The following is a 57,671-nucleotide window of genomic DNA, read 5'->3' as shown; positions in this document are numbered from 1 at the left end:
TTACGCAGTACATGATTCACACCCGTATTTCCAAGAATAATCTTACGGGTGAATTCCTCGTGATCCAGCCCGAATACCTTCTCAAAAGAATGGGAGTAAGGTCCGTGCCCTAAGTCGTGAAGCAACGCAGCACAAAGCACAAGCAGGCGTTGTTCCTTTTTCCAATTCAAACGGTTTTCGAAATTGCTGACAATCCGTCTGACGATCTCATAAACGCCCAGAGAGTGGTTAAAACGGCTGTGTTCAGCACCATGAAACGTCATATAAGAGGTGCCAAGCTGCTTAATCCGGCGCAGCCGCTGGAACTCAGGTGTTGCGATTAAATCCCATATCACCCGGTCGCGGACATGTACATAACGATGCACAGGATCTTTGAAAACTTTCTCTTCCTCTAGCTTTTCATCTCGATACGCCATATCCTCTGCCTCACTTTATGTCATTGAATCTCGATTATTTTTGTCCAATAGACTTAGTTTATAGAATATTGCTGGTTACGTAAATAACTTAAAGTAATTTTTACTCGTTTCTTGTCTGCCCCGTTTTTTGCTATACTATGTATTGGCGTTTTCATGCCATTTTGTTGAAAAGGAGCGCGTATGACGTGTTGCATTCATTATTTGAATCACCAGAATTCCGTATCATCGACCATTCTCAGGAGGACGGTCCCGACCAGGCAATGGCTTCTTTTGCCATTGATGATGCACTCGCAATATCTGTTGGGGAAGAATTAGCTGTACCAACAGCAAGATTATGGATTCATGACAGAACGATTATGCTCGGTATTCCCGATTCCCGGCTGCCACATATAGAAGAAGGCGTGGCTTATTTAGAGGAACAAGGCTACAAAGCAGTGGTTCGAAATTCAGGCGGACTAGCTGTTCTTTTAGATAAAGGCGTTGTCAATTTATCTTTCATCTTCCCTGATGCAAAGCATATCGGTATCCATGATGGCTATCAGGCAATGGTATCCTTTATTCAATACATTTTCCTGGATTTAACGAAAAAAATTGAAGCATATGAAGTAGAAGGTTCTTACTGTCCGGGCACCTATGACTTAAGTATAGATGGCCGCAAGTTTGCAGGTATCTCACAGCGCCGGGTTAAAGAAGGGTCTGCCGTGCAAATCTACTTATGTGTGAATGGCAGCGGTGCTGCACGTGCCGAAGTTGTTCGAGCATTTTATGACCGAGCAAAACAACATGCTGAAACTCGCTTCACGTTTCCAGAAGTAGTGCCAGAAACGATGGCATCCCTAGAAGAACTGCTTCATGTTCCGATAACAAGTGAGCAAGTATGTAAACGAATTGTCGAGGGCCTTGCCTCCATCACACGCATCGATCCTTCCGGCAAGATGACGGAGCAGGAAATGCAGTGGCAGCAAGAACGTATGAAGCTCATGCTTAAACGAAACGAAAATTTCCAGCAAAAAAACCGCTAAACCGTTCGCCGGTCAGCGGTTTTTCTCTTTCTCAAGAAAGCTTAATGCATGTTTTACTGTGGAATAGAACGGGATGTTCTGTTCATGGAAATCTACTTTTCGCACACTTTCCATCGCCATCTTCGGATGAAAACCTGTCACAATCAAGCGAGTACCCATTAATTCAAGAAGCTGATGCAGGCGAAGCACACCATCATGGACACCACTGTGAAAGCGGCTGATTCCTTGCAGATCAATAATGAAGTTTTGCTCTCCGGTCTGCTGCACATGCTCCCCGACTCTCTCCAGTATCTGATTGAGTCTGCGGTCATCAACATCACCAATCAATGGCAAAATCGATGTTGTATCCGTAATTGGTACGATTGGCGTTGACAGCCTTGCTACTTCCTCTAAATAATGCGCAACAAGCTCTTCATTGAGTTTTCGCTCGGTTATATCCTTTTGTACCCCAACGAAAAATGTCTTTTTTTCATCGTCTAGATAAATTGGATAAATCTCCAGCTCATTCCAAAACATCTCGCCTTCTTTGCGGTAATTTTTTAATTCCACAACAACTGGATCTTCTTGTTTTATAGCATTGCGAATGATTTTCACATCGTTTTTACTTGTATCGTCACCTTGCAGAAAACGGCAGTTATGGCCGATAATCTCCTCGGAAGTATAACCAGTCAGCTCTTCAAAGCCTCTATTCGTATAAATAATCGGATTATCAGGTAGTGAAGGGTCTGTGATTACCACTCCTGCACCTACGTAATCGATAGCATGTTTTACAAATTGATCAGTTACTTCGGATGAATAGCGGAAATCCTTAACCAACACACTCACTCCTTTAACCATGTAAACAACGCCATTTTACTATAGTTAACCATAAAATACAAAAGATAGTATCTAATGTCGATCAAGCAAGCACAATTAAAAAATCCAAACATATGTGAATTTCCACCGAAATTCATCATCGTTTGGATTTTTAGAGTACTTATTAGTTAGCAGTGCTTATTGTACAGATTGTGCAGCAGTGATTAGTGTAAGCTTGTACACGTCTTCTGCGTTACAGCCGCGGGATAGGTCGTTTACTGGGGCGTTAAGGCCTTGCAGAATTGGACCTACTGCGTCAAAGTTACCAAGACGCTGTGCAATTTTGTAGCCAATGTTTCCTGCTTCCAAGCTAGGGAATACAAATACATTCGCGTCACCTTTTAGTACTGCGTCTGGAGCTTTTTTCGCAGCTACAGATGGAACGAAGGCAGCATCGAATTGGAATTCTCCGTCTACAACAAGATCAGGGTTTTTCTCTTTAGCAATTGCTAGTGCATCGGATACTTTCTCTGTTTCCGGAGATTTCGCGGAACCTTTTGTAGAGAAGCTTAGAAGCGCAACTTTAGGATCGATGTCGAACATAGCTGCTGTTTCAGCGCTAGCTACAGCAATCTCAGCGATATCTTGGCTGTCAGGTGCAATGTTGATAGCACAATCACCAAATACATAACGCTCATCGTCTCTTACCATGACGAAGGCACCAGATGTTTTCTTGTAACCTGGCTTCGTTTTGATAATTTGTAGTGCTGGGCGAACTGTATCAGCTGTAGAATGAGCCGCTCCGCTGACAAGACCATCTGCTTCGCCTGTGTAAACAAGCATTGTACCGAAATAATTCTCATCTTTTAGCATTTTCTTTGCATCTTCTTCCGTTGCTTTACCTTTGCGGCGTTCTACAAACGCTGCGACTAGTTCATCGAATTTCTCGTAAGTATCTGGGTCGATGATTGTTGCATCATGCAGGTTGATAGACAATTCTTTTGCCTTGCTCTCCACTTGCTCTTTATTGCCAATTAGAATCGGTGCAATAATGCCCTCTTCTGCAAGCTTTGCAGCTGCTTCCAAAATACGTTCGTCTAAGCCCTCTGGCAAGACGATCTTTTTATTTTGTCCTGTCACTTTTTCCCGCAATGTTTGAAATAAATCACTCATCTAAAAACCCTCCTAGAATATGTCTGCTTTTCTATAGTAAATCTTTTTGTTTTACTTTTAAAGTCATATAAACCACTGTTGATTTTTTTAATTAAAATAACCGCCTCTATAGATGTTCCCTTTTTTGTCAAAGTATACACGTTTGACTGCGTTCACTCTTGGTATAATAGCGATAGAACAAGTGAGCACAGACAGGGATGCAGCAATGCAGTTTGTGTTACACTAAATTGAAAATGTGTACGAAAAAGGAGTGTTTAGGCATGGCAGAAGCAGTAGAAACCATGGACGGCTGGTATTGCCTGCATGATTTCCGTGTAATGGATTGGACAAGCTGGAAACTAGCATCTGAGGAAAATCGCCAAGCAGCAATCGAGGAATTCCAAAATTGGATGTCTGATATGGAACAAGTGGAGGAAGCAAATAACGGCAGCCAATTAGTCTACAAAATTATTGGTCACAAGGCTGACATTATGTTTATGATTTTGCGTCCGACAATGGATGAGCTGCAAGAAATCGAGACAGCTTTTGATAAGACGAAGATTGCCTCTTTCATGACGAAGAGCTTCTCTTATTTATCCGTTGTGGAGCTTTCTAAATATATGAGCAAACCAGGTGTTGATATTGAACACAAACCGGAGGTACAGGCACGTCTGAAACCAATCCTGCCTCGCTGGGATTACATGTGCTTCTACCCGATGGATAAACGTCGAATGAACGATGATAACTGGTATTCTCTAGAGAAAGATGCGCGTTCAAAACTCATGTACGAACATAGTAAAACCGGACGTAAATATGCTGGTCAAATTAAGCAGATTATTACAGGCTCATTCGGATTCGATGACTGGGAATGGGGCGTTACGCTGTTCGCACATGATCCGCTGCCAATCAAGAAACTTGTATATGAAATGCGTTTTGATGAAGTGAGTGCGCGTTACGGCGAATTCGGAGATTTTTACTTCGGTAATATCCTGGAAAAAGACGCCGCAGCAAACTACTTCCATATTTAATGGCAAGCCGGACCAACAGGTCTGGCTTTTTTATTTGCACATGTTCTACTCCCCGTTGCGCCTACATACCTTGTAAGAGAACAGGCATGAGTTTATCTGACAAAAGGGGCAAGCGGATGATCTGCTGTATCAGTTCATCCGTGCCCCTTTGATTAAAGAGGATATGGAAAGGGGATTGAAAAAATGAGCAAGAATCAAAACCAAGAGAACCAAACTCCGAGCACTCCGCAATTCCAGGAACAAAACCAGGCTTATTCGTACCCGCAAGTTCCTAACTTCAGCTATCCGTATCGCCAGCAGAATCAGCCGTATTATCCACAGCAGCAGCAACAGCCCGTCCCGCCTACAACAGCAGGCGGAAATATGGGATTCCAGCAAGGTGTTGGAGGAACTGGACTGCCCGTTGAACAATCGTACATCGAAAACATTTTACGTCTTAACCGTAACAAACTAGCTACTGTTTATATGACTTTTGAAAATAATGACCGCTGGAATGCGAAGATTTTTAAAGGTGTTATTGAAGCTGCCGGACGTGATCACCTTATCCTGCGCGACCCGGAAAATAACCGCCGCTACTTACTGTTAATGATCTATCTTGATTATGTAACTTTCGACGAGCCGCTTAATTACGAGTATCCATACGCCAACCAAGGCAATATTGCGACATATCCTCCACGATGAGAAAAACCCTCTGCCGGCGCGGCAGAGGGTTTTCTTTATAAGTGTTTTATCGCAGTATAACCGAGCAGAATCCAGCCGATTAAGAATGCGACACCGCCAACTGGTGTGATCAAGGCAAACAGCGTCATTCCGCTGACAGCGTATATGTACAGCGTTCCTGAAAACAGCAAAATACCTGCTATGAAGAAACCGCCTGCAGTTGTCAGCGTGCCTGCTTGGATTTTCTGCAGCAATAACGCGACACCAATTATCGCTATCGTGTGAAACATTTGATATTGGACCGCTTTTTCCCATGTAGCAATGGCTTTCTCAGACAATCTGCCTTCCAGACCATGTGCGCCAAATGCGCCAAGTGCCACAGTAATAAATCCGCTGATAGCTCCTACTAGTAATAAAGCTTTCATCATTCTGCTCCTTTATTAAAAATCAAACAATGACTTGCCGTTTGATTCCTCATCATCGTCTTCGAATGTTTTTTTCGGCTGCTGAACCGGCCACTCTCCTGTCATCGCTGCCCACTCTGCTGCTGAGGGCTCGTCAGAAGGTTCTGACCGTTTAGGTTCAGGCATCTGTACTTTAGCTGGTGCGTCACCTTGCATAAACAGATCACACATAGAACGGACTGCACGTACATGCTCCCGCTGTTTCTGGACTTCATCCATCTGCAGCGCTCGCTCCAGCTCCTCTTTCATCTGCCGCAGCACTGCCTTTTCACTTAACAAACCGTCCACCTCCATCGTCTACTTCAATATGCATTATAACAGATTCGGTCATGAAAAATTAAATGACGAAATCAGCACAATTAAACGGCATTTTTTTACCCCATCTGTCTTGTAACAAAAAAAGTCCGCCATAATGGCGAACCTTCTTGTTATTAAAGGGCTTGTTTCAGTATATCGGACCGTTCGGCAACGTATTGTTCATGCATCCATTTGAGAAAGTCGTATTCTGTGGCTGTGGAAGGGCGCTTAAGTTCCTCCTCCACTTGGTCGACAAAAGATAAAAAGCTAATCATTGCTAATTACCTCCTCTGGTTATAGCCTCTGTATTCCATACTAAAGGACAAAGCTATGCTTGACAACAAGTTTTCGAAATATTCACGACAAATTAACATTCGCCAAATATCTTGTTAATCTTCGGTATTTTGCAAACGGAGCTCCAAATGACTAATCCGCTGCTTTAATTCATCTACCTCCGCTTTTGTCGCTAAACCTAGTTCATTCACTTTCTTTTGCATATTCTCCTGATTCTTCTCGCTCCACTCACTGGATTTCGCTTCCCCTTTTTCGACAAAGCGCTGTATCAAATCCTTCGCTTGCTGAGGAGATATCTCTCCTTTTGATACAAGCTCCTTCAATTTAGAATCGAGAACTTCTTTCCCAGTTAACGCCGCACCCACACCTAAAAGAAACCCTTTTCGTAATAAATCTGCCATATTTATAACCTCCTAGTCTTATTTATGGAACGAAGCATCAGAACATGCTTGATAAATAAAATCAGCCACAATCCAAAGAAAATGAATGTAAGGATAAATCCAACGAGCAGCAGCCATAGCGTATGATGTATAATCCCTTGAATACCTGTGTATACGGATCCAGCAGTCAAGGCTAGAAGCAGAACCGTATAGAAGAAATAGAATTGGTGCAGCAATTGATTCTTTTGCTTATCCCGCTCCCAGCTCCGCTGCTTTTCTCCATCCGTCAGCCAGTCGACAACTGCTCTGGGCATCGACAAAAATGGGCGGAGAGAATTGGCGAGAATACCAGTATAAATAGATCGATGCCGTTTTGATCCGCGCATCCAGCGCAGAATAACGGGCTTTCCCCATTCTACGAGGTCTGCTTGAGGGTGTATGACGGCGACTAGACCAATGGCTAAAGAGACCGCTCTGCCTAAGAACGCAAAATCTGCCGGCAATTGGATTGGCTGTTCCTTCACAACCGTTTGCAATTCTTCCATCAGCTGCAGGAAAGAATCCGTATCTCCTACATCCAGCTGCCCGCCTTTGTATAACTCAACTGTCTTGCGAATGATTCGCTTTACTTTATCTGTATCAGCTGACGGTAGCAAGAACTCCATTTTGTAAAGCGCTTGAATAACAGCATCATAGTCATCAAGCACAATCCCTTGAATTGCCTCTCGTAAATAGTCTGTATCGGAGGACTTGATTTCTCCTACCATACCGAAATCAAGCAGCACAATCTTCCCGTCAGGCTGTATCATAATGTTACCGGCATGAGGATCTGCATGAAACGTACCGCTGTTCAAGAATTGATCTGAAAAGAAAGTAAATAACTTTTGCGCAACTTGTTCACGGGAAATCTTCTGTGCATCCAAATAATCCGTATCTGTCACTTTCCGTCCTTCCACCCAATCCATAACCAGTACTCTTCCTGTACAAAACTCTGGATAGTATGTGGGCACTATGATATCCGGATTATCTTGCAGTCTTTTCCTAAAATAATTTGCATGCTCTAATTCTTTCCGAAAATCCAATTCCCTGCTGATGATTGTGACCACTTCCGTGTAGAGCGCCTTCAAATCCGACTTCTTGCCGATACTTGTTAACTTACGAAGCAGAAAGAAAACAATACGCAATGCCTTAAAGTCCTGGTGAAAGATTTCTCTTACATTGTGACGCTGTACTTTAACAGCTATTTTCTTGCCATTCTTTAAATAAGCTTCGTATACTTCCCCTATGGAAGCGGAAGCAACAGCATGCGGATTGAGATGCTGAATTTCCAATTCATAACGGCTGCCCAGTTCCTTTCGCAATATAGCTTCCGAATATGTAAATGGTGTTGCTTTCACTCGGTCGACCAGTCCTTCCATCTCCCGAATAAAAACCTTGGGCAGCAAATCGGCACGCGAGCTCAGGAACTGACCGAGCTTAACGAGTAAGCCTCCCATCTTTTCTGCATTCTTTCGATATTCTTTTGCCTGTTTCGTCAGTAATGCTTCCCATTCCTGTTTGTCTTGTTCATCCCACACCCGGCTGTGCAGCAGGTAAAATTTATAAATCTGAAGCATAAAACGGATTACCATCCATACGATACTTAAAATACGTCGGGTGGATCTGACACGCATGGCACACCTCCTTTTCTGACAATTGCCTTCTTTCTTACTATTATAGCGACTCTTTTCCTTAATTGTCTATTAACCACGCAATGTCTCATAAAACCTAATAATTAAAGTTTTATAAATATTTTTTATTAAAACAGTTTATTTTTTCACGGAAAACGCTTACAATGTTGATATATACGACTGATGATAAATCCAATAAACCTTAACGGAGGTATAGTATGTCTAGCATATCTAAAAATGCTGTTCTGCCCGAAAGACGTCCCGCGGAAGATGTGAAGTCAACAAAGCAATATCTGTACCCTTCATACTTGCTTGAAAATCAGCTGATGGAGGCGGTATCCGACGGTAATCTTACGGAGGCATTATCCATAATTGAAAGCTTATCCACTTCAGAGCGCCCGAAGTATGCCTTTCAGCCGTTACGTTCTGCTAAAAACCAATTGATCAGTATCTGCACGTTATACACACGAGCTATTCTCAGAGGAGGTGCATCACAGGAAGTTGCCTCCAATTTAAACATGACCTATATGCTGGAAATTGAAAACTGCCAGACCGAAGAGGAACTCTCCGAATTAGAGTATGATATGCTCGTTCGTTTTATTGAAGGACTGCACAGAAGCAGAGCCACACAGTATTCCAATATCATCAATGAAGCGATTGCGTATATCCAGTCACACATCCTCGAGGATCTTAGTTTGCAAGCAATCAGTTCTCATTGCAATGTGAATCCAAGTTATCTTTCTCATCTGTTTAAGAAAGAAGTGGGTGTATCTACTGTCCAGTTTATTAATCAGAAGAAGATTGAGGAAGCAAAATATTTCCTTCTCCATACGAGTCAGTCCATCGCAGATTTGGCGAAGAAATTCAACTTCTGCAATCAAAGCTATTTCACTGCACAGTTTAAGTTTTATACATCAATGACGCCGAAACAATTCAGAGATGCACGCCCAAGCTGAATAAAAAAGTCCGAACTAAGTCAAATTCTGCTTTAGAGTTTGATTATAGTTCGGACTTTTTTATTGGTTCCCATATCTTTCGCTGCCTCATGGGCTCTTCAGTTCAATTAACGGCTTCCAAATACGGAGAATCCAACGCTGAGAAAGGACCCATACGATGCTGAAAGTGACGAATAGAAGTCCTAAGATATCAAGTGTGTTGCTGACTTCGAATATGTCTTCTGCACGGATATATTGAATAGCAAAGCCATGCAATAGATAGACGTATAAGGTACGCTGTCCGTACTTTGAAAAAGGTGTTTCTTTTGCTGGAATTAGGGACAGCACACTTGCCATCATCACTGCTGATATGACATAAATAAGTATGCGAATCAAACCTCCTGATTCATCGGCACCTATTTCTGCAAATGATTTTGAGCCTAGCAGCCACCCTGTCGACAAATTAGGAAAGTGATACAAGACGATAGCTGTTGAAATTAGGACAAAACCAGCTCCAAACCGAATCGGCATACGTCGGAGGACTGCGAGCTGGTCTTTTGTCGCCCAATAGCCGATTAAGAAAAACGGAAAGAACACGAAGGTGCGGGATAGACTGAATTCTGATCCAATTGTATCAACATAACCTGCCGCCACACCGATTAAGACAGCCAGCGGAATGCCTGTGAGCGGTCTTATATACTTGAATGGAATCAGCAGCATGTGCCAGCAAAATAAGCTGAGCAAGAACCACAGTGCCCATTGCGGAATCAGTACGGACTGCAGCCAGCCTTCTTTGCCAATTGCATAATAAAACATTGTATAAATGACTTGGAAAAACAAGTATGGCAGCAGCAGTTTTTTTACAAGCTTCTCAATTGCTGCTTTGTGTCCCATTCCTTTGGCAAAGAATCCAGCCAGAAATATGAAAACAGGCATATGAAAGGTGTAAATCCATGTATAGCTTGTTTGCAGAACTATCATATTCTGATATGGCTGAATCAAGTGTCCGAATACGACTAACGTAATCATAAGCCATCTTGCATTATCAAAATATACGTCACGTTCCATACTTATCGCTTCCTTTTTCCTGCTTGTATGGTTTCATCATACGGAGCAAAAGTCAGGAATGAAAGCACCTATACTGATTCTTCATCCACTTGTAAGCAAGCTGTTAAACCGCTGTCATACCCGCAACCTGTGTGTAATGAAAGGGGAAGAATTATCCAGCCTCTGGCTTCTTCTTTGCTCTGGTTGTCGTTTTTTTCTTGGTCGTCTTTTTCGCTGCGGGTTTATCTTTTTTCGCTTTATCCAATGAAGCTTGCAGCGCATCCATCAAATTTGTTACATTGCTCGGCTGCTTTTTCGTCGTTGGGATGTGAACTTCTTCATGGTCTCGCTTAGATTGAATCAAATCAAGCAAAGCTTCGCGATAATCATCGTTGTATTTCTCAGGATCAAAAGTTGCGGTCAGTTGGTCAATGAGCAGCTTGGCTGTTTTCAGCTCTTTATCAGCAACCGCATCTTCAGCAGGAATATTCGGTACATCTGCTACATTGCGGACTTCATCTGGATAATGGATTGTCTCTACAACTAGTACATTTTTGTACACGCGGATAACAGCCAGCTGTTGTTTGGAGCGTATGACCATCGAGGCAACCCCAATTCTTCCTGTCTCCTCCAGCGCTTTACGGAGTAAGCTGTACGCTTTCGCTCCGCCTTCATTTGGTGATAAATAATAGCAGCGTTCAAAATAAATGGGATCAATTTCCTCTAGACTGACAAAGTCAACAATCTCCACTGCCTTATCTTCCTGCTCTTTTTGCAAAGCCTTAAGTTCGTCTTCATCCAGCACAACAAATTTATTTTTCGTGTATTCGTAAGCTTTCACAATATCGTCTGTTTCCAGTTCTTTCTCGCAATGCGGACAGACTTTTTCATATTTGACCGGCGTCTTACACGCTTTATGCAGCTGCCGCAGTTTCACATCTTTATTTTCCGTAGCAGCATGCATTTTGACAGGAATATTTACTAGCCCGAAGCTGATTGTTCCTTTCCACATCGTATGCATGATCTGTTTCCTCCTTTTTTGGCTAGTTTGTGCGATAGAAGCATGTTTAATTCTGAGGCAATGTTCTCAAACTAGAACAAAAGGAGCGCGATACGATGCAGGTGATGAAGCCGATTTACCGGGACGCCTATCCTGTTGGCGAGGAATGGATTTATGAAGTGAAGTATGATGGGTTTCGAGCCGTGTTAACGGTAACAGATGATCACATCCGACTGACAAGTAAAAATGGTGTTGACTTAGCTGCACAATTTCCAGAGGTGATTTTGTACTGTGAGAAGCAAAAACAGCTAGTTCAAAAACATATTCCCTTCTCCATTGATGGGGAATTAATTATACCGAAAAACAAACTTAGTGGAGATTTCAGTTTGCTGCAGACACGCGGAAGAATGAAAGCGGCAGATCGCATCCAGCAAACTGCATCCAAACGGCCTGCCGTTTTAATGGCATTTGATTTACTAATCGACAGCGGAAAAAAACAAGAGAAGCGCCGACTGTCTGCGCGGAAACAAGCACTTCGGGAACTAATAGAACGTTTCCGTGTGCAGCCAGCCGCTATCCGTTTTGTTGACTCTTCACTTAATCCGGAAGCATTATTTCACGATGTTGTGCTGCATCAAGGAGAAGGCATGATAGCGAAACGGTCTGTGAGTACGTACAAAGCTGGAAAACAACATCATGACTGGTACAAAATCAAAAATTGGCGGACCATTTCAGCCGTATTGACAGCTTATGATACAGAGAATGACTATTTCCATGCCCAGCTGTCTGATGATGAAGGGAAATTTGTACCGATTGGTAAATGTAAGCACGGACTCGAAGATAAAGAGCGGAACACACTAACCGCGTTTTTCAAAGAAAATGGAAAAACAGCAAATAATCTCCTCACGCTTCCGCCAGCGATCTGCGCAAAAATTCATTGTTTAGGACAGGCAGATGACGAACTGCGTGAGCCTCGTTTTCAAGGTTTGTCTCCGCAAACAGCTGCTTCTGAGTGTACCGTTCAGCAAGCAAATTTAGACCTGGCACAGTTTCCAAAGTCGGTGGAATTGAGCAAGCTGGATAAGCTTTATTGGGAACAAGCAAACATTGAGAAGCTGCGTTACCTTTTGTATATCCGAACGGTTGCTCCTTTCATGCTTCCCCATATGGTAAATCGAGAACTGACCGTTATCCGCTGCCCAGATGGTGTAGAGGCAGAATTTTTTTATCAAAAGCACAGGCCGGATTACGCACCAGACTTCATTCCTGAAACAAAAACACTGCAGTGCCCTGATTTGCAGAGCTTAATTTGGTTCGCCAATCACGGCAGCATTGAATTTCATGCACCTTTCCATTATATCGGCAATGACTATCCGTGTGAGATCGCAATCGACTTAGACCCACCTACAGATGATGCACTTCCGCTGGCTATTAAAGCTGCCAATTTGCTGAAAGAGTGGCTTGATCAGATGGAGCTGCATACGTTTATCAAAACGTCAGGCAGCAGCGGCCTGCAGCTGTTTATTCCGCTGCCTGAAAACCAGCTCACCTATGAGCAGGCAGGTACCTTTACCGAAGCACTAGCCAGATTGCTCGTACAGCAGCATCCTGATCTTTTTACTATTGAAAGAATGAAAAAGAACCGTCATGAGCGTTTGTATATTGATTATGTACAATTTGGAAAAGGAAAAACACTTCCTGTGCCATACACTGCCAGAAAGCGCAGCGCCGGAACCGTTAGCGCCCCTTTATTTTGGGAAGAGGTGAAAGATGGTTTATCCCTGCAACACTTTACTATTGATACTGTTCAGGAGCGGATACGGCAAAAAGGCTGTCCCTTCACTTCTTATGGAGAAGTGCGGAACAGCCAAAAGCTGGATTCTATTTTGCAGCTGGTGTGATTATTTAAATTCGAATGCCCAGGCACCTTTACGAAAGACTGCTACAACTGTTCCATCTTCCTTCACGCCGTCAATGTCCAGATCAGCAGATCCGATCATGAAGTCTTCGTGCATGATGCTGTCATTCACTCCTGCAGCATCTAACTCAGCTGCTGTCATGTCATTGCCGCCTTTAATACAAGTCGGATAAGCCTTTCCTAAAGCAAGGTGGCAGGACGCATTCTCATCAAACAGTGTATTGTAGAAGATTAACCCTGATTGTGAAACAGGTGATTTATGCGGTACTAATGCCACTTCACCAAGACGCTTTGCACCAGCATCCGCTTCGAGAAGGTTTTTCAGTGCTTCTTGGCCTTTTTTCGCTTTGTAATCCACCACTTCACCGTCTTTAAAAGTCAGCTCGAAATCCTCAATCAGCTGGCCGTTAAAATTGTATGGAAGTGTACTGGATACAGTGCCATTCACGCCATTTTTGTGCGGCATTGTAAAGACTTCTTCTGTCGGGATGTTGGCATTAAAATCAACACCTGCTTCAGTTGGACCCGAACCGCCGCTCCAAATATGGCCTTTCGGAAGCTCAATTGACAAGTCCGTTCCTTTTGCTTTATAAATCAGCTTTGAAAACTGCTGTTTATTTAGATATTCCGCTGCTATATGAAGCTGTGCGTTGTGTGCCTTCCAAGCTGCATTCGGGTCTTCGTTTCCTGTCACACGGCTGATTCGTAAAATTTCTTCCATCATGGCTTCTTGTGCTTCTTCAACCGGTTTATCCGGAAATACTTTTTTGGACCAAGCTACAGTTGGGTAAGCAACAATGGACCACTGCATTTTGTCTTTCATCATAAATTCACGATATGGCGTCAGGCCTTTACCCGCTGACTTCATGTAGGCAGAAACCTTTTCTCCATCCACTTTTTCCAAAAGATCCGGATTTTCTCCTATAATGTTCAAAACAGCATAATTATCTTTCACCATTTCATTGCGGCCGTGGAATTTCCAAGCTGGCACATTTTCAAGCGCTTCTAGCGGAGCATGTGTATAGCGCTGTACGACTAGCTCTTCATCAATCCATTCTGTATGTACATCTTTAGCTCCTGCCTTGTACGCTTCTTCGGATACCATCCGGACGAATCGAACGGCTTCTATCGGTGCAACAAGCAGCAAGCCTTGTCCTTTTTGCAAATTGACTCCAGTTTGGATAGCCAGCTCAGCAAATTGCTGCAATTGTTCTTCAAATTTCTTCATATGTACCCCTCCAATAACATCTATTTCACTAGTATACCTTAAAATTAGAATATTCACGAAACATAAAACTAAAGCGGTTTACGTCCTGCTCGGATATTCGGTTCTTTTTATAGAGGAAAAAAAATCTGAACTTAAGAGAATTCATTTATTCTCTTCATCGTTCAGATTTTTTATAAGCTACTAGCATTCAGGTTTATTTATTTGTCAATGCTTGCTCCAGTGTCTCTATATTATTATTCATCAGACTGAAATAATCTTCTCCGTCATTAACTTCCTCGTCCGTGATTGTTTCCAAGTTATGAATACGCAAAACATCCGCATTAATCTCATCTTGTACGATAGTTGCTACTTTCGGCGATACATTTTGCTCAAATAAAACGTAATTCAACTTGTTATCTTCTGCTGTATGAATAATATTTTCTAATTCCTGCTGAGAAGGTTCATTGGTAGGAGACAAACCAGTGATGGCGATCTGTTCAATACCATAACGGTCTTCCCAATATCCGTAAGCAGCATGAGAAACGATGATTTTCTTATTTTCCTTGCCTTCGACAGTTTGCTGGAACTTCTCATTAAGTTTGTCCAGTTTTTGAGCTACCTCTGTATAGTTCTCTTCGTAAGCAGCTTTGTTGTCAGAATCCAACTCAACAAGTGTATCTTTTATATTCTCGGCCATTTGTTTTGCGCGCTCTGGATCTAGCCAGTAGTGCGGGTCGACGCTGCCATGGTTGTGTGCTTCTTCTGCTGCTTCTTCATGGCTGTGGTCGTGCTCTTCTTCTGCTGCTTCTTCATGGCTGTGATCATGCTCTTCTTCTGTTGCTTCTTCATGGCTGTGGTCGTGCTCTTCTTCTGCTGCTTCTTCATGGCTGTGATCGTGCTCTTCGTCAAATGGAAGCAGACTAATGTCTCCTGCCAATTGCTTAATGGTCACATCTTCATCACCAATTGCATCAGCTATTGTTCCGGCATATGTTTCCAGTTCGTCACTGGAATAAAGAAATGCATTAGCTTTTGCGATGTTGACAAGCTGATTGGATGTTGGTTCGAAGCTGTGTGCATCACTTCCAGGGGGAAGCACAGATTCCACTTCAACTTGGTCACCGCCGATCTGCTCCGTAAAATATTGAATTGGATAGATAGTCGTATAAATCTTCATCTTACCTTCTTCTGCGCTGTCTTGACTGCCGCTATCCGAGCAAGCTGCAAGTAAAACAAGCACGAGAGCGGTACTAATAGCAAATAATGATTTCTTTAACATAATAATCCTCCCGTTGCGTGATAAACTCTATTCGAGATTATATCGTAACCATTACTATTTGTAAACAGTAATGGTTACGTTTGTTTCAAAAAAAACTGCCTATCAATAGATTATTGACAGGCAGGACATACACCATACACTTCGAAACTATGATTTTCTATCGTATAACCACCCGGCAGTTCGGTCTGCACATCAGCTATCGGACAAACATCAATTGCTTTTGTTATACCGCACTGCTTACAGATAAAGTGGTGATGATGGCCTTCTACATTGCAGTGGTAACGGAAATGCTTATCTCCATTAATTGTTGTCATCTCCAAAATACCGAGCTCAGCCATCGTATATAGATTGCGGTATACGGTGTCGTAACTGGCACTTGGAAAATCTTCTCGAAAGTCCTTCCAAAGATCGTTTACCGCGGAGTACTGGGACCGCTCTTGAAATATATCCAACAGTTTTTCGCGCTGCTTTGTCTGTTTAAAGCCATTCTCTTTCAGAATATGCATCGCACGTTCACTATTCATACGCTTTCCGTCCTTTATTGTAAAGTAAAGCTTTGTCAGGAAGTTTGCTCGATGTTTAAATCAGCTTCCAGACTCACTTCCACATTTCCTTTAATTGCCCTTGTAATCATACAGCTTTCTTCTGCTTTCACGGCCAGTCTTTCCAGCATCTGAAATTGCTTATCTGTGGCTTCTGCCTTTAAATAGACAGTCGGTCTATGAATAATCTGTTTATATGTTATAACACCATTTGTTTCGTCAACAATGCCCTCTGACTCCAGCTTCATGGAAGAAAGCGGCAGATCCGCTCGTTCTATCATCGCTGCCAAGGTAATGATATAGCAAGTGGCTGCTGCACCGAGCAGCATTTCATCCGGATTTGTACCAATGCCAGGACCACCCATCTCAGGCGGAATACTAATTTCCGTCTTTAGATTTCCTGCTTCTATTGTACCAGAGCTGTTTCTTCCTCCTGGCCAAGCTGCTGCTAAATGAAAATGATGTTCTGACATGGTCTGCATCCCTTTCTTTATCATATCTTTCTTTTATTTTAACGCTTCTGTGGTAGAAAGACAAAATGTCTGATTAAAAAAACCCTTCTGCCATAATAGCAGAAGGGTCTTTCGTTGCATTATTCTGTTCCTTCCGTGGAATCTTCTTGCTTATGCTCCACTTTGTTCTTGCCGGAGACAATCCAGCCGATAACTGCAATCGCAACAAGCACGCCGTAGAAGATGAGCTTCCATGTAGTGGAGTGCGCGAAGTCATGCGGCAATACGCCTAAGGCATCGTGGGCTAGTGTACTAACGACTAACTTCACACCTACCCATCCGACGATGATAAATGCGGCAACTTCCAAAGCTGGTCGTGTATGAAGCAGGTCCACAAACACATTCGCTGCAAAACGCATAATAATGATACCAATCATACCACCCGCTAAAACAACAGCAAACTGTCCGGTATCCAAGCTGCCGACATTTCCCCACCCTGTTGGAGGAAGTGCTACTGCAAGTGCCACAGCTGCTAGAATGGAATCGACAGCGAATGCTAAGTCAGCAAGTTCTACTTTAAAAACAGTCATCCAGAAGCCACTTTCCTTCTTTGGCTTCTTATTCGCAACATCATCATTTTTCGCACTAAATTTATCATACAAGTTCTTGATAGAAATAAATAACAGATACGCTGCACCAATCGCTTGTACCTGCCATACATCGACAAGGAAGGAAATGACAAACAGAGAAGCGAAGCGAAGAATGAACGCCCCTACTAGTCCATAAAATAGCGCTTTTTTTCGTTGATCTTCCGGTAAATGCCTTACCATGATCGCGAGTACTAATGCGTTATCCGCGGCAAGAATCCCTTCCAGTCCGACAAGGACAATCAGCACCCATCCATACTCAAAAAGTAATTGTGCATCCATGTAGTTAAGCTCCTTTTAGTTTAGTATGCGATATTCCTTGCAATCATACCCCTTCTTGACAAAGGCTTAACACTTTTTCATAAAAAAAAGCGAGACCTTTACCAAGAAGGTAAAGGTCTCGCTAACAACGTCTGAGTTGCCAATAAAGCCGGAGATTTCTCTCGGAATGACGACTTTATTGTGTAGCTACTCCCCTTTAAAAGCAAATTGCGCTTATCACAAATTCAGTGTAGTTGAAATCTCCATTAAAGTCAACTATTACTGCAAGTACTTCGAAAGGTCTGCTTTAAGCTGCTCCAGCAGTTCTAAGCTGCTGTCATAGCTTGTGCTGCTGACGCCATAATAGCTCTTAATTTTCGGTTCCGTTCCAGATGGACGCAGACATACCCAGCTCTCTTTTTCAAGGAATAGCTTGATTACATTTTCTTTCGGCAGTGTCAGCTTCTCATCGCTGCCGAAATCAAGATTATGACGTGTTTGTGTTGCATAGTCTTCTACTGCAAGCACCTTCAAGCCGCCTAACTCTTTTGGTGTATCAGCACGAACAGCATCCATCATGCCGGCAATCTTAGCCGCTCCGTCTTTTCCTTTTAACGTAATCGAATGCAGATCTTCCAGGAAGAAACCATGCTTCTCATATAAGACATGCAGCGCTTCTAGAAGTGTCTTGCCTTGGGCACGCCAATGGGCAGTCATTTCACAAGCGATCATTGCTGCTTGCACTGCATCTTTGTCACGAACAAAGTCACCGATTAAATAGCCGTAGCTTTCTTCATAACCAAATAGGAATTTATCGGATGTTGATTCAAACTGCTTGATCTTTTCTCCAATGTATTTGAAACCAGTAAGCGTGTCAATTGTATCAACACCGTAAGACGCTGCTACCGCGCGGCCCATTTCCGTTGTTACAATCGTCTTCACTAGTTTCCCATTACGCAAGTCCTCTTCGGATGCATTGGTAAGCACATAATCAAGCATTAGTGTACCGAGCTGATTACCTGTCAGCACCTGATAAGCACCTTTTCCATCTTGAACTGCCACACCTAGACGATCCGCATCTGGATCTGTTCCGATGAGCACATCAGCACCAATTTCTTTACCTTGTTCCATCGCAAGAGCGAAGGCTTGGTGTTCCTCCGGATTTGGCGATTCCACAGTGGAGAACTCCGGATCCGGCTGCGCTTGTTCTTTGACCACATGAACATGCTGGAACCCTAACTGGTCCAATCCCCGAAGAACAGAATCATGCGATGTACCATGTAAAGGCGTGAAAACAATTTGCAGTTTGTCCAACTGCTCTTCTGCAGAATCCGACATGTTGGAGATTGTTTTCAATTCTTTTAAATAAGCGTTGTCCACATCTTCTCCGATTACATGCAGCAGTCCATTACTGCGGATTGTCTCTAAATCAGCTGCTTCCACTGCTAGTTCATCTTCTACTTTTGCTATTTCGCCAATGATTGCTTCGGCTTGTTCAGGAGGAATCTGACCCCCATCTTCGTTATACACTTTAAAACCGTTATATTCCGGCGGATTGTGACTGGCTGTAATCATTATACCTGCAGCTGCCTTCAGATGGCGAACAGCGAAAGATAATAGCGGTGTCGGACGTAAAGATTCAAACACATGAGCACGAATTCCGTGCGCGCCGAGCACACGAGCAGTTTCGTCTGCAAATTCTGCTGACATGTAACGAGAATCATAAGCAACTGCTACACCGCGGTCTTTATAATCTGTAATATTGTCTTCTAAATAGACAGCCAAACCTTCCACGGCTTTGCGGACAGTATAGATATTCATGCGGTTCGTGCCTGCTCCTAACACACCGCGCATACCGCCTGTACCAAATGTAAGCTCTTTATAGAACGCATCTTCTAAAGCAGTTTCATCATTTGCGAGATTTTCAAGCTCCTCTTTATATTTTGGATCAAGTGATTCAAAGGTACTCCACTTCTTGTATGTATCTTGCCATACCATATATGCTTCCTCCTGAAAATAAGTATAGTCATATCCTACCACATTCCGCCTTGGAATTGGCGCGTAATCCCACCTTACTGGAAATTTAACAAATCCTTTGTGTAAATGGTTACGATACGGCCCTGCTATGCTATGCTAAGCTATATCACTAAACACGGAAAGGTACTGATTTACATTGACACAGAAAAAATGGTTTCAAGGCTTAGTCGCCGCGGTTCTGACTTTCACACTTATTCTCTTAATTGCGAAAGTCAATTTTATTTTTCAGCCGCTATTTACTTACATAAGCGCAATTGCATTTCCTATGATCGCAGCTGGCCTGCTTTTTTACATTACAAAGCCGCTCGTGCTCCTGCTAGAGAAAATCCGCTTCCCTAAGTGGGTGGCCATCCTGACAATATTCCTGCTGCTCATTGGTTTGGGTTATCTTGTCTACGAATATGCAGGCTCGATTGTTCAGAATCAATACCAGTCACTTGTAAACAACATTCCCGCCATTACGAACCAACTTACAGAACTAGTTGATTATTGGCAGAACAACCACTCTTCTTTGCCAGATGAAGTGGATAACTCGATTCAGAACTATGCCAGTGATTTGCAATCCAAATTACAGGATATTCCCGGTTATCTGATTGGCTTTATTTCTAGCCTGGTGAGCTTCTTGTTCACCCTGGTTCTTGTACCCTTTTTCTTATTCTTTATGCTTAAAGATGGGGATAAATTGATTCCATTTGTAACAAAATTCTTTGATAAGAAAAAAGGAGCAAGTGTAAAGAAACTGTTAGAAGAAATCAATCACACGCTGGCATCATTCATTCAAGGCCAGCTAATTGTTAGTTTATGTGTAGGCACCATGCTCTTCATTGGCTATTGGATTATTGGCTTAGAGTATGCGTTGACACTCGCCGTTATCGGTCTCGTGTTCAATGTCATTCCGTTTCTCGGGCCTTATTTAGCAGCTGTACCAGCGATTCTGGTCGCTTTCTTCCAAGAACCAAAACTGGCAATTCTAGCAGCTATTGTTATGCTGATTGCGCAGCAAATTGAAGGAAACTTAATTTCTCCAAATGTCATGGGTAAAGCGCTTAGCATTCATCCATTAACTGTCATCACACTTATATTAGCTGCAGGAAGTGTCGCCGGCTTCCTCGGTCTGTTGTTTGTTATTCCTTTTTACGCCGTTTGCAAGACGATTATTACTCACTTCTATAATGAATGGGTCAATTCTAGAATGAATAAAGAATCTGCTCAGGCAGAATAGGAGGACACCACATGCCAACGCAGCCTCCTTTATGGACGAAGGCTTTCATTTTCCTCTTACTTGGCAATCTGTTCACTTTTATGAGTTTTCAAATGCTGCTGCCAAATTTGCCGCCTTATATTGCTTCCATCGGCGGCAGCAGTTTACAGGTCGGGCTGGTAACCACAACATTTTCCATTGCAGCCATCTTGATTCGCCCTTTTATTGGGCATGTCTTACTAACGAAGAAACGGAAGATGCTGATTTTAATCGGCTCCTTCCTGCTCCTCGTTTGTACAATTCTTTATCCTTTCACTCAAATTGTCACACTTCTGTTAATCTTTCGCTTTCTGCATGGCGCAGCCTGGGGATGGAGTACTACAACCAATGGAACCGCTGCTGTCGACTTGATACCAAGAAAACGAGTCGGTGAAGGAATGGGGTACTTTGGCCTTTCCATCACGATTGGAATGATTATAGCGCCAAGTATCGGTATTTACCTATATCAAAATTACAGCTTCCGCACGCTTATTACTGTATCTATCTTGCTTGGCATTGTTGCTTTTCTGTTTTTGGCGCTTACCCGATACGCAGAACCTGATACTCTAGCCCGCAACCAAGCGCAGCCGCCAGCATTTTCTTTCTTTCATTCTCTCATTGAGAAGAAAAGCGCTTATCCTGTACTCATCACATTCTTCACATCTTTCGGGTACGGTTCTATCGTTACGTATCTTGTCTTATTCGGAGAAGAACAGCAGCTTACCGGAACATTCCTCTTTTATTTGACTAATGCATTATGTGCGACAATCAGCAGACCGTTTACAGGACGCTTATTCGACGCAAAAGGTCCTTGGCTGTTGATCATGGGTTGTGCCATCGTTGCCTTTATCGCAATGTGGATTCTTAGTATGGCAACAGCCAATTGGTACTTCATTTTATCCGGAGCTTTATTTGGAATTGGCTATGGGTCAATGATTCCCGCCCTGCAGGCTTGGACGATTTCAAAGACGGATGTGGAAAGAAGCGGTATTGCAAATGGCATGTACTATTCATCTATTGATTTTGGCATTGGATTAAGCGCTGTTATTCTCGGTATCTTTCATCAGTATGTTTCGACAGCTACTTTGTTCCAACTGTCGAGTTTCCTGTTTTTAATGGTATTCCTGTTTACGCTGCTGGATTACCTCGCCAAACGGCGCAGGGATAAGCAGAAACTTCATGTAAAAAAAACATAAATATTATGCTGTAACTTTCTATAAGTATTAATAAAAGGGTATCTGGTATTATCGTCCTTTTTTCTGCATACTTTGGGCTTTCATTTGTATTTATTTATAAAAGCATGTAGTATAGGGATAATATTTTCAACATTGATTCAATTCCAGTTAACAATGTTGATGCTCAAGTTTTTCATTAACCCGTATCAGTACGAAAGCAGTTTGCAACAAATTCTTCGGGAAATTGGAATACAATGCAGGCATGATAACTGGTTCTGACTGGATGGGCTAATGAAAGTCAGTTTAGGCTATTTTATACTTATAAGGAGGATCTATTTATGCAGACAACAAATGTTTTGGAGCTGAAGAAGCAGTATGAACAAACACATTTTGAGCTGTTGAAATTGTTGAACGAACAAGCAAGCTTGAGGCAGCAGCTGAAGGATCTTCCCGAGAGTGAGCGCAGCGAAACAGAAAAACTGCTGCTTGCAGAACTGAAAGCACAGAATGAATCTGGCATGCTTGGAGATGCTGCGATGGACGCTATCTTTAAGGCAGTTATGCAGGCAAAAACCAAAGATGAAGAAGAGGCAAGCAAGCGGCCAATGCTCGTTTCCCGCGCTTATAAGAATGAAGACACCGTTATTGATTTGAAAGGTGAAAAAATCGGAACTGGTAAAGCCAGCTTTGTTTTCGGCCCTTGTTCTGTCGAAAGCTACGACCAGGTAGCCACTGTAGCAGAATCCTTAAAAAATAAAGGACTGAAATTGCTTCGCGGCGGGGCCTTCAAGCCACGTACATCTCCATACGACTTCCAAGGATTAGGCGTGGATGGCTTGGAGATTCTAAAGCGTGCAGCAAATGAATACGACCTGGCCGTTATTAGTGAAATTGTAACGCCGCATGATATCGAAAAAGCACTTGATTACGTCGATGTCATTCAAATCGGTGCTCGCAACGCCCAAAACTTTGAATTGCTGAAAGAAGCGGGTCGTACGAACAAACCAGTTCTGCTCAAACGCGCATTATCCGGAACAATTGCAGAATTTATCGCTGCTGCTGAATATGTAAATTCAGAAGGAAACGGACAGATTATCCTTTGCGAACGCGGTATCCGCACATATGAGACAGCAACACGCAATACGCTTGACATCTCTGCTGTTCCGATTCTGAAGCAAGAGACACATCTTCCTGTCATGGTCGATGTCACGCACTCTACTGGCAGAAAAGACATCATGCTGCCTTGTGCAAAAGCAGCTTTAGCTGTTGGAGCAGACGGTGTCATGGCAGAAGTACATCCGAATCCAGCTGCTGCGCTATCTGATGCAGGACAGCAAATGGATCTTCCAACATTCGACACATTCTATAATGAGCTTGCCAGCTTCCAAGGCAAGATTTAAAACAGCAGGGACCGTCACCAATTTGGGACGGTCCTTGTTTATTTAAAATCGATTGCGCAGCTTTCTGCCACCCGCTTATATCCGATTCTTTGATAGAGCTTATTCGGACCATCATTCTCGGCATCAGTAAACAAACAGCAGAAACGCTTTCCATCTTGGAGCAATTTAGCTGACAATTGTCCGACTAGTGCTTGTGCGTACCCTTTCTGCCGATATTTTCGAGGTGTATAGACCGCATTGATCACACTACCATTCCTGCTTTCTCTGGAACATCCAGCCATGCTGACAGTTTGGCCATCTACCGTCCACATGTACATCTTCTGCTGTGAAATCAGTCTGCCAATTATCCTATCTGCTCGCTCTTCTATTCCCTTTTCACCCAATTCTTTACCAAATTGTAAGAGCCAATCACGCAACAGGCTGAAGTCAGCAGGACGTGCTGCTTGTATTTTTCCTTTTGCATTTCCTGTATCCTTTACATATTCCAGCTGATAAATAAACTGGTTCATATGCAGCTCTGTCTGTTTCCCGCTCAGCTGCTGCCAAGCACGTGCAAATTGTTTGGCTTGTACGATTGGACCAATGACACCCGGAAGATCTGGCGATAAAGTTTGAACAAATTGCGCCAGCCGCTCTGCATCGGTTTCTTGCCACAACCATCCGTGCGAAAGAATGAGACGCTCGCCCTTCGTATGCAGAAAAACTGTCCTAATTTCTCCATCTTGTTCTCCATATCCAAAAGATGCTCCCATATCCTCCCCATCTCCTATTCTGCTCAAAAGCCCTAGCAGTAAATTGTTTTCTGCCTCGTGCTGTACGAACTGAGATTCGACTGCTGCTAACAGGCGACTTGCATCGTGTTCTTGAATAAAACGCATTGTCTCCCCTCCCGCTTGACGCATTGGATTATTATTCCTATTGTTAGTGTAGAGGTGATCATATGAACAAACATGATTTGGAAGCAAGATTAGCCGAACTAAAAATGACATACAGCAGTGTTTCAGCAGATGCTGATAAGCTGTCTGCAAGCGGAGCCGGTGCATCACATATGGAAAAGCAGTTAGAGCAGATGGAAAAGGAGATCAAAACCCTTCGGCAGCAGCTGCGAAGCTTGGAATAATTCCCAATTTGACGGATATACTACAATACATGCAAAGGTTTTGGATTGTTATTAGAAAAAGCGTATAATCTATATTATAGATACGCATTTTTTGCGTTTATTAAAGGGAGAGATTTTAAACATGAATAGTCCGGATGATCCTGGGAGTCCAGTTATACTCCAGCTTGTATTGATTGGTATCTTAACTGCACTGAATGCATTTTTTGCAGCAGCAGAAATTGCTCTGGTATCACTGAATAAAAACCGCATCTCACAGCAAGCGGATAATGGCGACAAAAAAGCAGCAATGCTAGAGAAACTAATCGCGGATCCAAGCAAGTTCATTGCGACGATTCAGGTTGGTATTACACTGGCAGGGTTCTTCTCCAGTGCCTCTGCCGCTACTGGTCTGGCCGATCGGTTTGCTGGGGTGCTGGGAGATATACCTTATGCACAGCAAATCAGTGTTGTAGTCATTACAATATTGCTGTCATATGTGACACTTGTATTTGGTGAGTTGTTCCCTAAAAGGGTTGCCCTTCAAAACGCGGAGAAGATAGCTCGATTCTCTGTTACACCGATACTATTTATTAGCAGGCTCGCAATGCCGTTCGTGAAATTCCTATCCTTTTCCACGAATATGCTCGTTAAAATAACACGAGTAGGAAACAATGCGGAAGCTGAGAAAGTCTCCCGTGAAGAGATTAAGCTTCTAGCGCAGACGGGTCAGGAAGAAGGAATTTTGAATGCGGATGAATTTGGAATGATTAAAGGTGTATTTGACCTTGACGATAAAATCGCCCGTGAAATTATGACTCCGCGCACAGATACATTTACACTCAGCATTGATACCCCGCCGGATGAATTAGCGGATATTCTGCTTGAACAAAAGTACTCCAGGATACCAGTCTATCAGACAGACAGCGATACGATCGTTGGTATACTGAACATTAAGGATTATTTCAAAGCAGTCCGGGAGCATGGATTTGACGGTGTCCGGCTTGAATCGATATTACGGGAAGCACATTTTGTTCCTGAGACGAAGTACATTGATGATCTGCTGAAGGAATTGCAGCAAACTCATAATCACCTGGCAATCTTAATCGACGAGTACGGCGGCTTCTCCGGAATTGTTACAATGGAAGATATGATTGAAGAGATTGTCGGAGATATTGATGATGAGTATGATGAGATTGAAGGCGAGTTAACACGTATTGATGAAAATACGTATTTAGCGAATGGCTCGCTTCAGATTGATGAATTTAACGATTTCTTCGATACAGATATCGATGTGCCAAACTTTGATACGATTGCAGGTTTCATACTCGACCGTGTCGGATCAATTCCAGATGAGGATGCAGATACAGTAGTAGAATATGAAAATATGCTCTTCACCGTCGAATCTGTCCGCGACAATCGCTTGGAGAAAATTAAAATAGAACTAAAGCGCCCGACAACAGAGGCGACTGTATAATACACGAAACTGCCTGTTCCATTTGGGCAGTTTTTTAATTTTCCAACTAAAAAGCGGACTCGTCTGTAATCATGTTATGCTATACATAACGAGGAATGAAGAAAGGATTTTGAACGTGGAAGCTACAGCCCAGCAAATATTAAAAGATTATTATGGCTATGACACCTTTCGGACCGGACAAGCAGATGTAATTGAATATGTTATGCAGCATCATAATACGTTAGCAATTATGCCAACCGGCGGAGGTAAATCAATCTGCTATCAAGTGCCGGCTTTATTAAACCAAGGGACTGCTTTAATTATCTCCCCCCTTATTTCCTTGATGAAGGATCAAGTTGACGCGCTGACAGCCATGAATATACCCGCTGCTTATGTTAACAGCACGCTAGAAGCTGCCGAAATGGAATGGACGATGCAGCAAGCGGAACACGGCGCATTTACGTTTCTTTATGTAGCGCCGGAGCGTTTGGAAAATCCGCGCTTTCTGCAAACGATACGCCACCTCTCGATCAGCTTGGTTGCATTCGATGAAGCCCATTGTATTTCGCAGTGGGGGCATGATTTTCGGCCAAGCTACCGCTCTGCGGTTTCTATTCTAGATAAGCTGCCAGAGAGGCCTCCGGTTATGGCCCTCACTGCAACAGCAACACCCCAAGTTGCAGACGATATTAAAAGACTTCTGCAAATCGATGAGGATCACACTGTGCGTACCGGGTTCGCGCGAGAGAATCTGCGTTTTCAAGTAGTAAAAGGAGCAGATAAAGAACGATATATCTTTGATTTCATTCAGAAACGAAAGCACGAAACGGGTATTATTTATGCGCCAACTAGAAAACTGGTTGATCGGCTTTTTCAATTTCTCAACCGCCAAGGTGTAAAGACTGCTAAATACCACGCCGGTATGAGTGAAGCCGATCGTCAGGCAGCACAATCCTCCTTCATTCAAGATGAAGTAAGTGTTATGGTAGCAACAAACGCATTTGGAATGGGCATTGATAAAAGTAACGTGCGCTATGTGCTGCACTATGCGCTGCCGATGAACATGGAAGCTTATTATCAAGAAGCCGGCCGTGCCGGCCGTGATGGTGAGCCAAGTGATTGTGTGCTTCTCTTCTCTGGCCAAGACGTTCATTTGCTGAAGTTCTTAATTGAGAATTCAGCTTCCGATACGCAAGCCGAATATCAGAAGCTCCAGCAAATGATGAATTACTGTCATACACAGTCCTGCCTGCAAACATATATGCTGAATTACTTTAAAGACCCTCATATTCCAGAGGATTGCGGCCGCTGCAGCAACTGCCTGAATGAGTTTGAGAAAACAGATATGACGAAGGAAGCACAGATGGTTCTATCTTGTGTGAAACGTATGAACGAGCGCTTTGGTGCCGTGCTCGTAGCTAAAGTGTTAAAAGGATCGAAAGACAAACGCATCAAACAGTTTGGTCTCGAAACCCTTTCTACGTATGGGATTATGAAAAACCGCACCGAAAAGGACATTACCCAATTCATTCATTATCTTTCAGCTGAAATGATTCTTGCTCCGACGGATGATAAGTATCCGGTATTAACTCTAACAGATGAGGCGGTACGCATTCTGAAAGGTGAAAAGAAAGTGATGATGCAGATCGTCAAAGCTACGGATACTGCGGAAGCAGATTACGATGAGACACTGTTCGAGGAACTGCGGCAATTGCGCAAGGAGCTCGCTCTAGCAGAAGGTCTGCCGCCATACGTCATTTTCTCGGATGCCGCACTAAAGGAGCTATGCCGGTTTGTACCGCATAGTGAGCAGGAAATGCTGGAGATTAAGGGGATTGGAGAGAGACGGATGGAACAGTATGGCGAGCAATTCCTCCAGGTACTTGTTCAATACGAACAATCACAGACAGTTCCAGTACAAACGAAAAAGCCTTTGCTGCAAGAAAAGCAAGATACACCAAGTCATTTGATCAGCTATGAGGCATTTGAACGAGGAAGCTCTTTGGATGATATTGCAAAAGACAGAGATCTGACTCCGCTGACAGTGAGCAATCATTTATTTAAAGCATATGCTGACGGAAAAGCACTTGATTTAGAGCAGTTCTTTTCAGAAGAACAAGAGACAGCAGTATTGGATGTGCTGAAGCAGCATGACGAACTTCCCAGGCTGCGGGAAATCAAGGAACAAATGGACGTGCCTTGTGACTACCATGCTATTCGCGCTGTGCTGGTGCATAACGGCATATTAGAATAAGAAAAAGGATTACTGGCTGCAAAGCCGTAATCCTTTTTTTAGTTAATCAAATTTGATTGCCCAGCTTCCGTTACGGAAAACAGGTTCAGATGATCCATCTGCGAAAATACCATCAATTGCGAGGTCAGCTGATCCAATCATAAAGTCCGTATGCGTTAAGCTGTCATTAACGCCATGCTTATCTAATTCTTCTTCATTCATGGATGAACCGCCTTCCAATGTTGTTGGATAGGCTTTTCCTAAAGCAATGTGACAGGAAGCATTTTCATCATACAATGTGTTGTAGAAAATCAGACCGGATTGGGAAATGGGTGATTCATGCGGCACCAACGCCACCTCACCAAGATGCAAAGCACCCTCATCAGTTTCCAGCAAGTGCTTCAGTGTTTCTTCGCCTGTTTCTGCTTTATAGTCAACAACTTTGCCATCTTTAAAAGTAAGCGTAAAGTTATCAATTGTATTGCCATCGTATATCAGTGGTTTCTTACTTGTAACTGTTCCTTCTACTTCATATTTATGTGGCATTGTGAACACTTCTTCTGTCGGCATATTTGGATTGAATTCCGTACCGCCTTCTGTTGTCGAAGAGCCGCCTTTCCATATATGACCTTCTGGCAAGCCGATTGTTAAATCCGTGCCTTCAGATTGGAAATGAAGCTTTTTGTAGCGCTTTTCGTTTAGTACATCACGAGCGTGATGCAGCGTTGCATTATGTTCTTTCCATGCTTGCACAGGATCATCCTGATCGACACGGACAATCTTAAAGATAGAATCCCACAGAAGCTGTGTTGCTTCTTCTGCAGATTTCCCCGGGAAGATTTTCTGTGCCCAGGCATCTGTTGGAATTGTAATGATTGTCCATGGAATAATGTCATTCATCGTGTATTTGCGAAGGTGCTGCAATGCTTGTGCTGTTGCTCTCGTTGCCTGTGCCACCTTATTGCCATCAACCTCTTTTAGAAGATCCGGATCAGTGGAACGAATTTGCAGCAAGGCAGCTCCTTTTTTCATGTAATAAGCGCGCTGCTCAATTATCCAATCCGGAATATCTGTCAATTCTTCTTCTGATTGATGTATATACTTCAAGAGCGTCAATGTATCATCTGTCCAGTTGATATGTACATCACTGGCACCTAGTTCGTAAGCGCGTTTTGCGATCATACGGACAAAATCCGCCCCGCTGATTGGCGCCATGATGAACAGCGGCTGGTCTTTTTGAATATTAACGCCTGTACGCAAGGCGACATCAGCATATTTTTCTAACATTTCTTTCGCTGGCATTGGAATCAATCCTTCCCGTTACTAAATTCAGACTATTCTTCCATTCTAGTAAAGTATGAGCAATATGGCACGAAATATGCCTTAATGCTTCTGGCTTTCAATTTCTTCCACAACGAGAGATAATGCTTCCCATCGCTCCATTTTCTTCTCTAACTGCTGCTCCAGCTCCTGCTGTTCTGTAAACAGCTGTTGAACGCGCTCGCTGTCGCTGCCTGCTTCTGTTATCCCTGTCGCGCAAGCTTCTATCCGTTCTTCCAGCTCGGCGATTTCATCTTCAATCGTATTCCACTCTTGCTGTTCCTTATACGACAGTTTTTGCTTTTTCTTTTCTTTGCGTTCAGGTGCGGGTGCTGCTTTTTGCTGCTGCACTTTCGGCTGCTGCAACATCTTTTCTCTATGCTCACTGTAATTGCCGTAAAATGTGGAAACAGCTCCTGCTCCTTCAAAGACAATAAGCTGATCTACAACACGATCTAAAAAGTATCGGTCGTGGGAAACAGTGATAACAACGCCAGGATAACCATCCAAGTAATCCTCAAGAATGCCCAATGTCTCTGTGTCTAAGTCATTGGTCGGCTCATCAAGAAAGAGAACGTTTGGCTCTTCCATCAGAACACGAAGCAAGTACAATCGTTTTCGCTCTCCGCCGGAAAGCCGATGAATATACGTATATTGATGGCTTCGCGGGAAGAGAAATTGCTCGAGCATCTGCTCTGCCGTTATAACATCTCCATCTGCAGTAGTTATAACCTCTGCAACTTCCTTAATATAGTCAATGATACGGAGCTGCTGGTCCATATCTTGCTGGAGCTGTGTATAATACCCAAGCTTAACCGTTTCTCCAGTTTCAACCTCTCCTGCTGTTGGCAGGATTCTGCCGGCAAGTGTATTCAATAGTGATGTTTTCCCGCTCCCATTTGGCCCGATGATACCAATTCGATCACCTGGTTTGAATAGAAAATCAAAATGACTGAATAAAGGTTTTTCACCAAATTGAACCGTCAAATCTTTTGCTTCTAATACTCTCTTACCCAACCGCGCAGCCCCAACCTGAAGATTCAGTTCATTATCTTGGGTCTGAAACTTGGTCTCCTTCATCTCTTCCACACGCTGAATTCTTGCTTTTTGTTTCGTCGTCCGCGCTTTAGCACCACGGCGAAGCCAAGCAAGCTCTCGGCGCAGCGTGTTTTGATGTTTCTCCTGATCGAGTAGGGTTTGCGCTTTCCGCTCCGCTTTTTTCGTCAAGTATGTCTCATAGTTTCCATCGTACCGATACAGACTTCCCAGCTCCAGCTCGAATATATGACTGGTAATTCTATTCAAGAAATAACGATCGTGCGTGACTAACAAAAGGGCTCCAGGGTAGTTAGGCAAATAACTTTCGAGCCATTCTATTGTTTCATTATCCAGATGGTTGGTCGGCTCATCCAGAAGTAATAAGTCAGCTGGCTGTATGAGTGCTTTCGCTAACGCTACTCGTTTTCGCTGTCCGCCAGACAGTGTATCGACAGAGCTGCTATAATAATCGACGCCCAGTTTGGTCAGTATCGTCTTCGCCTGCGTGCTTGCATCCCAGGCGTCTTCTGCATCCATCTTTGCTTGCAGCTGGAATAACCGGTTCTGCGTCTTCGTGTCTTCCGGATTTTTCTCCAATGCAGCGATGGCCTCTTCGTATGTACGAATCGTCTCCAGAATAGGGCTGGTACCACTAAATACCTCTTCTAATACTGTCTTTCCTGCTGTAAGTTCAGGTTCCTGCGCTAAATAAGCCATCTGGAACGTTTTGCTATGGTCAATATCCCCGCTATCAGCACCTTCTATACCAGCTAATACTTTTAGCAGCGTCGACTTTCCGGTTCCGTTTACCCCGACAAGTCCGATTCGTTCACGACTTTCTATATGAAAAGCAATACGGTCAAAAAGCTGCTTGTCTCCATACGTCTTTGTCAGGTTCTCCACACTAAAAATTCGCATACAATCTCTCTCCTTCCCGAACAGAGAAAAGCCGCCCGTTTCAGGCGGCTTTTCCTTATCCAGACCTGCTTATTGCTGTGGCATGGACTTTCTGGCACCGTGATTGACAGGGCCAACATATTCATTCAGTTTGAAGCCTCCGCGAATCGCTTCTGTAATGAACGTTTTCGATTCATATATAGCTTCTTTCACACTGCTGCCATTGGCAAGTAATGCACAGATTGCCGCAGAACTTGTACAGCCTGCACCGTGTGTATACGTTGTATCAACATTTTCATTTTCGAGGATTTCGAACGTTTCTCCATCATAAAGCACGTCAATTGCTTTATCTGTTTCCAGCTTGCTGCCGCCTTTAACGAGCACATACTTTGCACCGAGCTCATGAATTTTCTTTGCTGCTTCTTTCATTTCTTCTACCGAGTGAATCAACGGCATTTGCGCAAGCTTAGCAGCTTCAAATAAATTAGGCGTAATCACTGTTGCAAGCGGAACCAGCTTTTCACGTAAACTCACGGTATTTTCAGGCTGCAGTTCTTCATCTGCACCTTTACATACCATTACCGGATCAATAACGACATTCGGAATATTATTTTCTTTGATCATAGCTGCAGCCAATTCTATGATTTCAGGAGAACCGAGCATTCCAGTCTTCACTGCATCAACACCTGCACCTACTACAATTGTATTCAACTGCTCTTTGACTGTATTTACATCAACCGGAAATACATTATGGTGCCAATTATTATAAGGGTCCATCGCAACGATTGTCGTTACAGCTGACATACCGTATACGCCGAATTCCTGCATTGTTTTTAGGTCTGCTTGAATACCCGCTCCGCCCGAGGAATCTGACCCTGCGATTGTTAAAGCTTTTTTCATATGTTGCAACCCCTTTGCATCTGCTGTCAATTTTAATAGCTGATTGTATTATACTCCTATTCCTTCCTGTCTATCAACCAACGCGAATGCGCGTAAGCAGAAAGGGTTAACTTTCTAAACGTTCGGCTTTATTGTTGATTTTTCGCGAAATACGTCTCCTTTTACTGGAAAACTATGTTGATTTTGTAATACAATAAATCTAGTTGTTTTTTCCTATTTTTCTTATTGGAGGTGTGCCTGTGGAAGAACATAGATTGGAAGAGTCATATTTAAATACTAGTTCCGCACTCCATCGTCGGCACTATGGCCAGTATTTTACCCCGGATGCAATTGCAGACATGATGAAAAAGTGGGTGCTTCACAATTTGGGAGGCGAGCGTTTGCTCGATCCAGCCGTCGGTCTTGGAAAATTAATAAAGAATATACCAAGCACCTATAAAATTGATGCATATGAAGAGGATTCAGTCATCCTGGACGCAAATCGTAATTTCTTCACTTCACAATCAGCCGTCGAGCTGCATGAACGGGATTTTCTTTCAGAAGGATGGGATACAAAGTATGATGGTATCCTTTGCAACCCGCCGTACATCCCGTTTCGTAATGAAGATGAGAGAGAAATCTACTTAAATCTATTCCGACAGCGAATGGACATTACACTTTCTACATATACGAATTTTTACGGTTTATTCCTGCTGAAGGCATTGCACCAATTAAACGAGAACGGACGGGCTGCCTTTATCGTTCCTTCCGACTTCTTAAATGCCAGATATGGCACAAAGATAAAAGAATACCTTCTCTTAGACCGCAGCTTGTCGATGATTATTAACACTGATATTCAAATGGGATGGTTTAAGGGTGCAGCAACAACAAGCTCTCTGCTTTTATTCGACAAATCGAGAAAGACAGATACAATTGAATTTATCCGTTCGCAGTCCGATAGTGAGTTGGAGCAGGCTGCCGCTTATATAACGTCCAGCCGGGAAAAACCGATTGGAATTGTAAGACGGCTTCAAGATCTTAATCCTGCTAGTAAGTGGCGTCTGCATTTTTATCAAGAAAATCAAAAACGTTTTACGAATGTACAGCCGCTCAACCATTTTGCTGCTGCAAAACACGGCATCAAGACCGGATCGAATCAATATTTCTGTTTTAATAACAGCAAAGTGAAGCAATGGCAAATTGGGCAGCAGCACTTCCTGCCTGCACTTTCGAAGTCAAGTCAGCTGAAGGATTTTTTCTTCACTTACATTGATTACAAGCGTCTTGTGCGGAAAGATGAGCAAATGCTTTTGCTCCATGTTGATGATACGCAAGAGCAGGACCATGCAGTGATGCAGTATTTAGCGGACGGGAAAGCTCATCGAGTTGACCAGCGCCATACAATCCGTTCCAGAATACCTTGGTATCGATTCCCTGTTTTAGATCCCGCACCAATTTTAGTAAGTGTGTTTAACCGGAAGAGCATACAGATTGTCCGAAATAAAACAAATGTACGTCATCTCGACCAGCTGATCGGTATTTACTTTTATGAAGAGTACGAACAAGATATTGATCTTTTTATGGCTTACTTCCTCAGTGACAGAGCGCAAGAGCTGATGGCTAATCCGCATAAAGAATACGGGAAAGATCTGAAGAAATTAGAAGCAAAAGATGTGAATACATCACTTGTACTGGATGTCCAGGCATTAACTGAAGAACAAAAGCAAGAAATTCTGGACATCTACGGACGACTTGAATATTTGATCATCCATGATGGAGATAACCGCGAGAAGACGCATCATCTTCAAATGCTGAATGATGTATTCAATGCATTGATTCGACCTTGTGAGGATGAAAATGGGGTTAGTTATAACATTACGGGAGAAGCTTAATCCATTAATCCGACAGGCCTCACACCATTACTCACTCCATTACAGAGAATACATTGACAGAGGTGCGCAACTTTCCACTTTGTCATGAAAATAAAAATTCCAAATAATACTGTTGATTATTCCATTAAGGTCACAGAGTTGTTTGGGATTTTTTCTATTGTAGGCACTTTTGTTTTGATGTTTCCGTAAACATTAAACTTTCCATGAAACCTTCCGATAAACAGAGGGTAAATGTAAGGGGGATAACAATGGAAACTAAGTTAGAAGCAATTATTACAGCAGTACCATATATGAAAGCTATCCTAAGAGAGGAAGCGATGATTACCATCTTTGATGCTGAGCAATATGTATATTACTCTCCGAGTGCGGATTTGAATTTCCATCATAAGGCGGGCGACCCACTTCCTGAGGATTACAAGTACTTTAAGCAGGTTAATCCTCACGGTGTAACAGTCGTGAAAGTACCGAAAGAGGAATTTGGAGTGCCTTTTGATAGTATCTCGATTCCCATTAAAGATGACGCCGGGAATATGATCGGCGGAATGAACTGCGCTGTGTCCACAGCTAAGCAGGATTTATTCAAGGAAATCATCAGCAGTATGGAAAGTGTTACGGATGCTTTACTTGGAAAGATACAGCATATAGCTGCACATTCTGAAGAATTATCTGCTACGACCGAACAAATCTCAGAAAATACTCGTAACACGGTGGCTCACTCCGCAAAAATAACGGATATTGCAGGCACAATCAAAGGTATCAGTGAACAAACAAACTTACTGGGACTCAATGCTGCTATTGAAGCAGCACGTGTTGGGAGTGCTGGTGCAGGATTTGGTGTAGTAGCTAGTGAGGTCCGCAAACTGAGCATTGAGTCAAAGAATGCCACAGTCAGCATTGAAGAGACCTTGCGTGCGATCAAAGATTCAATCAACAGGATGGAGACTGATTTTCGTGAAATTGCTAGCTCCTCCCAAGAGGAAGCAGCACTTGTTACAGAATTCATGACTGAAATTGAAAAACTGACGAAGACTGCCACTGATCTTCGTGAATATGCCGAAAAAAATATCCTGACATAAAGAAAGACGAGCTTGCTTTAAAGCAAGCTCGTCTTGTTTTTTATTCGTCGAAATTACGGCCGTCATTGCGGAACCATGGATAATCTGTTCCGAATGCTACTGCCATCTCTTTGGATCGTTTCAAGCGTTCTTTCCGATATGCAGCTCGCTGCGGTGCGCCGTCGTACAGCCACTTCTCTTCTGGGCTTTCTGGAAATACTTCCGGCACCTCGATTGGCTGTTTGTTATCATCGAGTGCAACCATGGTTACGAAAGCTGTTGCTGATACTTTTCTGTCTCCTGTACGCAAGTCTTCTGTTACTGCTTTGACGAACACTTCCATGGAAGTGTTGCTCGTCCACGTAACAAATGCCTCTACGCAAATTGTATCTCCTACTTTTACAGGCGCAAGAAAATCGACGCTATCGGTTGAAGCTGTTACCACAAGCTGTCTGGCATGACGGTAGGCAGCAATTGCAGCAACATCATCAATATGAGCCATCAGCGTTCCTCCGAACAATGTACCGTGTGTATTTGTATCAGGAGGAAGTACATGGGATGTTTTCACTGTTAAAGATGCGATACATGGTTTTGATTTCACTTGATTTTCCTTCTTTCTGCCAAACTTCGGCTACAAGATCGGGGAGATCAAACGCGCGATAGATTCTTTAAATCGAATCCAGTTTGATCTCTTCATATACAGTTTATGTGAAAGCTGTGTTGATAATAGGATATCCTCTTCGAATTTTTCTTTCAATACCCCAGCTGTATTTTGATCATATAAAAATGCATTTACTTCAAAATTAAGCCGGAAGCTTCGGACATCAATATTGGCTGTACCGACAGAAGCAATCTTGTCATCGACTACAATCGTCTTGGCATGCAGGAAGCCATTTTGATAAATATAAACTTGCGCACCCGCCTTAAGCAGCTCCCCAACATTCGAATATGTTGCCCAATAAACGAATGGATGATCGGGCTTGCTGGGAATCATTATCCGAACATCAACTCCTGACAGTACAGCAACTTTCAAGGCGTCTGCCAAACTTTCATCCGGAATAAAATACGGCGTTTGGATATACACGTATTTTTTAGCTGAAAGAATCATTTTGATATAGCCATGCTTAATCTGTTCCCATTCCGAATCTGGTCCACTGGAGACAATTTGCATTCCGACATTGCCAACTGGCTCTGACAGATAATAGCGATCTTCGTATTCAATATCATGCCGGGAAGCTTGGTTCCAATCCAAAATGAAACGTGTCTGCATGGCTCTTACTGCTTCACCAGTAATTCGCAGATGTGTATCACGCCAATACCCGAATTTCTGATCTTCACCTAAGTACTCATCACCGATATTAAACCCGCCAATGTATCCTACCTGGCCATCTATAATCGCCAGCTTTCGATGGTTCCGATGATTGAGCTTCAAGTTGATCTTAGGGATGAAGGACGGAAAGAAAGCTTCGATCTCAACTCCAGCTTCTTTCAGCTTGCGCACATAACTCTTCTTGATACTTCTGGAACCCATATCATCGTACAGGAAACGCACTATTACGCCTTCCTGTGCTTTCCTTATCAGTACATCTGCAAGTCGTTCCCCTAATTTGTCACTGCGAACAATGTAATACAAGAGATGAATATGATCCTCCGCTTGTTCTAAATCATGTAGAAGCGCATCGAATTTTTTGTTCCCATCGGTAAACACTTCCACATCATTGCTTTGAGTCAAAATAGCATCATCGTTACGCAGATGCATGTAGGCAAGGCCTTTGTACTCCTCAACAGCAGGCTGCCTGTAAGAAAATGTATCTTCCTCGATAGCGCGCAATTGGGCTTGCACTTGGCTTTTAACACCAAGTCTCGATTTTGTATCCCAAGTGAATATTTTACCTGAGAGCTTGCGGCCGAAAAGTAAGTAAACGACAAAACCCGCTACAGGTATAAAAACAAGCACGAGCAGCCAAGCCCATGTAACACTCGCATCCCGCCTTTCCAAGAAGACAATCGCCAATGCGAGTAGTATATTTATAATAGTTGATAATCCTAATAAATACGCAAATATATGCACACCGCTACTCCCTTCATATGTAGCATATTTATAATTGCCCATACTAATATATAGTATCATATCTGACATCGCCAACTTACCAGAATCCTAAAAAGATGCAAAAGTATTGAAAAGCGTCAAACCCAGCCGTACACTTAACTCAAACAGAGATAGAAAGAGAGGTGCATGCCAACATGCAATCGCAATCATCTAAGTCCGGTGTCATTTATGCAGCACTTGCATATGTGATGTGGGGTATCCTGCCTTTATTCTGGAATTTATTAGAGGAAATTGATGCCGGCCATTTATTGGCCCATCGTATCGTATGGTCCTTTGTTACAATGATTTTTATTGTGCTGGTTTTAGGAAAAATCCGTCCTTTCATTCATCAATTAAAGGACCTTTTCTTGAATAAGCGCGCGTTTTGGGGGTTATTCGCAGCTTCTCTGACAGTGAGTGTCAATTGGCTCGTTTTCATCTGGGCCGTAAACGCAGGACATGTTTTGCAATCCAGCTTAGGGTATTATATTAACCCGCTAATCAGCATACTGCTGGCTATGATTTTTCTGAAAGAAAAAAGTACACGTTTGCAGATCATAAGCTTTCTTTTGGCTGCGTTTGGCGTCATTTATCTAACCGTAAGCTACGGCGTATTCCCTTGGGTATCTTTACTGCTGGCAATCAGCTTTGCTGTATATGGGCTGCTGAAGAAAGTAGTTACAATCCCGCCTATGTTCGGGCTTACAATTGAAACCATGTTCGTTACACCGTTTGCCGTTCTTTATCTGCTATTCGTGCCAGCTGCAGAAGGAACCTCTATCTCGACTGGTACAGCTGTTGTCTTATTTTTATCAGGTGCTGCCACTGCTGCACCGCTATTGCTTTTCGCACATGGAGCACGCCGGCTTACGCTAACGCAAATCGGCCTGCTCCAATATATAGCTCCAACACTTATGCTGCTCTTAGGTGTCACTTTATTCGGCGAAGCATTCACGCATGCGCATCTGATTGCCTTTTCATGTATTTGGGGAGCTTTGGTACTTTACACTATCTCCGGAATTCGGTTGAAACGCCTGACAGCCCGGCAGCTGAACGCAGAATCGGCTAAATAAGCCACCTTTACTTACGAAAAGGTGGCAAGAAAAGCAATAATACAAATAATCCACATAAGATAGTAGCAAAGATGTATAACGTTCCTTTAATCAGCTCCTCCTGAAACAGGAAGGAAAAAAAACTGGTGACAAGCAAAAGCAATGCCGTTACAGCAGCTGGAATGAATAAAACAAATGGATCCTTCGTGAAATGACGGAGCACACCAATGCTAATCAACGCAATTCCTGAAAAAGCTAACAGCAGTAAGGAAAAATCCATGCCTGCACCTCCTCTTTTCAGCTTATTCAGGAGCAGCCCAAAAGGTTAAAAATTACCGGCATAAATTGCCGGTAATTTTAAAACTGCCGCTGTTCTTCTACCTCTTGATGTGCATCATAGATAATTGCTTTACTAGGCGCATTATCCTTAGCCATACTTTCAGCTTCCAAAACAGCTTCATCTCTTGAGCTGTGATATTCGGTGGGTGCTGCGTCTTCAATCTTCACGTATCAGCCTGTTACATCCTTATTTAGGACTACACTGTATTCTTTGATCTTGCATCTTCTTCTTACTTTCGTCTTGTTCGTTTTTCCCGACTGCATCTTTCTTGAAACATACAGAACCATCTCTTCCCTCTATCCAACCTTGTCGAAATCTAGTAAAATATAGTTTTACGTCTAATTTACAATTTATCTTTTCCGTGTCCGCCAGTTTCAAAGTTTTACAACTGGATACGAAACTATATTTTTTAAAACGAGGTTGATGATGCTTGCAACAAAGAAAAGTTTATTTGATTATTGCATCGTTTCTGCTTGCCATCGTCATCGGAGCTGGGATGATATTTGCTGTCTCCGATAAGAGAGCGACCGTCACTAACGCCCCTTCAGAAGTTGTCCCAATTGAAGATTCAGCCACTGAAAGTACGGAAGATATTTTGGGTAAATCAGAGGATACGGATACATCCTCCGAAATTAAAGATGCCTTTCAGCGTTTGTTTAATGACACGATTGGACTCTTTATTAAGGAAGATCTTCATATTACAGCAATCGGAGATTCCTTGACGCAAGGTGTGGGCGACAAGACGGATAAGGGCGGCTATGTCGGCATCCTTCAGCGGACATTTGAACAAACAGAGGACCGTGTGAAGATTGATAACTTTGGCAAACGAGGCAATCGAACCGACCAGCTGCTGAAACGCATGGAAGATCCCGTCATCTCCGCTTCCCTGGAAAATGCCGATGTTGTCTTAATTACAATTGGTGCTAATGATATTATGAAAGTAACGAAAGATCACTTCACTAACTTGGACTACGAGGATTATAGTAAGGCCATGCCAGCCTACGAAGAGCGGGTGAAGGAAATCTTCCAAAAAATCGACTCGCTAAATCCAGATGCTGAAGTATATCTGATTGGATTCTATAATCCCTTTGAAGAAAACTTCCCCGAGCTAAAAGATCAGCTTGGTACGATTATCAAGGAGTATAACAGCATTGGAGAGAAAATAGCACAGGATGAAGAGCAGCATTACATCGAAACAGCAGACTTATTCCAGAATGAAACAGCAGACCTATTATCTGATGACTATTTCCACCCTAACGAAATTGGGTATGGAAAAGTAGCAGAACGGGTATTGGAAAGTATCAAACCCGTGATACAGGAAGAAGAGGAAGACGAAGAATAGGCAGGTGAAAGAAATGGAGAATCAAAATAACCAACCGCCCGAACGGAAGACGCGCAACTGGAAAAAATATTTTAAAGTATTAGCTATTGCTAACGGTATTGTCTTGCTGCTGCTTCTGCTGCTCATTTTTCTGCCAGCTTTCAGTCCGGCGCCAGAGCCGCCAAAAGAAGCACAATTCGACAGTTCTGATTCCTCTGAGTTTACGATCAGCTCTACAAAAGCAAATGTGAACGAATTGATTAATGCTTATATCGATAAAGAACTGAACGATAACTCCGATAACTATGCTGTTGTACTTGGAGATGATGCTGTTGAACTTAGCGGAGGCATTACCGCTTTCGGCATCCGAATCCCGTTGAAAATGACGCTAGAGCCTCGTGTGCAGGAAAATGGGGATTTAATACTAGAAAACAAGGAGATTTCGCTCGGCAGTCTTTCCTTGCCTAATGACAAAGTGCTCAAGTACATTGACAAATACTACAACATGCCAGAATGGGTTTCGATCAATCCGGACGAAGAAACCATCTATGTAGCTGTCACCCAAATGGAATTACAAAATGATCTTCATGTAGAAGTAGAGGAATTTGACTTACCGAACGATAATCTCAGCTTTAAGCTGTATGTTCCAAATGACACGATTGGCTTATAGAAACGTGCTGGAAGATAACTCGAGTATAGATAAAATATGTGCTTTGCTTTGACTGCTGCTCCGGCAGAATACTTCGCTAGTTGGATTTTTCTGATTTGACGCATGGTTATCGCAAACCAACCCAGTTCGATGCGGCCGCTCACCTCATATTTATTAGAAAAAAACCAAGCAATTCTGTCTAATGCCAAACAGAATTGCTCGGTTTTTTTAATGGCTTTTTTTGTACCCGCCTGTTCATTTCACTTGAGCATTCCATTTTCATGGACATAAATGGCGGCTTGGGTGCGGTCTTGTACTTCGAGTTTGCTTAGGATGTTGCTTACGTGCACTTTTACTGTTTTTAACGCAATAAACAGCTCGGAGGCGATCTCTTGATTTGATCTTCCTTTTGCGATTAAATGAAGCACTTCCTGCTCGCGGACTGTCAGCGTCTCATGCAGTGCTGGCGCCTGGTTCTTTCGCATTCGCTTCATCACTTTATTCGTCACTTCTGGTTCAAAGACAGCAGAACCGTTATATGTAGCTCGGATGGCTTTGGCAATTTCAGATGCTTTGGATGTTTTCAGGAGATAGCTGGCAGCACCCGCTTCCAAGGCTGGATACACTTTATCATCATCCAGGAAGCTGGTCACGACGATTACCTTCGCCTCAGGCCACGTACTGACAATTAGCTTAGTTGCTTCAATACCGTCCATCTTATCCATTACTAAATCCATCAGAATAATATCAGGGCGCAAATCGAGCGCAAGCTTCACTGCATCTTCTCCGTTATCAGCTTCTCCTATTACTTCAATATCTGCTTGGGTGGCCAGGTATGCAGACACACCGATTCGGACCATTTCATGATCGTCTACAAAAAGTACTCTGATCACGCTTCTTCTTCCTCTCTGTCAAGCATTGGTACGCGTACTTCCAACCGTGTACCTTGTTTCGGTACACTGACCACCCGCAAATGGGCGCCGATTTCCGCGGACCGCTCCTTCATATTTTGCAAACCGTAAGCTCCTAATTGTTCTGTGTCCATTTCAAACCCAATTCCATCATCTGTAACAAGCAGAATGATAAAGCCATCACGCTGAAGCAGCTTGATCGACAAGCTTTCTGCTTTTGCGTGACGAAGCGTGTTTGAAACGGATTCCTGTACAATCCGAAACAGCTGATCCTCAATGCCCTTTTCTACCGGAAATTCATCCAGCTCCCAGGCAATCGAGAGCGGTACTTTTGCTTGAAGATCAACAAGCAGCAGCTCCATACCTTCTTGCAGTGTCTTTCCTTTTAATGCCGCAGGTCTAAGGTGGAGCAGCAATGCCCGCATCTCAAGCTGTGATTGCTGCACCATTGACTCCAGCTGTTTTAACGCAATAAGCATAGGTGCATTTTCTTCTTCTGATTCGGTGAGAGCAGAAATCAGCATAGACGCGGCAAATAACTCCTGGCTGACCGAGTCATGCAGTTCCCGCGCCAAACGATTTCTTTCTTCGGAAACGATTCGCTGCACTTCTTCCTCACGATCAATTACCCGTTCGTTGGTCAGCTTTTGTGCGATTTTCGCTTGTTCATTCATATAAAGCTGCAGCCGCTCTAGCGCAGTCCACGTATGCTGCAGTTCGGATATGCTAAAGCTGCGTTTCTTCATTGGCTGCTGTCCTTCTCGGATACCTTCTAATTCCTGTGCGGCTTGGTGCCAGCGCTTGCGCCAATAAAGACCTGAAAACAGACCAAGTAAAGCACCGGAAAACAGCACAAATATCGGCGCTGCAATGATAAAAGGTACCGAACTGTCATGTATGTGTAAAACTATCCGCCAATTATCTATGGGATAATCAAGTACATACAGGACGACTAAGCCCGCCAGCATTAAGACACTATACAGTATTCCGAAAGCGACATGCCGTTTGACGATATTACTCATACGCGCACCACCTCCAGCTTGCCCGCCACTACACTCGTGACAATTTTGATACGCTGGCTGGATTGCTGGTAACCTTTTGTGCGCAGATGAACCACTTTATTCCAGCTGTTCTTCACTTTATGATCAAAGATTGCGACGGAGCCATATACCACCGAATGATGCACATCCACCTCAATATCATATGGAACAACAATCCGGACATTTCCAAGTACTTTTCGTACCATCAGTACCGCCTCTTCTCTTGGCAGCACGGTATAATTTAAATCGATGTTCGTATCACCGAGAAAAGATTGAATGTTTGCATCCTTCCACTCATACACGCTGCTTCCAGCAGATTGTGCACCAAACAAGCTATTTTGGAACAGCGATTTTTGTTCGAATACTTGCTCCTCTGCCGATTCTGTCTGATCAAAGGATGGATGGTAAACTTGTGGCTTATCTGCTGTATTATCATGAATTTTAGAAAAGTAATAGATAATACCAGCAGTTAAAACAAGATAAAAAGCGAATGATTGCAATAAACTTAAAGCCACAATAGCTATTCCTATCCAAAGCAGTATCGGCCTTTTACCGGCGGCAAGCCTCCGTTTTCCCAGATAAATAATAAAGATGCCAATCCCGATGCTAATCAGTACACCTGTGCCGGAAATTAATATTTCAGCAAGGAAAACGACTGCAGCAGTAATCAGCAGCCAGCGAACCATCTCACTTGGTTTCACCTTAGGGCACCCCTTTCATGCAGCAAGTGTAAACAAGGAAGGCACACAGCCACCTGTGTCCTTCCTAGATTACCATGTCTCTCCTATTTTAACTAGATTTCCTTTCCAGATCCGCAAGCTTTGCATCAAGCGTCTGTTTGCGATAATCATCATTGACTTTTCTTTCCAGACGGTCGATATATCCTTCTAAATCATTGAACTTGCTGGAAACGAATTCAAATTCCGGCTTATTCTTTAACACTTCATTCATGCCGCGATGTGCTTTCGCGACGTTTTCCCGCTCTGCAAACTCCATTTTCTTTACATAAAGATCCTTCAGCTTGTGTTTCATTTGAACGTATTTTTTCTCTAACTCTTGCAAATCCGCGTTCGCTTTATCCATCATTGCTTTGATTTTGTCTGCTCGCTCTTGGTATTGCATCCGTTCGTCTTGTGCTTGCTCTGCAAGTTCTGCTTCTTCTTGTTCTGCCGCTAACTTCGCCTGACGTTCTCTTTTATCAGCCATTGCCTGTGCAGCATGATACTCTTTCGTAAAGTCATGTTTCAGCTGGTACTGCTTCTCAATCAGTTCGCGGATTTTCTTCGCCTGCTGTTCACATTGACGAATATACTGACTCAACTGGACCGTCGGATTCTTTTCTTCCTTCTTATCCAAAATCTCGTGAAAATCTGCTGCAACCGCCTGTTTGATTCGTGTAAAGATATTTTCCATGTGTACCTCTCCTTTTTTTGGTTAAAATATGTCTCGAATAAGGGCCATCACTGGGATAAGCAAAGCCAATATCGGAATGACTGCCCAAATCCATGCGTTATCCTTCCAGCCTGGTTTCTGCTGTTTTTTTAATTCTTCTATTTCTAATTCCAACACTCGTACACGTTGTTCCATTTAATCGTCCACTATACTCCTCCTTGAAATTAGAGAGTAAAGTCAAATTTCTCTGCTTCTTTATCTTTTTTCCATGCTTTGTACAAGTAATAAAGAGCAGCCAGAGCAGCTAAACCAATCAGCGCTGGCAGATTGGAAAGAGAGATACAAACCCCAATCCCAATCACGACACCCCAGCCAATCTTGGCGCCAACAGAATCAGTCATAACGAACCTTCTCAATCCGTAATAACCAACAGCCACACTAATCGCTAATACAATCAGCGACCCGAGATTCGCCAACAGCACAGCCACCGCAACAACCACACCAATAATCAACAGCACCTTCTTCATCAACCAACAACTCCTTTCATACCCCTAGTCTACCTTTAACCCCACTCCCCCATAACGACCCGGAGAGGTAAGTTAGATAAGACTTTGGTCGTACGAAAAGCGGAAAAGACCGTTTAGAAACGGAGAAGGAAGCGAGAAAGCCCGGAGGCAGGCGCTTTTCCTTCCGCAGGGATTTATCGCTTCCGGCGCAGTTTCTGGTCTTTGGAGCTAGACATCACGAAAAGCGAAAGAAACCGTTTAGGTACGAAGCGGTAAGCAAGGGATCCCAGTTTTCCACAAAAAAGAAAAACATTCGTCCGTTTATAAATAAACGAATGAATGTTTCGCAATAAAAACCAACACTAAATATGAAATTTACGCTTCAGCTTTTCCTTCCATTTCTCTGGAACTGTGTAGGATGCAAGCAGCAAGACGGCTCCTATTATAATGGACAGGATTACATCTCCGGCAGATTGAATAAATACATCTTCTTCATGTAAATAGATCCGCAAAATAAACTCTATTCCGATACAAAGGATGAGCAGAGAAAAAATAATATACCCACTTTGACGCAGCCAGCTTACATTTACTCTGTAAATAGCAATATTTGCTAAAAATAAGAGTACAGTCAGCACCACTATGGGTATGGCTATTTCGACAGACCAGCCCGCATATCCATCGATGCTATCAAAACCGATAAGCCCTATACTGGCTGCAGCAATTAAGACTGTAAGTTTGTTTCGCATTCGCTTTACATAGCCGAAGAATACATGAAGAAAACTCCAACTCATCAATACGGATAAACTGCTGTATAAAGACCACGTTAACTCGCCGTTCAAAGATAGGTCTACAATTGTCGGGACTAGAAATCCAAGAATCAATAGTACACAGAGCACGCGATATACACTGCGTATGAAGAAATGCAGCAAATTCTCATACAAACTGTAATAAGCAGGAAAACCATTCGCATCTGACAGTTCTTCATCACTGAGCACTTTTGGTATATATGTATAACATAGCGGACAAGGTATTTGATCCTTTTCTACACTGACACCGCATTTTGGACAGTAGGCCATTAATATGCACTCCTATTTGTCTCTATTTTCACGTGAATGCCTTCTCTAACTAATTTTCGGAAGAACATTCTTTCTACAAGGCTGTCATTCGATAAACTGCCAAATGTAATATACATGTTCGCTTTGTGACTAATTAACCCTACTTTTATCTTATTTCCGATACTAGGCGGCGGGTAAAATTCAAATCGTTCAATGTGCTCTTCTACTTCTTGCTCCAGTGCTATAAGACCTAAGTTAGAAATAGAGCTCGTATAGTAATTTTCGCCGAACCTAGCATGCACCATTGGCGAGATCCAATCTTTCACAAATAACGGCAGCGAACGAAGCAGCATATTACGTTCTCCTCTAACGCTGCGAGCAATTAACGTTTTGAGCTGCTTTTCATTTACGAACCGTTTTAAATCGATACTGATGGCTTCAATTATATCTTGAAAGCTGTACGTACCTAATCGAGGATCAATCGTAATTGGCACACTGACAAAGAAATTTTGCAGCGTGTCACTGTCAAAGAAACTGCGCAAGTTCACAGGAACATTAATGGAAATCGGTCTTTTCTTATCCGAATTCATCCGTTGAATTTCGATTAGTGTTTCCGCATATAAAGCGAGCAAGTAGGTGGTAATCGATGTCTGGTGCTGTTTGGCCAGATTCTTAATAGCTTGTGTTTTTACATTTCCGGTTGTGACATGATACACGCCGCGTTTGTCCAGGCGGATAGGTATCTTATACGCTTTGTCCAACGTTTCCTGATAGCTTGGTACCACTTTCTCGTAATGCTGGAAAAAAGCATTATCAAGATTGTAGTCTTTTTTGTCTTCGCTTACCGATTCAGACACCAATCCTTCTTTTCGCAGATAATTCTTGACGAGAAGCTTTAAAAATTCAATTCCGCCCGTACCGTCCGTCAGCATATGAGATAGTTCTAACGAAATCTTTTTATTATAATAAAGCACTCTGTACGGAAATGTATTTCGTCCTCTGAAAAATAGATTCGAACAGGGATAATAATATTCTTTCGTCACCACAGGAAGAGATGTTGTCTTTTCAAAGTAGTACCAAAACACACCTCTTTTTACAACGACTTTGAATGAAGCCACTTCTTCTAATGTTTCTTCCAATGCTTCTTGAAGCAATTCTCCATCAATACTTATATACAGATTGACTGAAAGACGAAAAACGGTAGAAACTCTGGATGTAACAGTTGATGCATACAGTTTCCCAGCACTATCTAGTTTGTACCAATCTGTTTTCATACAAAAATCATCCTTTGATACTTGCTTTTTTTTATATCTGGTAAGCTTATGTTTGCCGTGTTTCTACTTACAGAGCAGCTTTATGTAAACTATACCCTATACGTTTTATAACCGTTGTAAGGGCTGATAAACACGCTTCTGTATCATTGTTGTTAAATTGTACTACAATGCATCCTATTTACGGTAACATATGTACAGTTTAACCAAACAATTTCTTCGTCTCTCCCAAGAGAAGAACAAAATAAAAAAATTAGCACCTTGTGTTCTGGCGCTAATGCTGTTCTAATTTTTCTATTTAAAATTTTAAGTGGTCTAAGTTGTCTATGTATTCTTTACGAATAATTAAGAGATTCACTTTTTTTAGCTGCGTCAGGTTTTTTTAAAGATACGTTCACCCAAAGCAAATAACAACAGAATAAGCGCGATAAGCAGGATGCCTGCCCCAACTGTTGCTATCACTATATCCAAAATACGCAATTCTGCAGATTGGAAGATATGCACAATGGCCAAGCTTCCGGACGGGATAAGCAGAAGAACTCCGGTAACAAGACCTGGTGAATATTTTCTTTCGACAGCGGTAGCAACAGCATGAGGCATAATCACATTTACTAGTATCGCACCTATCAAACCAGTCTGAAGATATTGCATCCACAAACTTGCCGGCCAAAGGAGGTACAGTATTCCAGTCATATAGGCTGTCAGCGTCACGATTGTTACAGCAAAAAGAAACACATCAGGCTCCACTGTCTTCTGAAATTTGCTTTCCTTAGACCAAGCAGGCAAATACAAAGCTTCTTCTACATTATGTAAGGTAAAAGCGATAAGAAAGAACCCGATTTCCATTATAACCAACCTCCTCTACCTCAATAATATAATACATTTGTTAGGAAATGCATTTTAAGTGAAATTCAGCAGTTGCTAAAGTAGCGGTAGACATAAATTTCCCACAGACCTTTAAATCAGCTTGCAAGTAATGTCAGTTTCTTTATGAATGCAAAAAGAGAGCAGGATTCCCATGATCTCCTGCTCTCTCTTATAAAGCATATTCTGTTAGCGTCAGCTAATTACTTTCTGTATATCTGTCAGTATCATTTGGCTTTTCGGCATGGTCGGCATGGAGGTATGGCTGTAGCTTAAATCTTGATTTGGGACCTTATACTGCAAACGATTTACGAGAAAGTCGACGCTCACTTCCATTACTTGAATCGTCACCCATTCTCCTGCGCATCTGTGTCCCATATGGAAATCTCCGCCGCCTTGAGGGATAAAATCAAATGGGCTCTCATCCCAGTCGAGAAATCGGTCTGGTTGGAAGAGGTCAGGCTGCTCCCATAGATGCGGGTCATGATTATTGCCATATATGTCCAGCAAGGTTAACATGCCTTCTTGAAATCGATATCCTTCCCAATGAAAGTCCTCTTTCACTTTCGCTATCGCAGCTGGGAAAAATGGGTAGAAGCGGCGAACTTCCTGCACAAAGCGATGAATACTGCCATCTCCCTTTTGCAGTCTGCCCTTCTCTTGTGGAAATTGATGAAGTGCTAACGCAGAAAAGGCTATAAAAATACTAATGGCGACAATCGGCCGGATAATATTCAGCACTTCCACAGCAGCAACCTTTTCAGGAAGAAGTTCTCCATCACTGTCGCGATGCCAAGAGAAGACGTACAATGCACCTTCACGTACTGGATGCAACTCACCATTTCTGACTTGCTGGACAAGATCTGCAATCCATTGATCCGCTCCAGAGCGGGAAGTTCGGCCTTGCCAGTAGTCTGGACCGAGTGCCGCTGGCGATTCAAACAAATGACGCATTTGCTCTGTTCGCTTCTGTTCATCATCCAGCGGCACTCCTGCCCATGCACAAGCTGCTCTCATCAAGATATATTGCGATTCCTCGTAAAGGTTGATTTGATCAGCTTGTTCCCACTGTTTACTTGCCTTCTCCCATTCTCTTTGGATCAGCTGATCCAATTTTTGCAGCTGTGTTCTTGTCATAATTGACATGAACATCCCTTTGCGGTTTCGATGCCGCTCTCCATCTAACGTCTGGACAGCCCCTTCACCAAAAAGTGTTTTAACCAAGCGATTTGGCGCAGCGCCAGCGCGAATAAATTTATCTGGATCATAAAACAGCTCTGCACCTTTTCTGCCGCCTATGCAAATTGCCTTTTTACCAAGCAGTGTTGTTTCAAATATATTGGATTGAAAGCTCTTTCTTCGATGCAAAATAAATTCATAGCCTTCCCGTAAAAATGCCAGACTGTGATCCAGCCCTTCTTCCTTTGGCATGGAAGTTTCACTCATACGATCTCATCCTTCCTTTTTTTACTAGCCTTTTCCCTTCTAAATAAAGCCGAAAACAAAACACCTTGCTTATTTTCACTAAACAAGGTGTTTCCTATGTATTAGAAGGCAACATAGAACGGATGGGATGCATCACTCAGGCAATGCTCGATTCGTTTTAAGTAATTTCCCCATGTAACCATCTCGCGCACCTGTTCGATTGGAAAATAACCTACTTCCAAACTTTCCTCAGACGGTGTACACACACCTGCAACTGGTTTACCGAGGAAAAGTGTATGACAGATACACATCTCTGTGTTTTGATAAATCCCACAGAACTGGGTCACTTCGATGTCAATGCCGCTTTCTTCTTTTACTTCCCGAACGGCTGTCTATCCAGCGCTTCGCCTTCTTCTACTTGACCTCCCGGCATTTCCCAGCCGCGCTTTGGTCCTTTAATCAATAAAATATGACCTGCTTCATTTTGTACAATTACTGCTGCGGACACGATATGCTTTGGTGGCATGTTTATCTCCTCCTCTTTCTCAATTCCATAAAAAGTGAGTCTGCACCTGCTGTTATAAAGAATTTCTATACGTATTCTCTTACGCTGGCCGCAGTGTTAGAATTTTGCCAAAGGAGGCGATCGTATGCTTGCTATCGTTTTATTAGGACTCGCTTTGGCAGCAGCACCTGGACCGGATTTTTTATTAATGACACGAAATACGTTATCGCAAGGAAAGCGGTTTGGCTTCCTCACCTTGCTCGGCAACCGCTGCAGCCTGCTGATTCATATCAGCTTCGCCTTACTCGGCTTATCTTACATTCTGCAGCAGTCTGTAGTTCTGTTCACCATTATCCGCCTGCTTGGGGCTTGTTATTTGATTTACCTTGGCATCAAAAAGATCTTGCAGCTTATTCGCACACAAAAGTGCGATAATGAGAAGGAAACGCGTAAGCTTTCGGAAATGCAGGCTTTCCGAATGGGGTTTTTGAGCAACTTCTTGAATCCGAAAGTCAGCTTGTTCTTTTTGAGCATCTTTCCGCAGTTTGCCAGTACCGAACAGCTGCATCATCCGCTAGTCTTTCTTATCTGCTTCCTGCTCGGCAACAGCAGCTGGTATATAGGTACAGTGCTGCTAGTCGGCATGAAACGTATACGCAGATTCGTTATGCGATTTCAAGCATACTTGGATGTTTTGTTTGGGTTTTCCTTTCTTCTCTATGGCGGTAAAATTATTTGGGAGGACGCGATACAGAAGCTGTCTTTCCTAGAAAAAACAGTGCGTTTACGCTAAAAAAAAGACCTGCCAATGTGTGTTGGCAGGTCTTCCCCGTTTACTTTTTCTTCAGTTTCGCTAGTGCATCTGCTAAAGCAGTATTCGCAAAACCATCGTCTTCATTATTTTTCTTTAAATACTTTTGTACATCACGCTTGCTCACTTTGTTATTTTTCTCTTTTTTGCGACGCTCGTTGAATGTACTTAGTTTTTCGCGATGTCCGCACTTACAGAAGAACATCTGGCCTTCTCCCTCACCGCGCAGTTCCAAACGCTTATGACAGTTTGGACAGCGAGCATTGGTTGTTTTCGCAATATTCTTCTTATGTCCGCATTCCCGGTCCTGGCAGACGAGCATACGACCGCGTTTACCATTCACTTCAAGCATCAGCTTGCCGCAATCCGGACAGTTTGTGCCCGTTATATTATCGTGTTTATACTTATGCTCACTGTTCTTAATTTCGTTTACAACTTTTTTCGCATATTGCTTCATTTCGGAAATATACTGCTGCTGCTTCAGCTTTCCTTCTGCAATTGCACTTAGCTTCATTTCCCACTCTGCTGTCAGTGCAGGAGATTTCAATTCTTCCGGAACAAGCTCCAGCAGCTGTCTTCCTTTAGAAGTCATCTTCAAATATTTGCCTTGCTTCTCAATATAGAAGGTATTGAACAGCTTCTCAATAATATCAGCACGTGTTGCTACGGTACCAAGACCGCCCGTCTGTCCGATTGTTTTGATAAGGTCCTTATCCTCACCAGCCATAAAACGCACAGGATTCTCCATCGCATGCAGCAATGTACCTTCTGTAAATCGCTCCGGCGGTTTCGTTTCACCTGTCGTCATTCGATACGAAAGCGTCCATTCCTCGCCTTTTTCCACATTCGGCAAGGTTTGGTCATCTTCTTCTTCGTCATCGTATCGGTTTGCATACACTTCTTTCCAACCTTGTTTCTTCACGATTTTTCCTTTAGCTGTGAAGTTTTCGCCAGCAGCTTCGACTGTTAAAGTTGTTTGTTCATACTCAAATGCTGGGAACAGCACCGCGAAGAAGCGCTTGATAACCAAGTCATAAATTTTACGTTCTTTATCGGAAAGGTCCGCGCCATATGCGTTTTGATCTGTTGGAATGATGGCATGGTGATCGGACACCTTGTTATCATCCACAAATGCTTTTGTTGCTTTGATAGGCGCGTTCGCAATTTTCGTAGCAATACGTCCATAGCTGCCTACACCTGCTGCTTTCACACGGTCTTTCAATGTTGGCACAATATCAGATGACAAATAACGAGAATCTGTCCGCGGATATGTTAATAGCTTATGCCGTTCGTATAGATGCTGCATGATATTCAGCGTTTCTTTACCGCCGAAACCAAACAATCGGTTGGCATCACGCTGCAGTTCCGTTAAGTCATACAACTGCGGTGCATAGCTTTTCTTAAGCTTTTTCTCCACATTGGTGACTTTCCCTTTTGCCTGCTTCAGTTTTTGCAGTACTTGTTCTGCTTTGTCTTTGGCGAAAGTACGTGTGCTGTTATGCTTTTGATCCTTCCACACAAGACGCAAGCCTTTTTGTGTCTTTGCTTCGATACCGTAGAAAGCTTCCGGTTTAAAGTTTTTGATTTCTTCTTCACGATGATGAACCATCGCCAGTGTTGGCGTCTGCACGCGTCCGCTGGATAGCTGCGCATTAAATTTCGTTGTTAACGCGCGTGTTGCATTCAGCCCAACATACCAGTCTGCTTCCGACCGAGCTACAGCAGATTTGTATAGATTCTCAAATTCTTTGCCGCTTCTAAGGTTTTTAAAGCCATCTTTAATCGCCTTGTCTGTTACCGAGGAAATCCACAAACGTTTTACCGGCTTGTTCACACGAGCTTTTTCTAAAATCCAGCGTGCAACAAGCTCGCCTTCACGTCCAGCATCTGTCGCAATAACAATATCGCTCACATCGCTTCGGTTCAGCTGCGTTTTCACCGTGCTGAATTGTCTGCCAGTCTGCTTGATTACAACAAGCTTCAGCTTCTCAGGCAGCATTGGCAGATCTTCTATTTTCCATGTTTTATATTTATCGTCATATGTCTCTGGATCTGCTAGTGTCACCAGATGACCAAGCGCCCACGTCACAATATAATCTTTTCCTTCCATATAGCTGTTCGTCTTCTTCGTACATCCAAGAACACGTGCTATATCGCGGCCGACAGAAGGTTTCTCTGCCAGTACAACCGTTTTACCCATGAAAACATCCTTTCTCGAATCACACTTCCTACTATTTTAGCACATGGCGGCTTGATGCGGGAGCTAACGGCTTCAAGATAGGAGCCGGTTCTATATCTCTTGTTTCTTGTTTGATGACGCGTAATAAATTTCTAAACCTTTGACTTCTGACTTAATCACTCCATCATGTCCATCCACAGGCAGCTTTTCGTTTGAATTTATCAGACAAAGCCAGTTGATCTGCCACCTTCTTTGTAACACGTTCGGCTATCCCGTTTTTTCCTTGGACTCCTTCATAACCTAAGTAACTCCAAATAAATTGTCTAGCTGTATCAGAAGCAGGCTCATATACTTCCGCCGGCTCTTGGGTAAAGCGAATTAGATTTTCCAGTTCGAACGCAACTGCTTCTACTTCCCGTTTAGCATAGATGTTATCCACGATAAGATAGACAAGCAACATGATAACTGCAAAAGCGAGCGCTATGGATGTTTTCCTCATTTTACCCCCCTTAAATGCGTATTCCAGCTGCCATTTGTTACCGCTGCATACTGATATTAACCACACATATCAAAAAAAGTTTCACCGCTCAAAGTATTACAAACATAATTCGTGCCGTTTCCATTCTTCTACTAGTAAGAACATTGACTTACACACCCAAATCCCTTAAGCTTAAGGCATGCGTGACATTTTTGATCATGGAGGAAAAGGTATACATGATAACGGTAAATAATGTAGGACTACAATATGGCGATAAAAAGCTATTCGAAGAAGTTAATATAAAATTTACTCCTGGAAACTGCTATGGAGTAATTGGTGCAAACGGAGCCGGAAAATCAACTTTCTTAAAAGTTCTTTCTGGTGAAGTTGAGCCGCAAACAGGAAACGTGTCTATCTCTGATGGCGAACGCCTCGCTATCTTGAAGCAGAACCACTTTGGCTATGAAGAGCACGAAGTACTGCAAACTGTCATGATGGGACACGAACGTCTTTTCAAGATTATTGAAGAAAAAGACGCACTATACGCAAAAGCTGATTTCTCTGAAGCAGACGGTATGCGTGCTGCTGAGCTGGAAGGCGAATTTGCTGAATTGAACGGTTGGGAAGCAGAATCTGATGCTGCTGTATTATTGAAAGGTATCGGAATTTCTGAGAACTTGCACGATAAAAAAATGGCGGAACTGACAGGTTCTGAAAAAGTGAAAGTTCTTTTAGCACAAGCATTATTCGGCAACCCGGATATTCTTTTGCTGGATGAGCCTACCAACGGACTAGACTTGCAGGCTATTCAATGGCTGGAAGAATTCTTGATCAACTTCGAGAACACAGTTATTGTTGTCTCTCACGACCGTCACTTCTTAAACAAAATTTGTACACATATTGCAGATGTTGATTTCGGGAAAATCCAGCTTTATATCGGTAATTATGATTTCTGGTATGAGTCCAGCCAGCTGGCAACACAAATGGCACAGGATGAAAACAAGAAAAAAGAAGAAAAAATTAAAGAGCTTCAAGCCTTTGTTGCACGATTCAGTGCCAATGCTTCTAAATCGAAGCAAGCAACTTCCCGTAAGAAAATGCTCGATAACATCACATTGGAAGATATCAAACCTTCTTCCCGCCGCTACCCGTATGTTGGCTTCCAAATGGAGCGTGAAATTGGTAACGACGTGCTTACGGTTAAAGATATTTCCAAAACGATTGATGGTGTAAAAGTTCTTGATAATGTCAGCTTCACAATGAACCGTGAAGATAAACTAGCGCTAGTCGGCCGTGATGAAATTGCGAAAACAACATTGCTTAAAATCATCATGGGTGAAATGGAGCCAGATTCCGGCGAGTACAAATGGGGCGTCACGACTTCTCAGTCTTACTTCCCGAAAGATAACTCCAAGTACTTTGATGGCGTAAAACTGACATTGGTAGAATGGCTTCGCCAATATTCTCCGGAAGATCAGACAGAAACGTTCTTGCGCGGCTTCCTTGGCCGTATGTTATTCAGCGGAGAAGATGCTTTGAAAGAAGCAGATGTACTTTCCGGTGGTGAAAAAGTTCGTTGTATGCTTTCGAAGATGATGCTTAGCAAGTCCAATGTCTTGGTTATGGATGAACCAACAAACCACTTGGATTTAGAATCCATTCAATCCTTGAACGAAGGCTTGATTAAATTCAAAGGTGCATTGTTGTTCACTTCTCATGACCAACAGTTTGTTAACAGTATCGCAAACCGCCTGATCGAGATTACTCCGACTGGTATTGTTGATAAAGAAATGACATATGATGAATATGTTTCTGATAAGAAATTACAAAAAGAAATCGCAGCAATGTACAGCTAATACACCTAAGAGCTCCAAGGCCTTCCGCTTTGGAGCTTGTTTTTATAGGAGGAAATGATGTCTTACACTGATAATGTCAAAACCCCTGTTGGCAACATCCAGATCACCGCCACCGATCAAGCTATCACAAGTATTGCTTTCGGGGAGGAGCTGCCTGTCTGTACAAACGAACTCACACAGCTGGCTCAAACCCAGCTGCACGCTTATTTTTCCGGTAACAGCACCTCATTTCAGCTGCCATTAGCTGTAAGCGGCACCTTGTTTCAGCAGCGCATTTGGGAACAGGTAAATCAAATTCCATACGGCAGCGCCAGCAATTATAGTGCTGTTGCAGAAAGTAGCGGCAATGTACGCGCTGTCCGAGCTGCAGCGAATGCAATTGGACGGAACACCTTTGCCATTGTTGTCCCCTGCCATCGTGTTATCGGCAGAAACGGCAGCCTCACAGGTTATCGCTGGGAAGCGTGGCGGAAAGAATGGCTTTTGAAATTTGAACAGCAAAGGAGCAGATAATGTGATGAAAGTACTTGTAACAGGAGCTGCCGGACATATCGGCAAAAACCTTGTAAAAGCTATCCATCAAAAATACGAGCTCGTTTTGACAGATATCAAGCAGGATGATGAACTAAAGCAATTTGGTCACTTTCAGCACGCAGACTTGGCTGTGCCTGAACAAGTAGATGAGCTGGCAAAGAATGTGGATGCCATTGTCCATTTAGGCGGTATTGCAACAGAAAGTACGTATGAGTTGATTAACAGAAGTAATTTCAATGGCACTTATCACATCTACGAAGCAGCACGAAAACACGGTATCAAGCGAATTGTTTTCGCTAGCAGCAACCATGCTGTCGGCTTCCAGCCTATCAATCAATCGATCGGGCCAGATGCGCTGCATATGCCAGACACTTTTTATGGGGCCAGCAAAGCTTTCGGAGAGAATCTAGCGAACATGTATTACCAGAAACATGCGATTGAAACAGCCAGCCTGCGCATTGGCAGCTATCTGGAGAAGCCATCCGAACACCGCAATCTGAACACATGGATTAGTGTCCGTGACATGAACCAGCTGATCGTCTGCTGCCTCGAAGCAGACGAAATCAGTACCGATGTGTATTACGGTGTTTCTTCGTTGTACAATAATTACTTTGACAATCGTGATGCAGCATTAATCGGTTATGCTCCACAAGACAACCCTGAGGACTTTCGTAAAGAAATAGAAAATGTAAAGCTCGAAAATGTGACAGATTATATCGGCGGTGTCTTCACAAACTTCGGGAGATAATAGAGTTATCCTGGCAGTCCAAATTGCCAGGATAACTCTATTTATTTTTTGAAAGGAATTTTGCAGCAAACAGCGAAACGTATAGAAGATAAATAAACGACAGAGAAGGATGAGGATTTATGGTGAAAGGTATTAATGCTTATATCGTAACGAACGGTAATGGACAGGAAGCAGTCAAATTCTACGAGGAAGCACTAGATGCACAGGTTATAAGTCTGCAAACATTTGGCGATCTGCCAGAAAGTCCTGATTTCCCTATCCCTTCCGAAGCTAAAAATTATGTTTTGCACGCACATATGAAAATCGGAGCGAACGAGCTTATGTTATCAGATAACTTTCCGGGAACTCCCTACACACTTGGCAATCAAGTGGGAATTGCCGTCATAATCAGCACACCCGAAAAAACAAAAACAGTATTTGACAGTCTATCTGCGGATGGTCATATAATAATGGAACTGCAGCAAACCTTTTGGAGTCCGCTTTACGGCCAGGTGAAAGACAAGTTTGGTGTAACTTGGCAAGTTTCTACAATAAGTGAAGCACAGTAACACACGCAGGCTGCCGAGAGATTGGCAGCCTTTTCTCTTCAAGTTACAAGACTCGGTATAAATCTCATGTAAAGGAGAGCTCTCGCTGCTGCAGAAGCTCCCCTTTCTTTCAAATAAAAAAAGTGCAGAGAAAACGTATCGTTTTCTCTGCACTTTTTATTTTTCCTTATTCTTAATATCTCCAGAAAGCTTCAGCGCTTGCTTCAACTGACTGAATGAACCACCTTTGCCGTACATTAGTACACCGCCGCGATACACTTTAGCGGAAATCCAAGCAATCACTAGAATTGTCGCTACTAGAATGGCAATGCCGAGAGCTGCCTCCCATGCAGGCACACCTAGCACCCCAATTCGTAAGAACATAATCATCGGTGTGAAGAATGGAATATAAGAAGTTACAACAATTACCGGTGAATCAGGGGAACCTAGTCCGTACATGGAAAGAATAAACGCAGCAACTACTAAAAAGATAACTGGACTTACAAGCTGCTGCACATCCTCCATTCTGCTTACAACCGATCCGAGACCTGCACAAATTGTTGCATACAAGAAATAGCCAAGGATAAAGAAAATCAGCGCAAACCACAGCGTAATCGGTGATGCATTGGCAATGCCTGCAAACTCAATAAAACCGCCGTCCAGCTCACTTCCTCGGACTTGGACCATCGTATAGACAGCAGCTGCTATTAATGCTACTTGTGTAAGACCAACCAATCCAATCGCTAAAATTTTGGCGAACATTTGACTGACAGGAGATGAACTGGAAATCAATATCTCCATCACTCTGGAAGATTTCTCATTACTAATATCTGTAGCAATCATCATGCCATAGATGATAACACTCATGTAAAGCCCGAAAACCAGAATGTAAACAAGACCTTGTGATCCTGCCAGCTCTTCTTCCGTTTTTGCT

The 57,671-nt window shown here is 42.9% G+C and carries 58 protein-coding genes and 1 pseudogene (2 of these 59 running past the window's edge); 21 read left to right on the top strand and 38 right to left on the bottom strand.

Going from position 1 to position 57,671, the window contains the following annotated elements:
* Positions 1-416 carry the start of an HD domain-containing protein gene (locus CRO17_RS03055; RefSeq protein WP_097039137.1) on the bottom strand. Its footprint begins 880 nt before the window's first position, so only the first 416 of its 1,296 coding nucleotides appear in the window; the start codon lies at positions 414-416; its stop codon lies beyond the left edge, outside the window.
* Between the two features lie 185 nt (positions 417-601).
* On the opposite strand from CRO17_RS03055, the gene CRO17_RS03050 reads away from it, so the two are divergent.
* On the top strand, positions 602-1,438 hold the full coding sequence (locus CRO17_RS03050) for a lipoate--protein ligase family protein (RefSeq protein WP_245864571.1): 837 nt from the start codon (positions 602-604) through the stop codon (positions 1,436-1,438).
* 12 nt (positions 1,439-1,450) lie between these two features.
* Here the strand turns inward: CRO17_RS03050 and ytvA are convergent, their stop codons facing one another.
* Both ytvA and pta read right to left on the bottom strand, forming a co-directional pair.
* The gene (ytvA, locus tag CRO17_RS03045) at positions 1,451-2,254 is read right to left on the bottom strand and encodes a YtvA family blue-light photoreceptor (RefSeq protein ID WP_245864568.1); all 804 of its coding nucleotides are present in this window, start codon (positions 2,252-2,254) and stop codon (positions 1,451-1,453) included.
* A gap of 177 nt (positions 2,255-2,431) precedes the next feature.
* Entirely contained in the window at positions 2,432-3,406 is a 975-nt protein-coding gene (pta, locus tag CRO17_RS03040; protein WP_097039131.1) for a phosphate acetyltransferase, read from the bottom strand.
* A gap of 260 nt (positions 3,407-3,666) precedes the next feature.
* On the opposite strand from pta, the gene hemQ reads away from it, so the two are divergent.
* Both hemQ and gerQ read left to right on the top strand, forming a co-directional pair.
* A complete protein-coding gene (hemQ, locus tag CRO17_RS03035; protein ID WP_097039129.1) occupies positions 3,667-4,413 on the top strand; it encodes a hydrogen peroxide-dependent heme synthase in 747 nt (248 codons plus the stop codon).
* 183 nt (positions 4,414-4,596) lie between these two features.
* On the top strand, positions 4,597-5,094 hold the full coding sequence (gene gerQ / locus CRO17_RS03030) for a spore coat protein GerQ (RefSeq protein WP_097039127.1): 498 nt from the start codon (positions 4,597-4,599) through the stop codon (positions 5,092-5,094).
* 35 nt (positions 5,095-5,129) lie between these two features.
* On the opposite strand, the gene CRO17_RS03025 is transcribed toward gerQ, so the two are convergent.
* The 5 genes from CRO17_RS03025 to CRO17_RS03010 form a co-directional block, all read right to left on the bottom strand.
* On the bottom strand, positions 5,130-5,498 hold the full coding sequence (locus CRO17_RS03025) for a DUF423 domain-containing protein (protein WP_097039124.1): 369 nt from the start codon (positions 5,496-5,498) through the stop codon (positions 5,130-5,132).
* A gap of 15 nt (positions 5,499-5,513) precedes the next feature.
* Positions 5,514-5,816 (bottom strand): YwdI family protein, encoded by a 303-nt coding sequence (locus tag CRO17_RS03020; protein WP_097039122.1) that lies wholly within the window; start codon positions 5,814-5,816, stop codon positions 5,514-5,516.
* Positions 5,817-5,968: 152 nt separating this feature from the next.
* Entirely contained in the window at positions 5,969-6,109 is a 141-nt protein-coding gene (locus CRO17_RS17420) for a hypothetical protein (RefSeq protein ID WP_179106500.1), read from the bottom strand.
* 114 nt (positions 6,110-6,223) lie between these two features.
* Complete coding sequence (locus CRO17_RS03015) at positions 6,224-6,529, bottom strand: phasin family protein (RefSeq protein ID WP_097039120.1); 306 nt, start codon at positions 6,527-6,529, stop codon at positions 6,224-6,226.
* A 2-nt stretch (positions 6,530-6,531) separates the two neighbouring features.
* A complete protein-coding gene (locus CRO17_RS03010) occupies positions 6,532-8,181 on the bottom strand; it encodes an ABC1 kinase family protein (RefSeq protein ID WP_097039117.1) in 1,650 nt (549 codons plus the stop codon).
* 215 nt (positions 8,182-8,396) lie between these two features.
* Between CRO17_RS03010 and CRO17_RS03005 the strand changes: the two genes are divergently transcribed.
* Positions 8,397-9,134: an AraC family transcriptional regulator gene (locus CRO17_RS03005; RefSeq protein WP_097039115.1), complete on the top strand. Its 738-nt coding sequence runs from the start codon at positions 8,397-8,399 to the stop codon at positions 9,132-9,134.
* Positions 9,135-9,221: 87 nt separating this feature from the next.
* Here CRO17_RS03005 and CRO17_RS03000 read toward each other — a convergent pair whose 3' ends face one another.
* Entirely contained in the window at positions 9,222-10,181 is a 960-nt protein-coding gene (locus tag CRO17_RS03000) for an acyltransferase family protein (protein ID WP_097039113.1), read from the bottom strand.
* Positions 10,182-10,332: 151 nt separating this feature from the next.
* Positions 10,333-11,181 carry a non-homologous end joining protein Ku gene (ku, locus tag CRO17_RS02995; protein WP_097039110.1) on the bottom strand — a complete coding sequence of 283 codons (849 nt, stop codon included), beginning with the start codon at positions 11,179-11,181 and terminating at the stop codon, positions 10,333-10,335.
* Between the two features lie 95 nt (positions 11,182-11,276).
* Here ku and ligD point away from each other — a divergent pair, with 95 nt between their 5' ends.
* Positions 11,277-13,061, top strand: coding sequence for a DNA ligase D (ligD, locus tag CRO17_RS02990; protein WP_097039108.1), 1,785 nt, complete (start codon positions 11,277-11,279; stop codon positions 13,059-13,061).
* Here the strand turns inward: ligD and CRO17_RS02985 are convergent, their stop codons facing one another.
* From CRO17_RS02985 to CRO17_RS02960, 6 genes are all read right to left on the bottom strand, one after another.
* Complete coding sequence (locus CRO17_RS02985) at positions 13,062-14,306, bottom strand: aminopeptidase (RefSeq protein ID WP_097039106.1); 1,245 nt, start codon at positions 14,304-14,306, stop codon at positions 13,062-13,064. It abuts the gene before it with no gap.
* A gap of 193 nt (positions 14,307-14,499) precedes the next feature.
* The gene (locus tag CRO17_RS02980) at positions 14,500-15,564 is read right to left on the bottom strand and encodes a metal ABC transporter solute-binding protein, Zn/Mn family (RefSeq protein ID WP_097039104.1); all 1,065 of its coding nucleotides are present in this window, start codon (positions 15,562-15,564) and stop codon (positions 14,500-14,502) included.
* Positions 15,565-15,674: 110 nt separating this feature from the next.
* Positions 15,675-16,088: a Fur family transcriptional regulator gene (locus CRO17_RS02975; protein WP_097039102.1), complete on the bottom strand. Its 414-nt coding sequence runs from the start codon at positions 16,086-16,088 to the stop codon at positions 15,675-15,677.
* Between the two features lie 35 nt (positions 16,089-16,123).
* Positions 16,124-16,579 carry an OsmC family protein gene (locus CRO17_RS02970; protein WP_097039100.1) on the bottom strand — a complete coding sequence of 152 codons (456 nt, stop codon included), beginning with the start codon at positions 16,577-16,579 and terminating at the stop codon, positions 16,124-16,126.
* A gap of 119 nt (positions 16,580-16,698) precedes the next feature.
* Complete coding sequence (locus CRO17_RS02965) at positions 16,699-17,487, bottom strand: TerC family protein (protein WP_097039098.1); 789 nt, start codon at positions 17,485-17,487, stop codon at positions 16,699-16,701.
* Positions 17,488-17,745: 258 nt separating this feature from the next.
* Complete coding sequence (locus CRO17_RS02960) at positions 17,746-19,464, bottom strand: phospho-sugar mutase (RefSeq protein ID WP_097039096.1); 1,719 nt, start codon at positions 19,462-19,464, stop codon at positions 17,746-17,748.
* A 175-nt stretch (positions 19,465-19,639) separates the two neighbouring features.
* Between CRO17_RS02960 and CRO17_RS02955 the strand changes: the two genes are divergently transcribed.
* The 3 genes from CRO17_RS02955 to CRO17_RS02945 all read left to right on the top strand — a co-directional run bounded on the left by CRO17_RS02955 (position 19,640) and on the right by CRO17_RS02945 (position 23,318).
* The gene (locus CRO17_RS02955; RefSeq protein WP_097039094.1) at positions 19,640-20,725 is read left to right on the top strand and encodes an AI-2E family transporter; all 1,086 of its coding nucleotides are present in this window, start codon (positions 19,640-19,642) and stop codon (positions 20,723-20,725) included.
* 11 nt (positions 20,726-20,736) lie between these two features.
* Positions 20,737-21,939, top strand: a complete 1,203-nt coding sequence (locus CRO17_RS02950) for an MFS transporter (protein WP_097039092.1) — start codon at positions 20,737-20,739, stop codon at positions 21,937-21,939.
* Positions 21,940-22,256: 317 nt separating this feature from the next.
* A complete protein-coding gene (locus tag CRO17_RS02945) occupies positions 22,257-23,318 on the top strand; it encodes a bifunctional 3-deoxy-7-phosphoheptulonate synthase/chorismate mutase (protein WP_097039090.1) in 1,062 nt (353 codons plus the stop codon).
* A gap of 38 nt (positions 23,319-23,356) precedes the next feature.
* On the opposite strand, the gene CRO17_RS02940 is transcribed toward CRO17_RS02945, so the two are convergent.
* Entirely contained in the window at positions 23,357-24,196 is an 840-nt protein-coding gene (locus CRO17_RS02940; protein WP_179636791.1) for a GNAT family N-acetyltransferase, read from the bottom strand.
* Positions 24,197-24,258: 62 nt separating this feature from the next.
* On the opposite strand from CRO17_RS02940, the gene CRO17_RS17415 reads away from it, so the two are divergent.
* The 3 genes from CRO17_RS17415 to recQ all read left to right on the top strand — a co-directional run bounded on the left by CRO17_RS17415 (position 24,259) and on the right by recQ (position 28,124).
* The gene (locus CRO17_RS17415; RefSeq protein WP_179636789.1) at positions 24,259-24,438 is read left to right on the top strand and encodes an SE1832 family protein; all 180 of its coding nucleotides are present in this window, start codon (positions 24,259-24,261) and stop codon (positions 24,436-24,438) included.
* Positions 24,439-24,559: 121 nt separating this feature from the next.
* A complete protein-coding gene (locus tag CRO17_RS02935; RefSeq protein WP_097039086.1) occupies positions 24,560-25,891 on the top strand; it encodes a hemolysin family protein in 1,332 nt (443 codons plus the stop codon).
* A 115-nt stretch (positions 25,892-26,006) separates the two neighbouring features.
* The gene (gene recQ, locus CRO17_RS02930; RefSeq protein ID WP_097039084.1) at positions 26,007-28,124 is read left to right on the top strand and encodes a DNA helicase RecQ; all 2,118 of its coding nucleotides are present in this window, start codon (positions 26,007-26,009) and stop codon (positions 28,122-28,124) included.
* A gap of 42 nt (positions 28,125-28,166) precedes the next feature.
* Here recQ and CRO17_RS02925 read toward each other — a convergent pair whose 3' ends face one another.
* From CRO17_RS02925 to pdxK, 3 genes are all read right to left on the bottom strand, one after another.
* Positions 28,167-29,405 (bottom strand): aminopeptidase, encoded by a 1,239-nt coding sequence (locus CRO17_RS02925; RefSeq protein ID WP_097039082.1) that lies wholly within the window; start codon positions 29,403-29,405, stop codon positions 28,167-28,169.
* Between the two features lie 81 nt (positions 29,406-29,486).
* Entirely contained in the window at positions 29,487-31,379 is a 1,893-nt protein-coding gene (locus CRO17_RS02920) for an ABC-F family ATP-binding cassette domain-containing protein (protein ID WP_097039080.1), read from the bottom strand.
* 69 nt (positions 31,380-31,448) lie between these two features.
* Positions 31,449-32,258: a pyridoxine/pyridoxal/pyridoxamine kinase gene (gene pdxK, locus CRO17_RS02915; protein WP_097039078.1), complete on the bottom strand. Its 810-nt coding sequence runs from the start codon at positions 32,256-32,258 to the stop codon at positions 31,449-31,451.
* 239 nt (positions 32,259-32,497) lie between these two features.
* Between pdxK and CRO17_RS02910 the strand changes: the two genes are divergently transcribed.
* Together CRO17_RS02910 and CRO17_RS17845 are read left to right on the top strand one after the other, a co-directional pair.
* Entirely contained in the window at positions 32,498-34,129 is a 1,632-nt protein-coding gene (locus CRO17_RS02910; RefSeq protein ID WP_179636785.1) for an HsdM family class I SAM-dependent methyltransferase, read from the top strand.
* Positions 34,130-34,377: 248 nt separating this feature from the next.
* Positions 34,378-35,205, top strand: coding sequence for a methyl-accepting chemotaxis protein (locus CRO17_RS17845; RefSeq protein ID WP_097039074.1), 828 nt, complete (start codon positions 34,378-34,380; stop codon positions 35,203-35,205).
* A 40-nt stretch (positions 35,206-35,245) separates the two neighbouring features.
* Here the strand turns inward: CRO17_RS17845 and CRO17_RS02900 are convergent, their stop codons facing one another.
* Both CRO17_RS02900 and cls read right to left on the bottom strand, forming a co-directional pair.
* Positions 35,246-35,785 carry an acyl-CoA thioesterase gene (locus CRO17_RS02900; RefSeq protein WP_077306999.1) on the bottom strand — a complete coding sequence of 180 codons (540 nt, stop codon included), beginning with the start codon at positions 35,783-35,785 and terminating at the stop codon, positions 35,246-35,248.
* A gap of 30 nt (positions 35,786-35,815) precedes the next feature.
* Entirely contained in the window at positions 35,816-37,255 is a 1,440-nt protein-coding gene (gene cls / locus CRO17_RS02895) for a cardiolipin synthase (RefSeq protein ID WP_097040054.1), read from the bottom strand.
* A gap of 173 nt (positions 37,256-37,428) precedes the next feature.
* Between cls and rarD the strand changes: the two genes are divergently transcribed.
* The gene (gene rarD, locus CRO17_RS02890; protein ID WP_097039072.1) at positions 37,429-38,346 is read left to right on the top strand and encodes an EamA family transporter RarD; all 918 of its coding nucleotides are present in this window, start codon (positions 37,429-37,431) and stop codon (positions 38,344-38,346) included.
* 7 nt (positions 38,347-38,353) lie between these two features.
* On the opposite strand, the gene CRO17_RS02885 is transcribed toward rarD, so the two are convergent.
* On the bottom strand, positions 38,354-38,605 hold the full coding sequence (locus tag CRO17_RS02885; RefSeq protein ID WP_077306992.1) for a hypothetical protein: 252 nt from the start codon (positions 38,603-38,605) through the stop codon (positions 38,354-38,356).
* 77 nt (positions 38,606-38,682) lie between these two features.
* Complete coding sequence (locus CRO17_RS02880) at positions 38,683-38,832, bottom strand: DUF2188 domain-containing protein (RefSeq protein WP_245864566.1); 150 nt, start codon at positions 38,830-38,832, stop codon at positions 38,683-38,685.
* A gap of 263 nt (positions 38,833-39,095) precedes the next feature.
* On the opposite strand from CRO17_RS02880, the gene CRO17_RS02875 reads away from it, so the two are divergent.
* Both CRO17_RS02875 and CRO17_RS02870 read left to right on the top strand, forming a co-directional pair.
* The gene (locus CRO17_RS02875) at positions 39,096-40,007 is read left to right on the top strand and encodes a DUF459 domain-containing protein (protein WP_097039070.1); all 912 of its coding nucleotides are present in this window, start codon (positions 39,096-39,098) and stop codon (positions 40,005-40,007) included.
* A 13-nt stretch (positions 40,008-40,020) separates the two neighbouring features.
* Positions 40,021-40,656 (top strand): YpmS family protein, encoded by a 636-nt coding sequence (locus CRO17_RS02870; protein WP_097039068.1) that lies wholly within the window; start codon positions 40,021-40,023, stop codon positions 40,654-40,656.
* Positions 40,657-40,895: 239 nt separating this feature from the next.
* Here the strand turns inward: CRO17_RS02870 and CRO17_RS02865 are convergent, their stop codons facing one another.
* The 11 genes and pseudogenes from CRO17_RS02865 to CRO17_RS02820 form a co-directional block, all read right to left on the bottom strand.
* A complete protein-coding gene (locus CRO17_RS02865) occupies positions 40,896-41,528 on the bottom strand; it encodes a response regulator (protein WP_097039066.1) in 633 nt (210 codons plus the stop codon).
* Positions 41,525-42,568, bottom strand: a complete 1,044-nt coding sequence (locus tag CRO17_RS02860) for a sensor histidine kinase (protein ID WP_097039065.1) — start codon at positions 42,566-42,568, stop codon at positions 41,525-41,527. The genes CRO17_RS02865 and CRO17_RS02860 overlap by 4 nt, the downstream gene beginning before the upstream one ends.
* The gene (gene liaF, locus CRO17_RS02855) at positions 42,565-43,287 is read right to left on the bottom strand and encodes a cell wall-active antibiotics response protein LiaF (RefSeq protein ID WP_097039063.1); all 723 of its coding nucleotides are present in this window, start codon (positions 43,285-43,287) and stop codon (positions 42,565-42,567) included. The genes CRO17_RS02860 and liaF overlap by 4 nt, the downstream gene beginning before the upstream one ends.
* A gap of 88 nt (positions 43,288-43,375) precedes the next feature.
* Entirely contained in the window at positions 43,376-43,999 is a 624-nt protein-coding gene (locus CRO17_RS02850; protein ID WP_097039061.1) for a PspA/IM30 family protein, read from the bottom strand.
* A 21-nt stretch (positions 44,000-44,020) separates the two neighbouring features.
* Entirely contained in the window at positions 44,021-44,173 is a 153-nt protein-coding gene (locus CRO17_RS17410) for a hypothetical protein (protein ID WP_179636783.1), read from the bottom strand.
* Positions 44,174-44,202: 29 nt separating this feature from the next.
* Positions 44,203-44,505 carry a lmo0954 family membrane protein gene (locus CRO17_RS02845; protein ID WP_097039059.1) on the bottom strand — a complete coding sequence of 101 codons (303 nt, stop codon included), beginning with the start codon at positions 44,503-44,505 and terminating at the stop codon, positions 44,203-44,205.
* A gap of 341 nt (positions 44,506-44,846) precedes the next feature.
* A complete protein-coding gene (locus tag CRO17_RS02840) occupies positions 44,847-45,560 on the bottom strand; it encodes a DUF6320 domain-containing protein (protein WP_097039057.1) in 714 nt (237 codons plus the stop codon).
* The gene (locus tag CRO17_RS02835) at positions 45,560-46,813 is read right to left on the bottom strand and encodes an alcohol acetyltransferase (protein WP_097039056.1); all 1,254 of its coding nucleotides are present in this window, start codon (positions 46,811-46,813) and stop codon (positions 45,560-45,562) included. The genes CRO17_RS02840 and CRO17_RS02835 overlap by 1 nt, the downstream gene beginning before the upstream one ends.
* 369 nt (positions 46,814-47,182) lie before the next feature.
* Positions 47,183-47,656, bottom strand: coding sequence for an HXXEE domain-containing protein (locus CRO17_RS02830; protein ID WP_097039054.1), 474 nt, complete (start codon positions 47,654-47,656; stop codon positions 47,183-47,185).
* A gap of 213 nt (positions 47,657-47,869) precedes the next feature.
* Positions 47,870-49,120, bottom strand: coding sequence for a CYP152 family fatty-acid peroxygenase CypC (gene cypC, locus CRO17_RS02825; protein ID WP_097039052.1), 1,251 nt, complete (start codon positions 49,118-49,120; stop codon positions 47,870-47,872).
* Positions 49,121-49,221: 101 nt separating this feature from the next.
* Positions 49,222-49,625: pseudogene (locus CRO17_RS02820) on the bottom strand (NUDIX hydrolase).
* Between the two features lie 124 nt (positions 49,626-49,749).
* On the opposite strand from CRO17_RS02820, the gene CRO17_RS02815 reads away from it, so the two are divergent.
* Entirely contained in the window at positions 49,750-50,397 is a 648-nt protein-coding gene (locus tag CRO17_RS02815; protein ID WP_097039050.1) for a LysE family translocator, read from the top strand.
* 40 nt (positions 50,398-50,437) lie between these two features.
* Here the strand turns inward: CRO17_RS02815 and CRO17_RS02810 are convergent, their stop codons facing one another.
* Both CRO17_RS02810 and CRO17_RS02805 read right to left on the bottom strand, forming a co-directional pair.
* Entirely contained in the window at positions 50,438-52,615 is a 2,178-nt protein-coding gene (locus CRO17_RS02810; protein ID WP_097039048.1) for a DNA topoisomerase III, read from the bottom strand.
* A gap of 163 nt (positions 52,616-52,778) precedes the next feature.
* On the bottom strand, positions 52,779-53,093 hold the full coding sequence (locus CRO17_RS02805; protein ID WP_097039046.1) for a hypothetical protein: 315 nt from the start codon (positions 53,091-53,093) through the stop codon (positions 52,779-52,781).
* A 215-nt stretch (positions 53,094-53,308) separates the two neighbouring features.
* On the opposite strand from CRO17_RS02805, the gene CRO17_RS02800 reads away from it, so the two are divergent.
* The 4 genes from CRO17_RS02800 (at position 53,309) to CRO17_RS02785 (ending at position 56,758) form a co-directional block, all read left to right on the top strand.
* Positions 53,309-54,928: an ABC-F family ATP-binding cassette domain-containing protein gene (locus CRO17_RS02800; RefSeq protein ID WP_097039044.1), complete on the top strand. Its 1,620-nt coding sequence runs from the start codon at positions 53,309-53,311 to the stop codon at positions 54,926-54,928.
* 57 nt (positions 54,929-54,985) lie between these two features.
* On the top strand, positions 54,986-55,441 hold the full coding sequence (locus tag CRO17_RS02795) for a methylated-DNA--[protein]-cysteine S-methyltransferase (protein ID WP_179636781.1): 456 nt from the start codon (positions 54,986-54,988) through the stop codon (positions 55,439-55,441).
* 4 nt (positions 55,442-55,445) lie between these two features.
* The gene (locus tag CRO17_RS02790) at positions 55,446-56,210 is read left to right on the top strand and encodes an NAD-dependent epimerase/dehydratase family protein (RefSeq protein WP_245864644.1); all 765 of its coding nucleotides are present in this window, start codon (positions 55,446-55,448) and stop codon (positions 56,208-56,210) included.
* 119 nt (positions 56,211-56,329) lie between these two features.
* Positions 56,330-56,758 carry a VOC family protein gene (locus tag CRO17_RS02785; protein WP_097039037.1) on the top strand — a complete coding sequence of 143 codons (429 nt, stop codon included), beginning with the start codon at positions 56,330-56,332 and terminating at the stop codon, positions 56,756-56,758.
* A gap of 156 nt (positions 56,759-56,914) precedes the next feature.
* Here the strand turns inward: CRO17_RS02785 and CRO17_RS02780 are convergent, their stop codons facing one another.
* Positions 56,915-57,671: the 3' portion of an ABC transporter permease gene (locus tag CRO17_RS02780; RefSeq protein ID WP_097039035.1), read on the bottom strand. 503 nt of this gene lie beyond the right edge of the window; only the last 757 of its 1,260 coding nucleotides appear in the window; its start codon lies beyond the right edge, outside the window; its stop codon occupies positions 56,915-56,917.

This window comes from Terribacillus aidingensis (assembly GCF_900215625.1).
GTDB classification, from domain to species: Bacteria; Bacillota; Bacilli; order Bacillales; family Amphibacillaceae; genus Terribacillus; species Terribacillus aidingensis.
The sequence above is the reverse complement of the archived record's forward strand: the minus strand, read 5'-3'. Positions and strand labels throughout refer to the sequence as shown.

Excerpts from the sequence above, each read along its gene's own strand:
- pta (WP_097039131.1), bottom strand. The coding sequence starts at position 3,406 with ATGAGTGATTTATTTCAAACATTGCGGGAAAAAGTGACAGGACAAAAT.
- hemQ (WP_097039129.1), top strand. The coding sequence starts at position 3,667 with ATGGCAGAAGCAGTAGAAACCATGGACGGCTGGTATTGCCTGCATGAT.
- gerQ (WP_097039127.1), top strand. The coding sequence starts at position 4,597 with ATGAGCAAGAATCAAAACCAAGAGAACCAAACTCCGAGCACTCCGCAA.
- CRO17_RS03025 (WP_097039124.1), bottom strand. The coding sequence starts at position 5,498 with ATGAAAGCTTTATTACTAGTAGGAGCTATCAGCGGATTTATTACTGTG.
- CRO17_RS17420 (WP_179106500.1), bottom strand. The coding sequence starts at position 6,109 with ATGATTAGCTTTTTATCTTTTGTCGACCAAGTGGAGGAGGAACTTAAG.
- CRO17_RS03015 (WP_097039120.1), bottom strand. The coding sequence starts at position 6,529 with ATGGCAGATTTATTACGAAAAGGGTTTCTTTTAGGTGTGGGTGCGGCG.
- CRO17_RS03010 (WP_097039117.1), bottom strand. The coding sequence starts at position 8,181 with ATGCGTGTCAGATCCACCCGACGTATTTTAAGTATCGTATGGATGGTA.
- CRO17_RS03005 (WP_097039115.1), top strand. The coding sequence starts at position 8,397 with ATGTCTAGCATATCTAAAAATGCTGTTCTGCCCGAAAGACGTCCCGCG.
- CRO17_RS03000 (WP_097039113.1), bottom strand. The coding sequence starts at position 10,181 with ATGGAACGTGACGTATATTTTGATAATGCAAGATGGCTTATGATTACG.
- ku (WP_097039110.1), bottom strand. The coding sequence starts at position 11,181 with ATGCATACGATGTGGAAAGGAACAATCAGCTTCGGGCTAGTAAATATT.
- ligD (WP_097039108.1), top strand. The coding sequence starts at position 11,277 with ATGCAGGTGATGAAGCCGATTTACCGGGACGCCTATCCTGTTGGCGAG.
- CRO17_RS02985 (WP_097039106.1), bottom strand. The coding sequence starts at position 14,306 with ATGAAGAAATTTGAAGAACAATTGCAGCAATTTGCTGAGCTGGCTATC.
- CRO17_RS02980 (WP_097039104.1), bottom strand. The coding sequence starts at position 15,564 with ATGTTAAAGAAATCATTATTTGCTATTAGTACCGCTCTCGTGCTTGTT.
- CRO17_RS02975 (WP_097039102.1), bottom strand. The coding sequence starts at position 16,088 with ATGAATAGTGAACGTGCGATGCATATTCTGAAAGAGAATGGCTTTAAA.
- CRO17_RS02970 (WP_097039100.1), bottom strand. The coding sequence starts at position 16,579 with ATGTCAGAACATCATTTTCATTTAGCAGCAGCTTGGCCAGGAGGAAGA.
- CRO17_RS02965 (WP_097039098.1), bottom strand. The coding sequence starts at position 17,487 with ATGGATGCACAATTACTTTTTGAGTATGGATGGGTGCTGATTGTCCTT.
- CRO17_RS02960 (WP_097039096.1), bottom strand. The coding sequence starts at position 19,464 with ATGGTATGGCAAGATACATACAAGAAGTGGAGTACCTTTGAATCACTT.
- CRO17_RS02950 (WP_097039092.1), top strand. The coding sequence starts at position 20,737 with ATGCCAACGCAGCCTCCTTTATGGACGAAGGCTTTCATTTTCCTCTTA.
- CRO17_RS02945 (WP_097039090.1), top strand. The coding sequence starts at position 22,257 with ATGCAGACAACAAATGTTTTGGAGCTGAAGAAGCAGTATGAACAAACA.
- CRO17_RS02940 (WP_179636791.1), bottom strand. The coding sequence starts at position 24,196 with ATGCGTTTTATTCAAGAACACGATGCAAGTCGCCTGTTAGCAGCAGTC.
- CRO17_RS17415 (WP_179636789.1), top strand. The coding sequence starts at position 24,259 with ATGAACAAACATGATTTGGAAGCAAGATTAGCCGAACTAAAAATGACA.
- CRO17_RS02935 (WP_097039086.1), top strand. The coding sequence starts at position 24,560 with ATGAATAGTCCGGATGATCCTGGGAGTCCAGTTATACTCCAGCTTGTA.
- CRO17_RS02925 (WP_097039082.1), bottom strand. The coding sequence starts at position 29,405 with ATGCCAGCGAAAGAAATGTTAGAAAAATATGCTGATGTCGCCTTGCGT.
- CRO17_RS02920 (WP_097039080.1), bottom strand. The coding sequence starts at position 31,379 with ATGCGAATTTTTAGTGTGGAGAACCTGACAAAGACGTATGGAGACAAG.
- pdxK (WP_097039078.1), bottom strand. The coding sequence starts at position 32,258 with ATGAAAAAAGCTTTAACAATCGCAGGGTCAGATTCCTCGGGCGGAGCG.
- CRO17_RS17845 (WP_097039074.1), top strand. The coding sequence starts at position 34,378 with ATGGAAACTAAGTTAGAAGCAATTATTACAGCAGTACCATATATGAAA.
- rarD (WP_097039072.1), top strand. The coding sequence starts at position 37,429 with ATGCAATCGCAATCATCTAAGTCCGGTGTCATTTATGCAGCACTTGCA.
- CRO17_RS02885 (WP_077306992.1), bottom strand. The coding sequence starts at position 38,605 with ATGGATTTTTCCTTACTGCTGTTAGCTTTTTCAGGAATTGCGTTGATT.
- CRO17_RS02870 (WP_097039068.1), top strand. The coding sequence starts at position 40,021 with ATGGAGAATCAAAATAACCAACCGCCCGAACGGAAGACGCGCAACTGG.
- CRO17_RS02860 (WP_097039065.1), bottom strand. The coding sequence starts at position 42,568 with ATGAGTAATATCGTCAAACGGCATGTCGCTTTCGGAATACTGTATAGT.
- CRO17_RS02850 (WP_097039061.1), bottom strand. The coding sequence starts at position 43,999 with ATGGAAAATATCTTTACACGAATCAAACAGGCGGTTGCAGCAGATTTT.
- CRO17_RS17410 (WP_179636783.1), bottom strand. The coding sequence starts at position 44,173 with ATGGAACAACGTGTACGAGTGTTGGAATTAGAAATAGAAGAATTAAAA.
- CRO17_RS02845 (WP_097039059.1), bottom strand. The coding sequence starts at position 44,505 with ATGAAGAAGGTGCTGTTGATTATTGGTGTGGTTGTTGCGGTGGCTGTG.
- CRO17_RS02840 (WP_097039057.1), bottom strand. The coding sequence starts at position 45,560 with ATGGCCTACTGTCCAAAATGCGGTGTCAGTGTAGAAAAGGATCAAATA.
- CRO17_RS02835 (WP_097039056.1), bottom strand. The coding sequence starts at position 46,813 with ATGAAAACAGATTGGTACAAACTAGATAGTGCTGGGAAACTGTATGCA.
- CRO17_RS02830 (WP_097039054.1), bottom strand. The coding sequence starts at position 47,656 with ATGGAAATCGGGTTCTTTCTTATCGCTTTTACCTTACATAATGTAGAA.
- cypC (WP_097039052.1), bottom strand. The coding sequence starts at position 49,120 with ATGAGTGAAACTTCCATGCCAAAGGAAGAAGGGCTGGATCACAGTCTG.
- CRO17_RS02815 (WP_097039050.1), top strand. The coding sequence starts at position 49,750 with ATGCTTGCTATCGTTTTATTAGGACTCGCTTTGGCAGCAGCACCTGGA.
- CRO17_RS02810 (WP_097039048.1), bottom strand. The coding sequence starts at position 52,615 with ATGGGTAAAACGGTTGTACTGGCAGAGAAACCTTCTGTCGGCCGCGAT.
- CRO17_RS02805 (WP_097039046.1), bottom strand. The coding sequence starts at position 53,093 with ATGAGGAAAACATCCATAGCGCTCGCTTTTGCAGTTATCATGTTGCTT.
- CRO17_RS02800 (WP_097039044.1), top strand. The coding sequence starts at position 53,309 with ATGATAACGGTAAATAATGTAGGACTACAATATGGCGATAAAAAGCTA.
- CRO17_RS02795 (WP_179636781.1), top strand. The coding sequence starts at position 54,986 with ATGTCTTACACTGATAATGTCAAAACCCCTGTTGGCAACATCCAGATC.
- CRO17_RS02790 (WP_245864644.1), top strand. The coding sequence starts at position 55,446 with ATGAAAGTACTTGTAACAGGAGCTGCCGGACATATCGGCAAAAACCTT.
- CRO17_RS02785 (WP_097039037.1), top strand. The coding sequence starts at position 56,330 with ATGGTGAAAGGTATTAATGCTTATATCGTAACGAACGGTAATGGACAG.